This window comes from Raskinella chloraquaticus (SeqCode), from assembly GCF_021731865.1.
In the GTDB taxonomy this organism is placed as follows: Bacteria; Pseudomonadota; Alphaproteobacteria; order Rhizobiales; family UBA4765; genus Raskinella; species Raskinella chloraquaticus.
Genome location: NZ_JAKFWN010000014.1, coordinates 1 through 46,244, shown reverse-complemented (window position 1 = coordinate 46,244; position 46,244 = coordinate 1). Strand labels below are relative to the sequence as shown.

The following is a 46,244-nucleotide window of genomic DNA, read 5'->3' as shown; positions in this document are numbered from 1 at the left end:
TTTTCCTTGATATCAGCCGTGTGGCCGCCCGAGATTTCCAGGAGTTCCTGCGGCGTCAGACGAAACACCGCATTGGGCGTTCCAGCCGCAGCCCAGATGAACGGCAAGACCATCAGATCCTCATCGATGAAAATGGAGTTGCCGGCGGCGTGACCAATCGGTGGAACGCCGCCGATTGCAAATCCTGTCACGTCCCGCACGAAGTCAGGCGGCGCTCGCTCGATGGTTGACCCGATCAGCCGGCGCACCTTGGCTTCATCGACCCGATTGGCGCCAGAGGCAATGATGATGACAGCCACCCCCGTCGCCTGATCGCGAAACACCAGCGATTTGGCGATTTCAGCAAGCCTGCAGCCGATCGCCGCTGCCGCCTCTTCGGCGGTGCGCGTGCTTTTATCGAATTCCATGACTTCGAAATCATGCCCCAGCATGGCCTGGACCTTGAGCGCGCTCGGGTGGCTGGCGGCTTTCATCATCGGCTCCTCTTCCGCAATCGCGATCTTGGCAAGTCGCGAGCCTGCCGCCAAGTAGGGCATTTGCAAATGATATGCTTGCCGGCTTAAAAAAGATCACACCGCTCCCGCAACAAGACAGACCTTGATGGTCGCATTGATCGCCGATGACATGCTTGTGTGTTGCGCTGTGATTGAAACCGGCGTGCAAATCATTCAAACCGCTACGTACCCTCATTCAGGAGTTAGCATGAGCCTCATTCCCCGTCAGCCTGTTCCCGCCCTCGCGCTGTCGACACTCGACCACGGCGCGTTCAACCTTCAATCCGCAACGCCACAGCGCATGACGCTGGTGTGTTTCTATCGCGGTCTGCATTGCCCGATTTGCGCCAATTATCTGAAGGAACTCGAGCGCCTCACTCCTGATTTTGCTGAACGCGGCGTGGAGACCATTGCCATCAGTTCAGACAGCCAGGAGCGCACGCGCGCCATGGCTGACAAGATCGCCGCCAAGGCGCTACGCTTTGCCTATGGATTGAGCCTGCCGACAGCCCGTGAATGGGGGCTTTATATTTCCACCTCGCGCGGCAAGACCTCGATTGGCATTGAAGAGCCGGCACTTTTCTCCGAGCCTGGTGTGTTTCTGGTCAAGGCTGATGGGACGCTTTATTATCTGTCGCTCCAGACGATGCCCTTCGCGCGACCGAATTTTCAGGAAATGCTGGGCGCAGTCGATTTTGTTATCAAGGCCGATTACCCGGCGCGCGGCGAGTATACCGGCGCGGTATAACAAGCCACAGCAAGGCGGGGTCTCATGCACACCATGATCACAAACGCACTGAGATCCTGCCTGATCGCCGGGTTCTGTCTGTCACACGCAATTGACGGGCGGGCGCAAGGTACGCCGCCCGGAACGCCACGGGCCAATCAGGCAATTTTATCCGATGCCGCCCGGCTGCTGCCGGCGAAAGCTGTCCGTGGCATGGTGTCATCGCAGGAAGCGCAGGCGACCCGCATCGGTGTCGACATTCTCAGGCGCGGCGGCAATGCAGTTGATGCCGCAGTTGCCGTCGGTTTCGCCCTTGCCGTCACCCTGCCGCGCGCCGGTAATATCGGCGGTGGCGGATTCATGCTCGTCCACCGTGCCGCGAGCGCCGACACGATTGCCATCGATTACCGCGAAACAGCACCGGCGGCTGCAACCGCCACCCTCTTTCTGGACGACAAGGGAGAAGCGGTCCCACAGAAATCACGCGATTCAGGGTTGGCAATCGGCACTCCAGGCACGGTCGGTGGCCTGGCGCTGGCGCACCGGAAATATGGCTCGGGCAGGTTTTCGCTCGCCGACCTCATCGCTCCGGCGATCAGCCTCGCCCGCGACGGCATCATCATCGACAATGATCTGGCCGATTCGCTGGGCGGTGGTGCTGCCCGCCTCGCTCGTCATGCCAGCAGCCGGGCGATTTTCTTTTCCGGTGACAAGCCTCTGGCCACCGGCAACCGCCTCGTCCAGAGCGATCTTGCCGCCACCCTGTCAGCAATCGCCGCCAGCGGTCCTGATGCATTTTATCGCGGCGCCATTGCCGAAAAGATCGTTGCCGCCACGCGCGCGCTGGGCGGCATCATGACCAGTCAGGACTTGGCTGACTACCGTGTCATCGAGCGCCAGCCGGTGAAGGGTCAGTATCGCGGCTACGACATCTTTTCCATGCCGCCACCCTCATCCGGCGGCGTCCACCTTATCCAGATTTTGAACATCCTTGAAGGCTATGATCTGGCCGCTCTCGGCGCTGGCAGCGCGACGGGCCTTCACCTGCTGGTCGAGGCGATGAAACCGGCCTACGCCGATCGCGCCCAGTTTCTCGGTGATCCCGACCGTGTCAAAATTCCGCTGCGCGGCCTCATCGACAAAGCCTATGCGGCGAGCCTGCGGGCGAAGATCAACGTCGAACAGGCGCGCAAGGCCGACGACATCGCCGCCGGCAATCCGCTCGCCCATGAGAGCGATCAGACGACACATTTTTCCATCGTCGACGCCGAGGGCAATGCGGTTGCCAACACCTATACGCTGAATTTTTCTTATGGCGTCGGCATGGTCGCTGAGGGGACCGGCGTTCTGCTCAACAATGAAATGGACGATTTTTCCGCCAAACCCGGCGCCCAGAATGCCTATGGTCTCGTCGGCTCAAACGCTAATTCCGTCTCTCCCGGCGCACGTCCACTGTCCTCGATGACGCCAACCCTCGTCTTTCGCAACAACAAGCTGTTTCTGGTCACCGGCAGCCCCGGGGGCAGCCGCATCATTACAACCACATTGCAGGTCATTTCCAACGTCATCGATCATGGCATGAATATCGCCGAAGCAGTCGCGGCTCCTCGCGTTCATCATCAATGGCGCCCGGATTTTCTCCTGACCGAAACCGGTCAATCGCCCGATACGCTGCGCCTGCTGGAAGCGCGCGGCCACAAGGTCGTCATCGGCTCGACATCCGGTTCCGCCAATTCGATCATGCTGACGAAGGACGGGCTGACGGGCGCCAGCGATCCGCGCCAGCGCGGCACGCTTGCCGAAGGGTATTGACGCGGGCAGGCGTGCCGATCAACCCGCTGCCTTCAACCTGGCAATTTCCGCCTCAAGCGCCGCAATCTTCTCGTCACGCTCCTGAAGCGCCCGCGCCACATCCTCAGCCTCAAATCGCTGCGGGATGTGCTGCGGGCAATTGGCATCCCAGGCTGTTAGCGTGAACAACACAACCTGCTCCGGCTTTGCCTTGTAGCCGTCCGGCATCAGCCGCGCGATCAGCTCATCATCCCCCTCGATGATCCGCGCCGTGCCCCAGATCTTGATGCGACGCCGGTTCATGTAGTCGATGAGGAAGAGATAGGCTTTCGGATTGTCGCCAAGATTGCCTTGCGAGATATATTGCCGGTTGCCGCGGTAATCAGCAAAGCCCAGCGTCCTGTCATCGATCACCCGCAGGAATCCCGGTGGCCCGCCGCGATGCTGGATATAGGGTTGCCCGTCACGATTGGCGGTGGCCATAAACAGGCTGCGTTGCGCCGCGATGAAAACGGCAAGATCGGGCGTGATCGTGGTGGCGAACCCACCACGCGCTTCGATTTGCGCATAGGAGGCGCGCGATCCTTTACGCGTCTGGATCGCCTTGACTGCTTCGCTGAACGCGACATCACTCGATGGGATTGTCATGACACCTACAGACCCAATTCGCTCAATGAGGGATGCTTATCCGGGCGGCGCCCTTGCGGCCAGTGGAATTTGCGCTCGGCGTCCGTGATCGGCAGATCATTGATGCTGGCATGACGCGCGCTCATCAAGCCCTGCGCGTCGAACTCCCAGTTCTCATTGCCATAGCTGCGAAACCAGTGCCCGCCATCATCATGCCATTCATAGGCAAACCGCACGGCGATGCGGTGTCCTGAAAACGCCCAGACTTCCTTGATCAGGCGATAATCGAGCTCACGGATCCATTTGCGGGTGAGGAAAGCGACAATCGCCTCGCGCCCCTGGAAAATCTCGGCACGATTGCGCCAGCGGCTGTCGGGCGTGTAGGCCATCGCCACTTTCTGCGGATCGCGCCCGTTCCAGCCATCTTCGGCCATACGGGCTTTTTGCGCCGCGCTCTCATGGGTGAAAGGAGGAAAAGGCGGTCTTGACATGGGTCACCTGTTGTGTGGACGGGATCTACGTTACGCACGATCGCAGGGCGCATCAGGCGGCATGCCCCGATTGCCGGGCACGAAAGCGCGCCACCTTGTCGCGATTGCCGCAGATGGTCATCGTACACCAGCGCCGGGTTTTGTTCTTGCTGGTATCGTAGAAAACCATGGTGCAGGCGGGGTTCGAGCAGCGCCGCAGACGCTCCGGCTCGGCTTCGCAGATGAAGCGCGCGAAATCAGCCGCAATCACGCCGCACGGCCCCGCTTCGCCCGCGTCAAACCGCTCGACAAACCGGAAGCCGTTCGCACTCTTTTCAAGCAGTAACCGTACGCTGACCTGCGCCAGCTTCTGGTTGATGGCATTGATCAGGGCAGCCGGCGGCGGCGCGCCGATGCGAAACAGGTCAACGGCAGAGCGAAGCTGCTCGCGCAGCCCGCGCACCTCGGTGCCGTCAGTGCTGCCGCTGGCCGTTATGTCAGACGCCATGCCAGCTGCCGCCAGCCAGGCGGAAAACCGCTCCGGGCTGGCAATCAGGTCACGGAAATCCTCGCCGCTGAACATCGTCGTGTTCAGCAGATCAATCCACAACCGCCCGCCGAAAAACGGCAGCCCGTCGATGAATTCCGTTTCCTTCGCAGGGATCGAACCCATTCGGCTCCTCATGACGACGCTCAGCCTGTAACTGACAAAATACTCATTGACAGGTGTTTGGTCAATTGATACCGTTAAAAATATCAAACAACGGTTACAAATACAGGAGCGAGCGCATATGCCCTTATTCTTAAGCAACAAATTAGGCCGTGCGCTTGCGCACGCCGGCCTCGGCGCCAGCATGATGCTGATGGCTTTGAGCCTTTTACCGCGATCATCCCATGCCGGATCTCCGCCAACGCGTCAGCACACCGTCAAAATTGGCAACCTCGACATTTTCTATCGCGAGGCGGGGCCAAAGGACGGCCCGGTCGTGCTTCTTCTCCACGGGTTTCCGTCATCCTCACACATGTTCCGCAGCCTCATTCCCCGTCTCGCGGACAAGTACCGGGTCATCGCACCCGACTATCCTGGCTTTGGCGAAAGCGCAGTGCCGCCTCTGACATCATTCCCCTACACCTTTGAGGCGCTGACCGACATTGTTGACGAATTCACCAAAGCAGTCGGTGCGTCGCGCTATTTCTTGTACATGCAGGATTATGGCGGGCCAGTAGGCCTTCGATTAGCCGTCAAACATCCCGGGCGCGTACGCGGTCTCATCATCCAGAACGCGGTAGCCAATGTAGAAGGCTGGAACCCGGATGTGGTGAAGAGCATCGCGCCGTTCTGGCAGAACCGTAATGCTGAAAGCGAGGTGCCGGTCCGCGCATTGCTGAGCGCTGAGACCACCAAATTCCAGTACACGCACGGCGCCACGCTGAGCGAGCGCCTGCAGCCGGAAGCCTGGGTCTATGATCAGGCGAAGCTCGACCGCCCGCGAGTTGCCGACATCCAGACCGAAATCCTGTTCAACTATAAGGACAATGTCGCCAACTACCCGACATGGCAGGCATATCTGCAGGCAAAGCAGCCACCGCTGCTGATCGTCTGGGGCCGGAATGATCCCTTCTTCACGCTCAAAGGTGTCGAGTATTTCAAGGCGCAGGTACCCGCTGCCGAGGTCCATCTCTATGACGCCGGGCACTTCGCGCTTGAGACCCATGCAGGTGAAATCGCAGCGAGGATGATGGGCTTTCTGGCCCGCCACAGCAAAAGCAAATGACGCCAATGGCGGCGGCAACACGCGCCGCCTGAAAAAAGCCAGCAACCAGCGATGCCGCAGTATGACTATCCGGCATCGCCCCAAAGCCGGCCTTTGCCGTTGCAATCATCGTGATTCCCTCCCTAAGCTCCTCCTGTCCTGGATCACAGACGTCAGGGTGCCTGCTTTGGCGACCGCCACATACGATCTCCTTGTCATCGGCGGCGGCGTCAACGGCGCAGCGATTGCCCGCGATGCGGCGGGGCGCGGGCTGAAGGTCCTGCTTGCCGAAAAGGACGATCTGGCCGCCCACACCTCGTCGGCATCGACCAAGCTCATCCATGGCGGGCTGCGCTACCTCGAATTCTTCGAGTTTCGCCTGGTTCGCGAAGCGTTGCAGGAGCGCGAAATCATTCTCGCCATGGCGCCCCACATCACCTGGCCACTGCGCTTTGTCCTGCCCCACGAACCCTCCCATCGCCCGGCATGGATGGTACGCATCGGGCTTTTTCTCTATGATCATCTCGCGCACCGCCGGACACTGAAAGGCACCGAAACCATCCATCTGCGCCGGCATTTGATCGGCCGCGACCTGCGCGATGACCTGAGCACGGCCTTTGTCTATTCCGACGGCTGGGTGGACGATAGCCGCCTGGTCGTGCTGACCGCACTTGACGCGGCAGAGCGCGGCGCCGCTATCCGCACACACACCGCCGTCACCGCCGCCGCCCGCCATGCCGATCACTGGTCAGTCACGCTTGCGCCACGAAACGGACCCGTCGAGAGTGTCACCGCCCGCCTGCTCGTCAATGCGGCCGGCCCCTGGGCTGGCGATATCCTCCACCGGCAGCTTGCCATCCCCGGCAGCCGCACCGTGCGTCTCGTCAAGGGCAGTCACATTGTCGTGCCCAGGCTTTATGAGGGCGATCACGCCTTCATATTCCAGAACAACGACAACCGCATCGTCTTTGCCATTCCCTATGAAGGCGCCTTCACGCTCATCGGCACGACTGACATCGCCTTCAGCGGCGATCCATCGACACCGCACGCCGATGACAGTGAAATCGCCTATCTGTGCACGGCGGTGAACGCCTATTTCAAGCGGCGGATTTCACCAGCCGACGTGGTGTGGACGTTCAGCGGCGTGCGGCCGCTGTTTGATGACGGAGCGCTGGCTGCAAGCAAGGTCAGCCGCGATTACGTGCTTGATCTTGATGCGCCACCGGGCGCGGCGCCGGTGCTGACCGTCTTCGGCGGCAAGATCACCACCCATCGCGAGCTGGCGCTGCGCGCCATGGCGGCCCTGCGGCCCTGCCTGCCGCATGGGGGCACGGACTGGACAGCGACCGCACCACTTCCTGGTGGCGACATCCCTGACGCTGGCATTCCAGCCTTTATCGCCGTGGTGCGCGAGCGTTGGCCGTTTCTGAGCGAAGCGACCGCCCGACGCATGGTGCGCGCCTATGGCACGCGCCTTGAGCGCATACTGGGCGAGGCGCGATCCGCCGCCGATCTGGGGAACGATTTCGGCTGCGGCTTCAGCACAGCGGAGCTTGCCTATCTGGTGAGGCAAGAATGGGCGAGCACTGCCGAGGACGTGCTGTGGCGGCGCTCCAAGCTGGGGCTGCATTTGCCAAAGAGTGCACAGGAAGCGGTAAAAACCGCGATCGAGCAGCTTGTTCCGGGGAACCAACCCTTTTCCCGATCATGAGCCGGTCCATAATGGCTGACACCCGCTCACCCGCCCTTGACCGCACCTGCCGTCAGCCCGGCAATGATCTGGCGCTGGGCAAAAACAGTCAGCAGCAGGGGCGGCAGCGTCACCATCAAGGCGGCGGCTGCCAGCGGTCCCCAGGCGATCTGGTCGAAGGACAGCAGATTATAGACGGCAACCGGCAGTGTGCGCGTCTCGCGCCCCGCCAGCACCACGCCGAAGACGAAATTATTCCACGAAAAGATCACTGACAGGATAAAGGCGACCGTAATGCCGGGCCGGGCAATCGGCAGCGCCACATAATAGAAGACCTGCCAGCGGCTGGCGCCATCAATCAGGGCGGCATCCTCCAGTTCCAGCGGCGTTGTTTCGAAATAGCCGATCATGATCCAGATAACGATGGGAACGGTCAGCACCAGGTGGATGATGATCTGCGGCCACAACGTGCCAAGCAGGCCGAGCCACTGGAAAAGCAGAAACAGCGGAATGAGGAACGACAGGCCCGGCGTCATGCGGGCAATCAGCACGATGACGGCGGCTTTGGTCGCCCGCATGCGGGTAATGCCATAGGCGGCAGGGACGCCAACCACCAGCGCCACCAGTGTCGCTGCTCCGGTAACGATGAGACTGTTGCGCAAATAGATAATGAAATTCTTGCTGCCGATGGCTTCGTGATAATTCGACCACGCCCATTGGGTCGGAATGAAAACCGGAGGGCTTGCCGCATTCTCGATTTCGAATTTGAGCGATAGCGAAATCGTCCACAAAAAGAACAGGATGGCCGGCGAAACGGCAACCGCTATCGCCAGCCCGAGGAGCAATTTCTGCAAGGGGCTTCGTTTCATCGTTCAGCCACCCCGCCCTCGGCCCATTGCGTGCGCGCTCGCAGATAAAGGGTCGCCAGCGATAACAGGATGATCAGCACGAAGAACACCACCGTTATCGCCGAACCATAGCCGATGTCGAAATAGGCAAAGGCCGTCTGGTAGAGGTAAAGATTGATGGTTTCGGACGCCGTGCCGGGCCCGCCCTGCGTCATGGCGAAGATGATGTCGAAGCTTTTCAGGGCATCGATGAGGCGGATGATGACCGCAATCATCAGGAAGGGCGCAATCATCGGCAAGGTGATATAGCGAAATTTCTGGAAGGCGGACGCGCCATCAATATCCGCGCTCTCGTAAGGCTCGCTGGGAATGGCAGCAAGCCCGCCCAGCACGATCAGCATCACCAGCGGCGTCCATTGCCAGGTCTCGACCACCACCAGCGAGGGGATTACGGTGGAAGCTTCGAATATCCACAATTGCGGTTTGATGCCGATGAGCTGCAGCAGATAGTTCAGCACGCCCAGTTGCGGGTTGAACATCATCGTCCACACCACCGCGATCGCCACCGGGGTCGCCATCATCGGCGCCACGAAGACGCCGCGCAGAAAGCCACGGAGGGGGAATTCCTGATGGAAGACGAGGGCGGCAAGCGTACCAAGGATGATCGGCAAGACAACCGCGAGTGCCGAATAAACGAGTGTGCGCACGAAGGCTTCGGTAAAGCGCGGATCGCCCGGCAGGCGCAGATAATTTTCGAGGCCGACGAAGGAATAGCTGCCACCGAGTTTCCACTCATGGAGGCTCATCCACAAGGTGAACACCCATGGCACCAGGATGACGGCAACCACGACGATCATTCCCGGGATGACGAACAGCCAGTAATGAGGGCGCAGCGCCGGTTGGACCGGCAAAGGCTCCGCGCCCTCGCCCGCTGTCTTGGCGCCCAACCCCGTTTCGAGCGTGACGTCAGCCATAGGCATCAACCTCCAGCCCACCGCAGTGTCACCAGCACGCTGGCTGCTGACACTGCCGATGTCCCGCTTCAACTCTTCTCGGATTTTTCCAGGATGGGCCGGTATTGGTCGGCGGCCTTCTTCAGTTCCGTTGCCGGATCAGCGCCGGACAGTGTCGCGGTCAGCGCCGTGCCGATGATGTCGCGAAACTCCGTCACCGGCACCACGACCGGGAGGCCGAGCTTGGAGACCTTCGCTGATTCAATGACGCAGGTGAGCCATTCAGCCGGCATGGTAACGCCCGCCTGCGTGTCCTTGTTGCCGATGACGGAGTTGCGAAACGGCACGCCTCCCCCGCTCTGCAACAGCCGCCCGCCCATCAGCCTTGATACCGCCCATTGGCAATAAAGCCAGGCCTGTTCCTTCTTGGCTGAGGCGGCGGGAATGCCGATGCCATCGCCATAGGTCGGGGAGGCATGAGCCACCGGCCCCTTGGGGATCACGCCATAGCCGATCTTGCCAACGATGCGCGAGCGCGTCGGGTCCTCGCCCGGCGGCGCCCAGCCAATGCCATCAAGCCACATGGCGCTCTTGCCCTGCAGGAAGGAAGCCTGACTTTCCATCCAGTTGAAGCCGGCAACCCCGGCCGGCGCGCATTTGGTGAGAAGATGCTTGTAGATCTTGGCAGCCTCCACCGCCTCCGGCCCATCAATGATCAGATTGCCTTTCTCATCCAGCGCGTCCTTGCCAAAGCCAAGAAGGAAACTCATGTAAAGCGGCAGATTGGCATTGCGCAGTCCACGCCCGACGAAGCCGGAAATGCCGTTGGCCGGATCATGGAGCGCTTCGGCTGCCTTGATCAGCTCGTCGAAATTCGTCGGATAGGCAATGCCCTTCTTCTGGAACAATTCCTTGTTCCAGTAGACCATGAAATAATCAACCGACCAGGGCAGGGCGTTGAACCCGCCTTCGACAGTGGCGTAGGTGCGCCCGGCGGATGAATAATCATCCCCCTTGTGATCGGCTTCCGTCAGCGCTGCATTTGTCATGAAGGGGGTGACGGAGGACAACCATTTCGCCCGCTCGAACAGACGTTTCTGCACATGGAAGCTGATATGCACCACATCGAAGGACGGCCTGCCCGATGACAGCTCGATGACGATCTTCTGGCGCTGCTGCTGTTCGGGGATGACTTCCGAATTGACCTCGATCCCGGTGAGCGCGGTGAACTCCTTTTCGTACTTTTGCAACAGATCGCCGCGCGGCCCCTTGATGAGATTGGTCTCTATCTTGCTGCCTGCATATTTCTTGTAATCAACATCAGCCCACGCGGCAGGTATTGCCAGCATGGTGGCACCGGCACCTGCCCCTGCAAGAACATGTCGACGCGTCAAACTACCCTTCGTCATGATCGCTTCTCCCCGTCATCGCCTGTGGTCAGGCTTGTGATTGGCCGTCGTTTTAGTCAGAGAATTGTCTGCCAAGAACGGGCGAAAGACAACGGGCTTGACCATAGGTCGCATGATCAGTGCCGTTTCATGCACCCACGCGCTCGCCACTGCTTGGATCCACTGACCAGGCCCGGACATATTGGCACGAATACGACAGGCCCGGTCCGTCCGGCGCAGCCAGCTCCACTCGCTTGCGCGGCTGGATAATATGTGGCATTATTTTGCATCTATCAAAATTAAATGCATTATAATACGCAGCAAATAAAAAAAGGTCTTTCCGCCAAGCCAAATGCCTGCCCGCATCGCGCGCTTCTGACGGGCGCGCGCGTGTGAGTGACCGCAAAGGGTGATGATCAGGCTTGGTGGAAACAAATCTGCAGACATGAGCGGGGAGCCTTGATGTCGACAAGCGAGAATGCCGCAACCTATTTTGTCGATCGCCATATCGGCGAGGGGCGCGGCGGCAACATCGCCTATCGCGAAACCTTCGGCGCTAGGCGCCAGCTGAGCTATGGCAGCCTCGCCGACGAGAGTGGCCGCGCAGCATCGGCCCTCCTGCGGGCGGGTTTGCGGCGCGAGGAGCGGGTTGCCATGCTCGTGCTCGACACGCTCGAGTTTCCTGTCCTTTTCTGGGGCTGTCTCAAGGCTGGTCTTATCCCGGTGCCCGTCAACACCTTGCTGGCAACACCGGTCTATGACGCCATTTTGCGCGATAGTCGTGCGGCAGGCCTCATCGTATCGACAGAATTGCTGCCGGTGGTTGCCCCCGCCCTTGCCGGCAATCCCTGGCTGCGCCAGATCATCGTCATCGGCAGCGGCGAGGCGCCAGGCACCCGGAGCTATGACAATTTCATGGCCGGGACATCCCCCATGCCAGCCGTTGCGGCGCAGGCTGATGAAACCGCCTTCTGGCTTTATTCCTCCGGCTCCACCGGCAAGCCCAAAGGCGTGCGCCACGTCCATCGCGCGCTGAAGGCGACCGCCGACACCTATGGTCGCAATGTTCTTGGCATCCGTGAGGATGATGTCGTCTATTCCGCTGCCAAGCTGTTCTTCGCCTATGGGCTTGGCAACGCCATGACGTTCCCCTTGTCGGTCGGCGCCACCGCCCTGCTGTACAATGGACGCCCGACGCCCGACGCGGTGATGACAATTCTCGCCGACGACAAGCCGACGATTTTCTGCGGTGTCCCGACGCTTTATGCCGCCACTCTTGCCCAGCTTGAAAAGAATGCCGCGCCGCCCCCTTGTCCTTTCCGCCTGTGCATCTCGGCCGGTGAAGCCCTGCCGGCTCAGATCGGTCAGAAATGGCGTGAGCAATGGGGCGTCGATATTCTTGATGGCGTTGGTTCCACCGAGATGCTCCATATCTTTCTGTCAAACCGCTCCGGCGACGTCGTCGATGGCACATCAGGTATTGCGGTACCCGGCTATGAGGTCCGCCTCGTCGATGACAGCGGCACCGAGATCGGTCCTGGCAGCATCGGCGAATTGCTGGTCAGGGGCGCATCCGCCTCCGAGGGCTATTGGAACCAGCTCGACAAGAGCCGCACCACGTTCGAGGGTGAATGGACCCGCACCGGCGACAAATACGAAATGACGGCCGCAGGGCGCTTCATCTACTGTGGCCGCACCGACGACATGTTCAAGGTTTCCGGCATATGGGTGTCGCCCTTCGAGGTCGAACAGGCGCTCATTGCCCATCCCGCCGTGCTTGAGGCTGCCGTCATTGCCGCGCAGGACGAGGACGGGCTGGACAAACCCAAAGCCTTCATCGTCCTCAAGGGTCACGAAAACATCAGTGCGATTGAAGCGGAGCTGAAGAATTTCGTGCAGGAAAAGATCGGCAAGTGGAAATATCCGCGCTGGATCGACATCGTCCCCGATCTCCCCAAGACCGCCACCGGCAAGATACAACGCTTCAGATTGCGGGAGGGAAACCGATGACCCTTGCCTGGACTGCCATGTCCGCTCAGATGATCATCGCCGGCAGGCAACTCGAATATATTTGCCACGGTCCCGACCCCGCCACTGCGCCCACCATCATCCTTCTGCATGAAGGGCTGGGCTGCATCGCCATGTGGCGCGATTTTCCAGCCCAACTGGCCGCCGCCACCGGCTTTGGGGTGTTCGCCTATTCGCGTGCCGGCTATGGCCAGTCAGACCCCGTCACACTGCCGCGGCCGCTCGACTACATGACACGCGAGGCAAGCGACGTCCTGCCGGCGATCCTTGATGGTATCGGCTTTCGTCGCGGCATCCTTCTTGGTCATAGTGACGGCGCCAGCATCGCTGCCATCTACGCCGGCAGCCATGAGGATCATCGCGTGCGCGGGCTGGTTCTGATGGCGCCCCATTTTTTCACCGAAGCAAGTGGCCTGGCGGCTATCGCCGAGGCACGGTCAGCCTATCAGTCAGGAGACCTCAAAGCGCGCCTCTCCAGATACCACCGCCATCCCGACAATGCCTTTTATGGCTGGAACGACGCCTGGCTGGATCCGGCGTTTCGCCAGTGGAATATCGCCGACGTCGTCGACTATCTGCGCATCCCGGTTCTGGCGATTCAAGGTCGCGACGACCAATACGGAACATATGAGCAGATCCGCGAAGTCGAGAGCCGCAGCTATGCGCCCGTCGACGTCGAAATCCTTGAAGCCTGCGCCCATGCGCCGCATATCGATCAACCGGCGCGCACCCTGGCGCTGATCAGCGAATTCACCAGCAGGCTGGAGCGCATCGAAGCCGCCGAGGTGATCACCGCATGAGCGATGCCGGCATCGCCCTGCCAGGCCATGCCTATGTACCGGGCGTCTCGCCACGCCACGACGATGACGCCTTTGCGGCTCTGCGCCATACGGCCCACAGCAACATGTCGGTTCAGGAATTGGCATCAAGCGAGGCCTTCCGCGCCGGATTGCACTTCTTCCACATGGGCTATTACTGGGAGGCGCATGAAGTTCTTGAGCCGGTGTGGCTTGCGACACCCGCAGCAAGCGCCGAGCGCCATGTCGTTCAGGCGCTCATCCAGCTCGCTAATGCCAGACTGAAAGTGGAGATGGGACGCAGGCGCGCCGTCATCCGGCTGTGCGACATGGTCAGCGCTCATCTTGCCGAAGCCGGCCGAACCGGCCGTGCGCAGATCATGGGCGTCAGCCTCGTGGAACTCAAACGGATATGCGACGATATCAGATTTGAAATTAATGTATTATAATGCATAAACTGTCACATATTTTGGAAAAAATTGTATAGTAATCGCTTTACAACACATTCAATCGCAATATAGTGCAATTTCTTGAGGAGCCCTTGTGAGCAAGATCATCGACTTCCAGACCGATCCGACGACATATCATCACTGGCGCGTCACCTATGACGGCGCGGTGGCAACTCTGTTCATGGATGTCGATGAAAGTGCCGGGCTTTTCGCCGGTTATGAGCTGAAGCTCAATTCCTACGATCTTGGGGTTGACATCGAGCTGGCTGACATCGTTCAGCGCATGCGCTTCGAGCATCCTGAGGTGAAGGCCGTCATCCTGCGCTCGGGCAAGGAGCGCGTCTTCTGCGCCGGCGCCAATATACGCATGCTGGGCGGGGCGAGCCACGCGCACAAAGTCAACTTCTGCAAATTCACCAATGAGACCCGCAACACCTTTGAGGCTGCGGGCGCTGAATCGGGCCAGCATTATATCTGTGCCGTCAAGGGAGCGTGTGCCGGCGGCGGTTATGAGCTGGCGCTGGCCTGCGATTACATCATCCTGACCGATGATGGCTCGACCTCTATCTCGCTGCCGGAAGTGCCCTTACTGGCCGTGCTGCCGGGAACCGGCGGTCTCACCCGCGTCACCGACAAGCGCAAGGTGCGTCGGGATCTCGCGGACGTCTTTTGCGCCACCGAAGAGGGTGTGAAGGGAAAGCGAGCCAAGGAATGGCGGCTGGTCGATGAGGTGGTCGCCAATTCCAAATTCGAAGAAGCCATCGCCGCCCGCGCCCGGGATTTTGCTGATCGCTCGACGCGCGCCACCGCCGCAACCGGCATTATCCTGAAGCCATTGACGCGGACCATCGCCGCCGACGGTTCGCTATCCTATTCGACCATCGACGTCGCCATTGATCGCAAGGCGCGCCGTGCCACACTCACCATCAACGGCCCGGATGATGATGCGCCTGCGACCATGGACGAGTTCGAGCGGCAAGGCTCGCAGGCCTATCTTCTCCGCCTTGCCCGCGAGCTTGATGACGCCATCCTTCATCTACGCCTCAATGAGCTGGAAATCGGCCTCCTCGTCTTCCGCACGCAAGGCGATCCGCAACGTGTTCTGGCGCATGAGGCGCTGCTTCTCGACAATGCGCGTCACTGGCTTGCCAATGAAGTTCTCCTCTACTGGAAGCGTGTGCTGAAGCGGATCGATCTGACCTCACGCTCGCTGGTGGCGCTGATCGAGCATGGGTCGTGCTTCGCCGGCATTCTGGCAGAGGTGCTGTTTGCGGTTGATCGCAGCTACATGATGGAGGGCGATTTTGAGGGAGATAACCGCCCGCGCGCCAGCTTGACGCTGAGCCCGGCCAATTTCGGCCCTTTTCCCATGAGCAACGCCCTCACGCGCCTGCAGACCCGCTTTCTCGGAGAGCCGGTCAAAGTCGAGGGCGCGCATGCTCATCTGCGCAAGCCGCTTGAAGCCAGTGAGGCAAATGAGCTTGGTCTCATTACCTTTACCTTCGACGAGGTCGACTGGGACGATGAAGTGCGCATCTTCCTTGAGGAACGCGCCAGCTTCTCGCCTGACGCCATGACCGGCATGGAAGCCAATCTGCGCTTTCCCGGTCCGGAGACCATGGAAACCCGCATCTTCGGCCGCCTCACCGCCTGGCAGAACTGGATCTTCCAGCGCCCCAATGCGGTTGGCGCCGAGGGCGCCCTGCAGCGCTACGGAACCGGCCAGCGCGGCAACTTCAATCTGCAGCGCATCTAGTCGCTGATTGCCGTCCGGACAGGAGACGTCCCCATGCTTGATCTGATCAATGTGAGCTATGACACACAAATTCCAAACAATGTTGGCCTGTCCACCGACAAGCGCGTGCTGAAAGCGCTGGAGAAATGGCATCCGGGCTACATCAGCTGGTGGAATGATCTCATCCCCCGCGACTTCCAGGAAAGCCTCGTTTATCTGCGCACCGCCGTCAGCGTCGACCCCAAGGGCTGGACCAAGTTCGACTACGTCAAGATGCCGGAATATCGCTGGGGCATTCTGCTGGCGCCACAGATTGCCGATCGCAAGATCCCCTGCGGCGAACATGCAGGCGATGCCGCCTGGCAGGACGTTCCGGGTGAATATCGCGCCATGTTGCGGCGCCTCATCGTCATCCAGGGCGATACGGAGCCTGCCTCCGTCGAACAGCAGCGTTTTCTTGGGCGCACCGCCCCCTCGCTCTATGACATGCGCAATCTCTTCCAGGTCAATGTCGAGGAAGGCCGTCATCTCTGGGCGATGGTCTATCTTCTGCATAAATATTTCGGCGCGGACGGGCGCGACGAGGCGGACGATCTGCTGCGCCGCTCATCCGGCTCGCAGGAAGCACCACGCATGCTGGGTGCCTTCAACGAGGAGACGCCGGACTGGCTGTCCTTCTTCATGTTCACCTACTTCACCGACCGCGACGGCAAGATGCAGCTTGAAAGCCTGGCACAATCGGGTTTTGACCCGTTGAGCCGCACCTGCCGCTTCATGCTGACGGAAGAAGCCCATCACATGTTTGTTGGCGAAACCGGTGTGGGACGCACCATCGAGCAAACCTGCCTGATGATGAAGAAGGCCGGCATCGACGATCCCTTCGACATCAACCGTATCCGCGCGCTTGGCGTCATCGACCTGCCGACCATCCAGAAGAAGCTCAACCTCCATTACACGCTGTCGCTTGACCTCTTCGGCCAGGAAGTATCGACCAACGCCGCCAACGCTTTCAATGCCGGCATCAAGGGTCGCTACTTGGAAAGCAAAATCGCCGATGACCATCGCCTCAACGGCGACACCTACAAGGTATGGAATTTTGTTGACGGCAAAATGGTGCAGCAGGACGTGCCGGCGCTGACCGCCATCAACATGCGCCTGCGCGATGATTACACCCGCGACGCGGCCGGCGGTATCGGCCGCTGGAACAAGATCATCGAGAAGATGGGGATCAATTTCGCGATGAAATTGCCGCATGAGGCCTTCAATCGCAAAATTGGCGTCTTTGCCGGAAAGTTCTTTGATCCTGCCGGCATGGTCGTCACGCAGCCGGCATTCGAAGCCGGTATCCGGGAATGGCTGCCGACCAAGGCTGACGGCGATTTCATTCAGTCGCTGATGAAGCCCTGCTATGAGGCAGGAAAATTCGCGGGCTGGATTGCGCCGCCAAAGGTTGGCATCGACAACCAGGCCGGCGACTTTGAATATGTGAAGCTGCATATGGCGTAGACACATCACCGGCAGCCGGCGACCCGCTATCAGGACGATGGCTACGCCATGCCGTTTGAGGACAAGATCCGACGATGAACCAGCCACTCAAACAGCATCTGATCGATCCTGAGATCTGCATCCGCTGCTACACCTGCGAGGCGGCCTGTCCGGTCTCCGCCATCACCCATGATGACAATAACGTCGTGGTCGATGCCGAAAAATGCAATTTCTGCATGGATTGCATTTCGCCCTGCCCAACCGGCTCCATCGACAATTGGCGGGTTGTCATGGCCCCTTATTCGCTGGACGAGCAATTCTCCTGGGACGAATTGCCGGCACAATCGGCTCTCTCCAGCGAAGCTGGCGCCACTGACACCAGCATCGAAGCGCTCGATGAAAACGTCGCAGCCCTCCTTGCCGAGGCCCATAAGGGTGCCGGCGGCAAGGCACGGGCGCCAGCCTCAGCCTCGAAGCCCACCATCAATCTCTACAATCTGGCCAAGCCGGCGATGGCCACCGTGCAAGGCAATTACCGCCTGACGGGCGAGACAAGCGACACGGATGTCCGCCATATCATCCTGGATTTCGCCAACCTTCCCTTCCCCGTGCTCGAAGGCCAAACGATCGGTATCATCCCGCCCGGCCGCGACGCCGAGGGCAAGCCCCATCTGCCGCGCCTCTACTCGCTCTCAAGCCCGCGCGATGGCGAGCGGGCAAATTTCAACAATCTGTCGCTGACAGTGAAGCGCGAGCCCGACGGGCTGTGTTCGACCTATATCTGCAATCTGCGCAAAGGCGACAAGGTCGCGGTCACCGGCCCGTTCGGTTCGACCTTCCTCCTGCCCTGCGATCCGCAGGCAAAGCTGTTGATGATCTGCACGGGAACCGGTGCTGCCCCCTTCCGCGGCTTTACCATGCGCCGCCAGCGCGAAAATCCGCATCTGAAGGGGCATCTGTCGCTTTATTTCGGCGCCCGTTCACCTCACGATCTGCCCTATTTCGGGCCACTCGCCAAAGTGCCGGATATCTTCCTTGGCAAATATTTCGCCTTCAGCAGGCAGGCAGACCTGCCCAAGCAATATGTCCAGGACCAGTTGCGGGTGACGAAGGATCACGTCGCCACCCTGCTGCGCGATGGCGATACCTACATTTACATCTGCGGTCTGCGCGCCATGGAAAATGGCGTCGAGGAAGCGCTGGCCGACATCGCGCGCGGCATCGGCCTCGACTGGATAAAGCTGCGCGATACCATGCGCGAGGCCGGGCGCTATCATGTGGAAACGTACTGAGGGTGGATGATCGCCCGGCCGCCATGCCTGACATCGGCAGCCGTGTCCTTCCGCTTGTTCCCCATTGAGAGAATTCGATTGCCGCGCCCGGCGGTTCTGTCACATTATATGCAACATAACGCATGAGCCGGAGCGGGATGGCGGAGATCACCAATTTCAAGGGCGAGCTGGCCCGCGTCGAGCCGACGACGCCATCTGGCGACACCGCAAGCCTGCTGATGCAGCGCGTCGGCGAACGCGTGCGCAAGGCGCGTGAACTGAAAGGTATCCCCCGCCGCGTTCTGTCTGAAATCTCCGATGTCTCACCACGCTATCTGGCCCAGCTTGAAGCCGGCGATGGCAACATCTCGATCAGCCTTCTGCAACGCGTTGCCATCGCCCTTGACCATCGCATTGAATGGCTGGTCGGCGAGGAGGACCCGTGGACATCGCAAACACTCAAAGTCGCTGATCTTTATCGTCTGGCTGGCGCTGACATTCGCCAGCAGGTCATGCACCTGCTGCAGCCTGAACCAGATGATGCTTTGCGTGCCCGCAGGGTGTGCCTGATTGGCCTGCGCGGCGCAGGCAAATCAACGCTCGGCGCCCTCACCGCCAAAGCGTTTAATGCACCTTTCCTCGAACTCAACCGCGAGATCGGGGATCATGCCGGAATGTCCGTCAATGAGGTGTTGGCGCTTTACGGGCAGGAAGGATACCGCAAGCTCGAGGCCTCGGCCCTCAGCCGCATTATCTCCACCCATGAGACGCTGATCCTCGCGGTGGCCGGCGGCATTGTCGCCGAGCCCGACACGTACAAGATGTTGCTGGCGCATTTCCACACCATCTGGATACGCGCCGCTCCCCATGAACATATGGGCCGCGTGCTTGCCCAGGGTGATACACGGCCCATGGCCGGCAATCCGGAAGCCATGGAACAATTGAAATCAATCCTGGCAAGCCGGGAGGCGCTCTACAGCCTCGCTGACGCACAGCTCGATACATCAGGAAAAACGCTGGAACATTCCCTCGAAGAGCTGGTGCATCTCATCCATTCCCGAGGTTATCTTCTATCCTGACCAACACAGAGGTGAGAGACGAATAGCAAATTGACAGATTTTATGCATTATCATACATCTAATCACGAGCAATAAGAGCATAACTCGCTAGTATATGCATTAAATTGCATATATTGATCGAGCCTCTCAAAACAAGGGAACGCCAGGATGACTAAGACCACACGCTATACGGCCACGACGCCTTTATCGATGATCGCACTTGATCGCCGCCGCTTTCTCTATGGCAGTGCAGGCGCGCTCGCTGCCGGGCCGTTCGCCGGGCTTGCCACGCCGGCGATTGCCCAGGGCGCGGCTCTCAAAATCGGGTTCATGCTTCCCTATTCGGGAACTTTCGCCAAGCTGGGTCAGTATATCGACGCCGGATTCCGTCTTTATGTCGAGAAGAACGGCGGCATGCTGGGTGGCCGCAAGATCGAATTCGTGCAGGTTGATGATGAATCAAAGCCCGAAGCGGGCACTGACAACATGAACCGCCTCGTTGGCCGCGACAAAGTCGATGTTGTGGTCGGCACCGTTCACTCTGGCGTTGCGATGGCCATGGTCAAAGTTGCCCGCGACACCAACACCATGCTCGTCATCCCCAATGCCGGCGTCAACGAGGCCACGGGGCCTGCCTGTGCGCCGCATATCTTCCGCACCTCCTTCTCGAACTGGCAGGTGACGTATCCGATGGGCAAGGTGATGTATGACGCCGGCTTGCGCAATGTTGCCACCATCACCTGGCGCTATGCGGCGGGCCAGCAGATGGTCGACGCCTTCAAGGAAGGCTTCACCAAGGAGGGCGGCAAGATCGCCGAGGATCTGGCTTTGCCCTTCCCGGAGGTTGAGTTCCAGGCGCTGATCACCCGCATCGCCACCCTGAAGCCGGACGCCGTGTTCGCCTTCTTTGCCGGCGGCGGGGCGGTCAAGTTCGTTCGTGACTATGCGGCTGCCGGCCTCAACAAATCCATCCCGCTTTATGGTGCGGGCTTCCTCACCGACGGAACCCTGCCCGCTCAGGGAGAAGCCGCCAACGGTATCAGGACAACCCTTCATTACGCCGATAATCTCGACCTGCCCGCCAACAAGGCATTCCTTGAGGCCTTCAAGGCCAAGACCGGCAATGATGGCGACATCTATTCCGTGCAAGGATATGACGCCGGCGCGCTCCTTGATATCGGCCTCAAGGCGGTCAAGGGCGACTGGGCGGCGCGCGAGCCGCTGATTGCTGCCATGAAAGCAGCAAAGATCGACAGTCCGCGCGGCACCCTCACCTTCAACAAGGCCAACAACCCTATCCAGGACATCTACATGCGCGAGGTGCGTAACGGACGTAACGAACTTGTCTCGGTTGCCGGCAAGAGTGTTGACGATCCCGCCCGCGGTTGCCGCGCCTGAACGGCTTGAACGCTGAACAGGGAAGGTCTGAGCGCCCCTGCTTGCGGCAACCCGAAAGCCCGCCGCCTCCGCGGCGGGCGCTTCCACCACAAGGGATCAGGTGATGGATATCGCCACATTCTCTGTTCAGCTTCTGAACGCGGTTCAGCACGGGCTGGTCCTGTTCCTTGTGGCAAGCGGCCTGACGCTTGTCTTCGGCATCCTCGGCGTCATCAACCTCGCCCATGGTGCCTTCTACATGCTGGGCGCCTATCTCGCTTACTGGATCGCCGGTTACACCGGCAGTTTCGCCCTTGCCCTGGTTGGCGGCGTGGCCATCGCCTTCCTGCTGGGCCTGGTTCTTGAGGAAGCCTTCGTCAAACGTCTCATCGGCCGCGACCATCTGGCCCAGGTCCTGTTGAGCTATGGATTGATCCTTGTCATCGATGAGGTGCGCCAGATCCTGTTTGGCAAAGACGTGCATTCAGTTGCCCCGCCAGCCTGGCTGCAAGGCTCCATAGAACTCACCGATGTGCTCTCCTATCCGATCTACCGGCTGGCTCTGTGTATCGCCTGCCTTGTCCTGGCCGGCATCATTTTCTTTATCATCCAGAAAACCAGACTAGGCATGATCCTGCGCGCCGGCGCCGAGAACCGCGACATGACACGAGCGCTCGGCATCTCGTTTGATCGCGTCAACCGCTATGTGTTTGCCGGCGGCATCGCGCTCGCGGCCCTTGGCGGCATACTGGTTGCGCCGATATCGACCGTTTTCCCCGGCATGGGCGACAGCATGCTGATCCTGTCCTTCGTTGTCGTCGTTCTGGGCGGCATCGGCTCGGTCGCCGGCGCAGCCTTTGGCGCCTTGCTGATCGGCCTCACCGACACGTTCGGCAAGGTTTTCTTCCCCCAGGTGTCCTCCATCCTCGTCTACCTGTTGATGGTCATCATTTTGTTGTGGCGCCCCAACGGCCTGCTGGGTCGCGCTTCGTGATGAAGGCATCGCCCGCCCTCGCTCGCGCATTGCTGGCCGCTCTATTGATCGCAGCGCTGCTGCTGCCGATGATCGCGCCAACGTATTATCTGCAGTTTTTTGCCAAGGCGATGTTGCTTGCCATCGTTGCTGCCTCGCTCAACCTGGTCGTCGGCTTTGGCGGCATGGTGAGCCTGTGCCACGGCGCCTTCTTCGGTCTTGCGGGCTATGTGCTTGCTCTGGCCTCTCCATCATCATCCGGCGCGTCCCTGTGGACATCGCTGCCGCTGGCTTTGCTGGTTGTCGCCGTCGCTGCGGCACTCGTCGGCGCGCTGGCGCTGCGCACACGCGGCATCTATTTCATCATGGCAACGCTCGCTTTCGGCGAAATGTTCTTCTACTTCTTCCACGATACGCGGGTGGCGAATGGCTCCGACGGCATCTACATCTATTTTGAGCCCGAGATCGTTATCGCCGGATGGCGCCTGGTCGATCTGGGAAACAAGACAAGCTTTTACTACGTAGCCCTCGCCAGCCTGCTGCTCGCGATTATCGTCATTTCCACTCTTGTGCGCTCGCCCTTTGGCGCCGCCCTCATGGCAGCCCGTGACAATGAGCAGCGCGCCCGCTCGCTTGGCTTTCCCGTTTTCCGCATCCGCCTCACCGCCTTTGTCCTTGCCGCCGTTCTGGCCGGCATTGCGGGATATTTCTCCGCCAGCCAGTTTGGCTTTGTTGCGCCCCAGACGCTGGGTTGGCATGTGTCGGCAACCCTCCTCATCATGGTGGTTCTTGGTGGCATGAAAAGCGTGCTCGGTCCGGTTTTTGGAGCTTTCGCCCTGCTCGGCCTTGAGGAAATCCTGAAGTCGAATATCGAACACTGGAAGCTCATCGAAGGCGTCATCGTCATTGCCCTCGTCTTTATGCTCCCCGGTGGCCTGCAGCACCTGGCGCAACTGGTGTTCGCCGATCGGCGAGCGCCTGCGGGGCAGCCTGGCTCCGGCGCGTCATCGGCTGGACGACAACACCATGGCTGACATCGTTCTGAGCGCCAGACATCTGACGAAGCGCTTCGGCGGCCTGATCGCCGTAAGCGATGTCTCAATAGATGTTCATCGTGATGAAATTCATGCCGTCATCGGCCCGAACGGGGCAGGAAAATCGACCCTCGTCAATTTGCTCTCCGGCGAGATCACCCCTGGCGACGGCAGTGTTCATCTGGCAGGCGAGGACATGACCGCCCGCTCGCCCGACCAACGCGCCCGGGCCGGCCTGGGGCGTTCCTACCAGAAGACGACCATCTTTCCTGATGTCAGCGTCTTCGCGAATGCGCGCCTCGCCGCACAGGCCCGATCACCTAAGGCGTTGCGCTTCTTTGGTGATGCCAGCCGCGACCCGGTGATCAACGCTCACGCTACTGCCGCGCTCAGTGAAGCTGGTATTGCCGCCCACGCTGACACACCCGCCCGCCATCTCAGCCATGGTGGCCAGCGCCAGCTTGAGATTGCCATGGTGCTTGCCACCGCGCCCAGCATCCTCCTGCTCGACGAGCCCTTGGCGGGGATGGGGCCGGCCGAAGCGCAGGACATGATCGCCCTTGTTTCACGCCTCAGGAACGGGCGCGGCATTCTCCTTGTCGAGCACGACATGGATGCCGTCTTCGCCCTCGCTGACCGCCTGACCGTCATGGCCGATGGTCATGTCATTGCAACCGGCACGCCGGCGCAAGTCCGCGCTGATCCCGCCGTCAGGGTGGCTTATCTCGGCGAGGATTGCTTGTGACGACCGTGCTCGAGATCAACGATCTGCAAAGCTTTTATGGCGTGAGCCAGGTTTTGTACGGATTATCTCTCACCGTCGGCGCCGGCGAGCAGATAGCCCTCCTCGGGCGCAACGGCATGGGCAAGACAACGCTGCTCAAATCGATCATCGGCCTTGTCTCTGATCGGCGCGGCGCCGTCAATGTGATGGGGCAGGATGCGGTCCACCTGCCGCCAGAAGCCATCGCCCGTCTGGGCATCGCCTATGTTCCGGAGGGGCGCGGCATTTTCGGGTCTTTGTCGGTGCTTGAAAATCTCAAGATGTCCGCAAGGCCCGACCGCGCCGGGCGCAATCACTGGTCGATCGACCGGATATTTGCCATCTTTCCCCGCCTCGCCGAGCGCCAGCGCCATGGCGGTCAACAGCTTTCAGGAGGCGAGCAGCAGATGCTGTCGATCGGCCGGGCGCTGATGACCAATCCCGCCCTCATTCTGCTCGACGAGGCGACCGAAGGGCTGGCCCCGCTGGTTGTCCGCGACATCTGGAACAGCCTCGCCATGATGCGTGCCGAGGGTATCGCCACCATCATCGTCGACAAGGATCATCGCAGCCTGTCGCGTGTTGCCGACCGCATGATTATGCTTGCCAAGGGCACCATCGCCTTTTCAGGAACGCCGGCCGAACTGGCCTCCAGGCCGGACATTCTGGAGCGCCATCTGGGCGTATAACGATCTGCCGTTCAGTGCGCCATGATCTGGCCCCGGTTGAGGGCTGCCGTGTGAACAGGCGCATCCCACAGCGCCAACATTTCACTGTCAGCGAGTGTCACCGTGATCGAGCAGCCGGCCATGTCGAGCGAGGTGACAAAATTTCCGACCTGTGAGCGGACAATGTCGATGCCGCGCTGCTCAAGGAGCGCCGCTGCGTTTTCAAACATGATGTAAATCTCCATCAACGGGGTGGCGGCAATCATGCCGATCAATCGCAAAACCGCCTCATGGCCGGGATCAGCAAGGGCGGCGACGGCGGCAATGTCGCGCCCCGCCGCCATCACGTATTGCGTGAGATCATTCGAGCCGATCGACAGGAAGGCTGCATCAAAGGTCTCAAGCGTCAACGCTGTCGCGGGAACTTCCACCATCATGCCAAGCGGCGGGAGGCGGTGAGGGACGCACTCGGCGCGTAGCTCGGCGCAGGCCTGATGGAGAAGGGCGCGGGTTGCCTCCAGTTCAGCGGGCAGTGCGACCATCGGGATCATGATCTGCACATCGCCAAAGGCAGCGGCGCGGGCCAGCGCTCGAAGCCGGGGACGAAAGATGTCGGGTCGTGACAGCGTCAGGCGTACACCACGCATGCCAAGGAAAGGGTTACTTTCGCCAAGCGGTGTCAACCCGGCAATCGGCTTGTCAGCGCCGGCATCAAGGGTGCGGAATGTAACGGGTTTGCCACCAGCCCAGCGGACAATGCGGGTGTAGATGTCAGTCTGTGCGTCTTCGCTCGGCAGAGTTGCGCCTTCAAACAGCAGCTCGGTGCGAACCAGCCCGATGCCATCGCAGCAGGCCGGATCAAGCCCCTCCAGCTCGGATGGATCAGCGACGTTGATCAAGGTGATGACAGGCACGCCGTTGCGCGAAATGGCCGGCTGGCCAAGGAAACCGGCGACTGCCGTATCGCGCGTCCGGCTCGCCGCGCATTGCTGCTCGAAACGCGTGGCGTCGGTGGAACTCGGATCAACGATAACCAGACCTTGTGTCGCGTCGATCAGGACATTGCGGCCAGCGATATCGTCGGCCTGAAGGCCGACAATCATCGGTACGCCACGCGACCGTGCCAGCATCGCCACATGGCTGGTGGCGGCGCTGCCCTTGCGCAGCAAATTCGATGCATTGCAACAATCAATGCTTTATGGGCTAAACACGAATACAGCAGAAAACGATCCTGTCGGCCGCCAGGAAATCGCGGAAATGGGAGCTTGCGTTACAGCCGTAGCGCCCCGACGTCGCGGGGCTGACAGTCTCGAGCTGGCGGGCTTCTGATCGTCGGGCGTCAACCTGCCCAAATAGCAGGCAGATGAACCTGGAACAGCGCAATACCTGGCGCAGATGGCGGCAAACAAGGCATACCAGCTGCGCATTCTTTTGGTTATCGCGCTGGCACATTTATTGCTGACATTTCAATCCCAAGAAGTAGACCCCCAAGAACCAGATCAGCGGAGGAGCTGCAGATGCTCAAGATTGTGATCACCGGATGTTGTCAGGCCCTGTTGGTTCTCCTCGCGCTCGCTATGGGGCCGGTTCATCCTCTCCATGCTCAGGAAACGCTAAAGATCGGCCTGGTGGCGGCGCTTTCGGGCCAGTCGGCGAAATCAGGTGAGGCGATCATCCGCGGTCTTTCAATCGCCCTTGATGAAATCAATGCCAAGGGCGGCGTCCTTGGCAAGAAGCTCGAACTGCTGACGCGCGATGATGAAAGCAATCCCGCCAAAGGTTTGGTGGCAGCCCGCGAACTGGTGCAACGGGAAAAGATCGCGGTTCTGTTTGGTGGGCTTGATACGCCCGTTTCGCTTGCCATCGCGCCCTTCGTCAATCAGGCCAAGGTGCCGTTCATGGGTGTATGGGCAGCCGGCACAGGTATCACGCGCAACGGCGCCGCCGAAAACTACGTCTTCCGGGTATCGGCGGTCGATACGCTCGTTGACATCGCGCTGGTTGACTATGCAGTCAAAAAATATGGGGCCAAAACACCTGGTATGATCCTGGTCAACAATGCCTGGGGTGAATCAAACGAAGCCGGCCTCAAGGCGGCCCTTGTCAGCAAGGGCATGAGCGCTGCCGGTATCGAGAAATTTGAAGCTAATGACGTCGATGTTGTACCGCAACTTTCCCGACTGAAGGCGGCGGGAGCTGACACGCTGTTTCTGGTTGGCAATGTTGGCCCGTCAGCTCAGGTAGTCAAATCGCTGGATCGCATGGGCTGGAATGTACCCGTCGTATCACATTGGGGACCGGCCGGCGGACGCTTCACCGAGCTTGCCGGGCCGAGCGCCGAAAAGGTCCATTTCATTCAGACTTACAGCTTTTCCGGAAAGCTGAGCCAGAAGGGTGAATCCGTATTCACCCTGCTCAAGGCCAAATATCCAGAAATCAAAACAACAACCGACGTGACACCTGCCGTCGGTATCGCCAATGCGTATGATGCCCTCCATCTGACGGCGTTGGCGATCACCAAGGCCGGCTCGATCGAGGGCACAAAAATCCGCCAGGGCTTTTACGACATCGATCATTATGCCGGGCTGATCAAAACCTATGCGAAACCCTTCACACCGGACAATCACGACGCTCTTAGCGCTGCTGACTATATCTTCACCTACTTCAAAGGCGCTGAAATCCTGCCGCTCTCCAATTGATCGTTAAGCCAGGTCAGGGATAGCAGACCGCCCTACGTCGGGAGAGCGTTGATGATTATCTTCTCGGCTCTGGTCAGCGGCATGTCGCTGGGCGCCATGTATGGTCTCATCGCGCTGGGTTTTCACGTGACATATATCGTGTCGCGCACCGTCAATTTCTCGCAAGGCAGCTCAGTCATGCTGGGCGCCGTTCTGGGCTATGTCCTGGTAGCCCGCTATGGCTGGCCGATCATGGTTGCGGCCCCGGCAGCCCTGCTCGGTTGCGCCCTCCTGGGTTTGCTGATCGAACGGGTTCTGGTCAGGCCCTTCGTGGCACGCCAATCAAACGCCTGGCTGATGGCAACGGTCGCTGGTGGTCTTCTTCTCGACAACCTCGTCCTGTTTACCTTCGGCAAGGAGCCGCGCGGCTTTCCTTCCTGGCTCGATGACAAGCCTTTCATCATCTTCGGCGTCGGCGTCACGCCATTACAGATCGTCATTCCGCTCGTCGGAAGCGTTGTCGCTGTCGCATTATGGCTTGTTCTGACACGATCGCGTTTTGGCAAGGCGCTGTCAGCCTCCGTGCAGAACAGCGACGCGGCACGGCTCATGGGTATTGACGTTGGCCGGCTGGTTGCCGCCACCTATGGTCTGTCATCAATGCTCGCCGGACTGGCGGGTTTGCTCATTGCTCCGCTCTATAATGTCCACGCCGAGATGGGGACATTGTTTGGTATCAAGGCGTTCGCGGTTGCCATCATCGGTGGAATAACGCATGCGCCGGGCGTCATGGTTGCCGGCCTCATATACGGTATCGGCGAAGCGCTGGTTACCGCGCTGCTGGGCTCGACCTATACGCAGATCGTCATGTTTTCCGCCGTCATCGCGACGCTTGCTCTGGTGCCCCGCGGCCTGTTTGCGGCGGCAGCCTTGAAGAAGGTTTAGGCTGCGGTGAAACATCATCTGACAAGTGGCGCCATCCTTTGCGCCCTGTTGGCCGGCAGCCTCTGGCTGGTGGCGACCGGCGAGGACTATACGATCTTCATTATCGCACTGGTGGCCCTGACGGCGGTCGCCGGGATCGGGTTGAACGTTCTCACCGGGCTCTCCGGCCAGGTGTCGTTTGGCCATGTTGGCTTCTATTCCATCGGCGCCTATGCGGTTGGCGTGCTGGCGCTCAAAGGAGTCAGCCTGTGGATTGCCGTGCCGGTTGCGGGGATCGTTGCGGCAGCACTCGGATCTCTGCTTGCCCTGCCCGCCCTGCGCGTGAGCGGTCCTTATCTTGGCATGATGACGATCGCTTTCGCCTTCATTGTCGAGCATGTAACGATTGAGTGGCGTCAATTGACCGGCGGACAAAACGGATTGATCGGCATACCTCAGCCGACACTTGTGGGCGGACTGTCAGGCGAGCGCGCAATTGCCTTCCTTGCCGTCATCCTGTGCGCTGTCAGCCTCATTTTCTTTCGGCTTATTGCTGCCGGCCGTTGGGGCAAAGCGATGATCGCCGTGCGCGACAGCGAGATCGCCGCAGCAAGCATCGGCCTCAGCGTGACCAGGATCAAGACCCTTGCCTTCACCATCTCCGCGCTATTGACGGGGATGGCTGGTGGCATTTTTGCCCTTTTGTTGACCTTCATCGCCCCGAGCGCCTTTCCTTTCTCGCAATCAATCCTGTTCCTTCTCTCCGTGATTGTCGGTGGCGCGGGCTGGACACTCGGCCCGCTCATCGGCGCTGGCGTGACGGTGGTGCTGCCCGAACTTATTTCCTGGCTGGCGGAATATCGTTTGCTGGCGTTCTCAGCACTTCTGCTCATCGTTCTGTGGCTGGCACCGGAGGGTATCATCGGTGCGCTGGCGCGATTTCTGCCGCCTGGAAAATCGCAGCGCCCAAATGCAGGCAATTTTTCCATTGCCCTGTTTCTGGCCCGTCCCGATCACAGTCGTGGCCTGGAAGTGAGACGCCTGTCGATTTCCTTCGGCGGCATCATGGCGGCGCAAGCCATCGATTTTTCCGCTCGGGCGTCACGGATCACCGGGCTGATCGGCCCCAACGGCGCGGGCAAGACCACCGTGCTCAATCTCGTCAGTGGTTTCTACAGCCCCGATCATGGTGACATTCTGCTCGATGGTCACGACGTCACTCGCATGTCGCCCGAACAACTCGCCCGACGCGGCATGGCCCGAACCTACCAGACGACGCAGCTCTTCTCGTCCCTGTCCGTCATCGACAATGTTTTGATCGCGATGCGTCGCGGCCGGCTGGGCGTACCATGGCTAGGCTTTGCCAACAGCATTGAACGCGCGCAGGCCGAGGGGCTCCTGGCCTTCGTCGGCTATGACGGCGATCTGGGAACGCGCGCAGGGGCGCTGGCCCATGTTGATCGGCGCCTCGTCGAGATTGCCCGCGCGCTCGCAATGCGGCCATCTGTCCTGCTGCTCGATGAACCTGCTGCAGGCCTTGATAGCCGTGACAAGGCGCATTTGGGGCTTGTCCTGCAGGCTCTTTCTGCCGCTGGCCTGGCTGTGCTCCTTGTCGAGCACGATATGCCGCTCGTTATGGAGATCTGTGACAGTCTGATCGTCCTCGATGCCGGCTGCAAAATTGCTTCCGGCAAACCGGCAGACATTGTCAGTAATTCGCGGGTACGGGCAGCCTATCTGGGCACGCAGACGACCGCCTTTGGCAAGCGCAAGGCACTGCCGCCCGCAGATCAGCCGGTCATTCTCAAGGTCGATCATCTCGGCGCGGGCTACGGATCACTGGATGTTTTGCATGACGTCAGCTTTTCGGTTGGCGCTGGCGAGATGATCGCCATCCTCGGCTCCAACGGCGCTGGAAAATCAACCACGATGCGGGCGCTGAGCGGACTGAATTCGCCGAAGGAAGGGCACATCACATTCAACGGCCAGGCGATTGCCAACAAACCGGCCCATGAAATTGTTCGCTGCGGCCTCGTCCTTGTGCCGGAGGGACGGCAGATATTTCCTGAGCTTTCGGTGGCAGATAATCTGCGCCTTGGCGCCTATTGCCGGAAGGATGATCGTATCGAGGCGGATATGGCTGCCGTCCTTGCGCGCTTTCCCCGCCTCAGCGACAGGATCAATGGGCGGGCGGGCCTGTTGTCGGGCGGCGAAGCGCAGATGCTCGCTGTTGCGCGCGCATTGATGGGCCGGCCACGCCTCCTCCTGCTCGACGAACCCTCGCTGGGATTAGCGCCCAGGATCGTCGAAGGTCTCTACGGTGTTCTCGGCCAGTTGCGCGATGACGGCATGACGATCCTGATCGTCGACCAGATGGCACACATGGCGCTGCAACTCGCTGATCGTGGCTATCTCATTTCAAACGGCAGGATCATCAGGCAGGCCACCGCCTCAGCCTTGCTTGATGACCCTTCCTTCGAGGCGGTGTATCTTGGTCAGCATACCCCCTCACCCCATGGAAATTTGCCTGATGCCGGCTGATCTCATCTTGCGGCAGGCAAACCTCGGCGATGATGCGCCACTGGCCGATATCGTGATCCGCGAGGGCAGGATTGCCGCCATCACGCCGCACGGTCTGGTTGCAGGCAAGGAAATCAACCTGGAGGGCGGATTGGTGTTGCCCGGATTTGTCGAGACGCACATCCATCTCGACAAATCCTGCATTATTGATCGCTGCGACATCCGCGAAGGCTCGCTCGCCGAGGCCATTCGCGAAACCGCCCGCGCCAAGCTGGCATTCAGCGAAGACGACATCGAACAACGGGCACGGCGGACGCTGGAAAAAGCGATCATGGCTGGCACCATGAAGATGCGCACTCATGTCGAAATCGACCCGCGCATTGGCCTCAAAGGGTTTCATGCGATACAGCGGCTCGCGCAAGAATACACCTGGGCACTCGACATCGAGATATGCGTTTTTCCGCAGGAAGGGCTCATCAACGATCCGGGCTGCGAGGAGTTGCTGATCGAAGCGTGTCGGCAGGGCGCCTCGCTGATCGGAGGCTGTCCTTATGCCGATACACAACCCGACGAGCATATCGCCCGTATCTTTGCCATCGCCCGGACCTTTGATCTTGATATCGATTTCCATCTCGATTTCGATCTTGACACCCGCTTCCTGTCGCTGACCGAGGTGTGCCGGCAGACGCGGGCTCACAATTATGCCGGGCGGGTGACCATCGGACATGTCACCAAGCTCTCGGCCTTGCCTTCCGCAGACTTTGTCGCTGCAGCGCGCTTGCTCGCCAGTTCCGGCGTAGCGGTGACAGTTCTGCCGTCGACCGATCTCTTTCTCATGGGGCGTGGCATCGACCACAACGTACCGCGTGGCGTCACCCGCGCTGACCTCCTGCGCCACCACGGCGTCACCTGCTCGCTGGCAACCAACAATGTCCTCAACGCCTTCACGCCGTTTGGTGATTGTTCACTGTGCCGCATTGCTAATCTCTATGCCAATATCGCCCAGCTCGGGCGGCGGCAGGACCTTGAGGATTGCCTGGCGATGGTGACGAGTGATGCCGCCCGGCTGATGAACATCGAGCGCTACGGCGTTGCGGTTGGGCATGCCGCCGATCTGCTGGTCTTCCCCACCGAGGCCGCAACCAGCGCCATTGCTGAAATTGTCTTGCCGCGCCTTGGTTTCAAAAACGGCCGCCGCAGTTTCTTTCGAGCCGATCCGGTTTTGAATTCACCTGTCCCTCGAAAACATCACCACGCAAAGTGAGCAAACGCAAAAACGGCAGCGCCGCTGATCGCTGTGCTTGTCGGCTGACAAAGGTCCGCCACCCTGGCGGGGTGATTAACCTGTCCCTGATTTGTCATGACGTCGTACAGATATCGTCGGCCTCATGAGGCATCATCGCTGCTCTGGCAGCACAACCGCAGCCGGAGGGGAATTGTCGATATCGTCATCTTCAAGGACCCGCCAGCCCGAACCTTCCAGATCACTGTACTGACCCGAGCGCAGACACCAGAAGAAGGCAATAAGGCCGGCCAGTCCAAGCCCAAGCGCCAGCGGAAAGAGGATGAGGATGATGTTCATGCCTCCCCTCCTTGCCGTATCATGGTCACGCGACCTGCCCGCAACGCATTGATGGTGACAATGAGAGACGAGCCCGACATGGCGGCGGCGGCAACCAGCGGGGTGGCCAGACCAGCAACGGCAAGCGGCACGGCAAAAGCATTATAGAGGACGGCAAACCACAAATTCTGCAGCATCAGCCGGCGCGCCTTGCGGGCAATGATGATCGCTGTTGCGACCGGGCTGAGGCTGTCACCGAGAAAGACGATATCGGATGCCGACTGGGCAAGATGCGTGGCGCTGATCGGCGAGAGCGAGACATGGGCTCTGACCAAAGCAGGCGCGTCATTGAGCCCGTCTCCAACCATCCCGATGATCCGGCCCTCAGCCGTCCAGGCATCAAGAGCGCGCAGTTTATTGCCAGGAGTAAGGCCGGCCTGATACTCGCTGATCCCGAGCATCTGCGCGACGGGTGCCACCGCTTCCATCCTGTCACCCGACAGGATGGCAAGCCGCAGGCCGCGCATTTTCAGGTCGTGGATGCAGGTGCGCGCATCAGGCCGCAAGCTCTGCCCGACCGCCAGCACGACGCAACCGTCGCGATAGCGCCAGGCAATCAGCGAGGCGCTCGGATAGCTCGTCCCTACTGCCAGCGCTTCGGTTTCAGCATGGCAGAAGGCAACACTCCCCAGGCGCATCTCATCGCCATCGAGCAGAGCAGCCACCCCCTGACCTTCATGCTCCTGCGCCCCGGCCATCGGGCGCGGCCCACCGGCAGCGCGGCTCACCGCCTGCGCCAGCGGATGACGGCTTGCGGCGGCAAGCGCGGCGATTTGGCCAAGAAGCACGGGGTCGATCATGGCGATGTTGAGCAGGGACGGCTCTGGCAACGTCAACGTTCCCGTCTTGTCGAAAACGACCATGTCAGCTTCGGCCAGACGCTCGAGCGCCGCGCCTTCACGCAGCATGATCCTGTTTTTGAAAAGAGCCGAGGCGGCGACAACCTGCACCGCCGGGATCGCCAGCCCAAGAGCGCAAGGGCAGGTGATGATGAGGACCGTGATCGCGATCACCAACGCCTCTTGCCATGGCAGACCGAACGCCATCCATCCCAAAAACGTCACCAGTGCAGCGGTGTGGACGAGTGGCGCATAAAGCCTGGCCGCACGGTCGGAAAGATGGACATAGCGCGACCGGCTCTCCACTGCTTGCGACATCAGTCGGTCGATTTCGTCCAGCAGCGTTCCCGCACCTGCCGCCTCGACAATCACGGTGAGTGCGCCGGACAGGTTCATGGTGCCGGCGTGAACGCGCGCTCCCGTCTCGACCATGACGGGCATGGTCTCGCCGGTGATCAGGCTTTGATCAATCTTTGACCGGCCCGTCTCGATGACGCCGTCCACCGCCACGCGCTCGCCTGGCTGGATCAAAACAACATCGCCAGGCAAAATGGCGTTGATGGGTATGATGATGGTCGTGCCGTCAGGCTGCAGGCGGATCGCACTTTCCGATTTGAGTGCCGCCAGATTGCCGGCAAGATCACGGGTGCGGCGGCGCATGAGTTGATCGAGATAGCGCCCGATGAGCAGAAAGAAGAGCAGCATCACCGCGCCGTCAAAATAGGCGTGCCGGGAATGATTCCAGGTCTCAACGACCGACATGCCTAGCGCCAGTACGACGCCGAGTGTAATCGGCACGTCCATGTTGACCGCGCCCGCCCGCAGCGCCCGCAGAGCGCTGTCGAAGAATGGTCGCCCCGCATAGGCCGCCGTTGGCAGCGCAATCAGCGCCGATAACCAGTGGAAGAGATCGCGCGTGAGCGGATTGATATCGCTGCTGTTGCCCGACCATACCGAGACGGAGAGCAACATGATGTTCATCGCGGCAAAACCGGCGACGCCCACATATCGCAGCAGCTGGGCTTCCTGGGCCACCTCGCTGTCGTGCTGATTTGCAGGGAGGAATGGGTAGGCCTTGAAGCCGAGCGCGGCGAGTTGCGCGATCACAGCCTCGGGCCGCAGCACGCCCTCGCGCCATTCAACCGTCACGCGTTTCAGGGCCAGATTGACACGCGCGCTCAGAACGCTGGCGTCACTCTTCAGCCCGGTCTCGATGGCGCGCATGCAGCCTGCACACCGCATTCCTTCAACCGCAAGCTCCAGACCTTCTATGCCGCCTTCACGGTGACGCACGAACAACGACAGATCCTGTTGCGCGCCCATGCTGCTACTCCTTCATAAGAAAGCGCGTACGTGAGCTGAACAAAGGCGCCCCATCGCGCTCCGCCTCGACGGCCAGCGTCCACGCTCCGGGCGGGAGGCGGGCAACTCTCGCGTCGTAAACACCCGCCGCGGTCTCGACGAGGCGTACCTCGCGGTCCATTTGGCGCGAGGCTGGATGCTGCAGACGAGCCATCACCGCAAGGCCACGGACCGCAACCGCCGAGCTGTCATTCAGCACCAATGTGATCCGCGCCCAGTCGCCGTCACGGATAATGTCGGCCTGCGCCTGCCAGCCGCGCGCCGCCTGGTCTTGCATACGGGCGATCTCGCTATTGAACTTCTGGCTGGTTTCATAGGCGCTCTTCGCATCGCTCCCCGGCATGGTGCGGATCGCCAGTGTCATCATCACTGCATTGACGCTGCTGACCACGAGGAAGAAAGCGAGCATCATGGCCAGACACATCCGTCCCGTCAGTTCGAAGGCGGGGCGGGGCGCGGGCAGAAGCGTGTCAGGTTTAATTGGCATGTCGTAACCTTCACCTGAGGAAAGAGCCGTCTTTAAGGTGCAAAAAAATGATCATGGGTTCTCACGACCTCACCAACAAACAGATCCGAGGCGATGAACGAGATCAGTTGCGTATCACGGAGCGGAACACCCGGCGGCACCGTGACAAAGACCCGGACTTCGCGCGAGGAATCAGGATCAACCGTCACGATCGGACGACCGTCGGCGGTAGCATCGGTCCCGACCGCTTCAAGCCTGATCCCTGACAGGCCGGCGACCGTCAGAACGATCAGCCTTGTGTCGGGACGTTTGTTGAGGATGCGGATGGCAAAAGCATTGCGCACGGAGCCATCGCTGAGCTTCACAAAGAGTGGCGTGCGTTCATGCAGCACCGAAATCTCGACTGTCCGCCGCGTTGCCAGCTGATAGAGCATGGCACTGCCGACAAGCGCGATCAGGACCGCGTAAATGACGGTACGGGCGCGGATCGGGCGATAGAGAGTTGTTTTTCCAGCAAGCCGGCGCTCGACATTATCGGCAGTATCATAACCGATCAGCCCCTGCGACCGGCCTGTCTTTGTCATCACGCTGTCGCAGGCATCGATGCACAGCCCGCACTGGATACAATCGAGTTGCGATCCATCCCGAATATCAATCCCGGTCGGGCAAACGGCCACGCATTGCTGACAATCAACGCAATCGCCAGCGGGCTCGCCATGAGCCCTCAGCCGCAAAGCCTGCTTGAAGGACGTGCGCGGCTCCCCACGATCATAGCGATAGGTGACATTCAGCGCCTCATCATCGGTCAGCGCCGCCTGGATGCGCGGCCACGGGCACATATATTTGCACACCTGCTCACGCATGATCCCGGCAAGCGCATAGGTGGTGAAGGTCAAAATGGCGATCCAGACGTAAGCCGCCACCGGCGCGGTGAAGCTGGCAAGCGCGCGCACCAGCGTCGGCGCGTCAGCGAAATAGAGAACCCAGGCACCGCCCGTCCACCAGGCAATCATCAGCCATGAGGTATGCTTGAGAATTTTCCGCCACAGCTTGTCGACGTTCCACGGACCCTCGTCGCGCCTGATCCGCTCGCGCCGGTCGCCTTCGAAGAAACGCTCCACCGCCAGGAAGAGATCGGTCCACACCGTTTGCGGGCACAGATACCCGCACCACAGGCGGCCGGCGACAGAATTCATCAAAAACAGCATGAAGGCCGCGAGGATCAGCAATCCGGTGAAATAGTATACTTCCTGCGGCCAGATTTCGATGAAGAAAAAATAGAAACGATTGTGGGCGATATCCGCCAGAACAGCCTGGTTTGGAAGATTTGGACCACGTTCCCAGCGCACGAAGGGCAAGGCATAATAGATGCCGAGGCAGGCAACGAGGATCAGCCATTTCGCGCGACGGAATGGGCCGGCAACGTGCTGCGGATAAACCTTCTTCGACGGCGCGAAGAAGGGTAAATCATCGCTTCCAGCGTCCGCTGCCGACACAATCACTGACCTCCGCCGAGTGAATGGACATAAACGGTCAACGCCTTGATTGTTGTAGCATCAAGTCGCTCGCCCCAGGCCGGCATGACGCCGTTGCGGCTGTTGGTGATGGTCTCGGTCAGCGACGCCAGATCGTTGCCAAAGAGAGTGATGGCATCGGTGAGGTTGGGGGCACCCAGTTCCTGATTGCCCTTTCCCTGCGCGCCGTGACAGACTGCGCAATTCTGCTCGAAAATGCGGCTGCCTGCTTCCAGGTCCGCCTTTGGCTCAGCCGGCTGGCCGGCCAGTATCCGCACATGATTGGCAACGGCATTGATCTCGTTACGCTTGAGAATTCCGTCACGCCCGAAGGCCGGCATCAGGCTGGTGCGCGTTTCATTATCGGTTGTCACGCGCACACCGTGCTGCAGCGTGGTCTGGATCGCCGCCAATGTTCCGCCCCACAACCAGTCATCGTCATTGAGATTGGGAAAGCCCTTCGAGCCCGCACCGCCGAGACCGTGACAGGCAACGCAATTGTCGCCGAAGGCAGCCTTGCCCTGGGCCATGGCGATACGAAGCAGAGCCGGATCGGCCTTGATCTGATCAAGCGCCGCCCCTGCAAGATCGGCAGATTGGGTGGTGCGTTGCGCTTTGAGAACCGCCAGCTCTTCTTCGACCGCCAGGCGCGTCGCGTAACCGAGCACGCCCTTGGTCGTGCTGCTGATGAGCGGCCAGGCAGGATAGGCAATCCAGTAGCCGATCGACCAGATGATGGTGGCGTAAAAGATATTGAGCCACCAGCGTGGCAGCGGCGTGTTAAGCTCGCGGATGCCATCCCAATCATGGCCGGTCGTTGCCGTTCCGGTGAGGGGATCAACCTCGTTATCCGCAGGCTGCCGGTCCGCCATCACTCAATCCTCCTGAAGCGGTGTCAATGCCGCGCGCTCGAAGCGGGCGCGATTTTTTGGCCAGAAAGCGTAAAGGCAGACCGCCAAAAACATTCCAACGAAATAGAGCAAACCCGCCGACTGGGCGAAGCCTGCAAGCCATTGATAGGTGTTTTCCATGCTTGCCCTCGCTCAGCGGATGTTGGCTTTGTCGTTGTAGAGCTTGAAATCAACCAGGGTTCCCAGCATCTGCAGATAAGCGATGAGGGCGTCAGCCTCGCTGATGCGCTTGGGATTGCCGTCGAAATCACGCGCCTGCGCTTTGGGATAACGCTTTTCGAACGCCGACTGGCCCGGATGGTCGGGCGTCGCCTGGGCGCGCAGATCATCCATCGCCCGCTCGATCATCTCATCGCTATAGGGTACGCCCCCGCTGCGATTGGCTTTGAGCTCCGCCGCGATGTCATCGTAGGACAGTTCGGTATTTGTGAGGAACGGGTACCCCGGCATGATCGATTGCGGCACCAGCGAGCGCGGGTCGCCCAGATGGCGCGCCTGCCAGTCGTCGGAATACTTGCCGCCGACACGGGCAAGATCGGGGCCGGTTCGTTTTGAGCCCCATTGGAAGGGCTTGTCGTACATGCTCTCAGCCGCCAGCGAATAATGCCCGTAGCGCTCCACTTCATCGCGCAGCGGCCGGATCATCTGGCTGTGACAGAGATAGCAGCCTTCGCGCACATAGATGGCACGACCGGCGAGTTCGAGCGGGGTATAGGGCCGCATGCCCTCAACCTTCTCGATCGTGTTTTGCAGATAGAACAGAGGCGCGATCTCGACCAGCCCGCCAATCGAGATCACCAGCAGCACACCGATGATCAGAATGATCGAGTTGGTCTCGAAGAATTTGTGCTTCGACCACAGCGAGCGGCGCGGCGTGGCAGGAATGTCCACATTCGACATCAGCGGGCTCCTCAGTGCGCAAGTGAAAGTTGCGGTGAAACGGACGTGTCGCTCTCCGACCCGGCAAGCTCGCCGCTACGCACTGTCATCCACAGATTGAACACCATGATGAGCGCGCCGATGAGGAACAGCGCCCCACCAAGCGCCCGGATGACATAGAAGGGGTGCATCGCCTCAACCGTCTCGATGAAGGAATATTCGAGGAAGCCCAGCGCGGTGTAGGAGCGCCACATCAAGCCCTGCAGGATGCCCGACACCCACATCGCCGAGATGTAGAAAACGATCCCGAGTGTCGATATCCAGAAATGCCAGTTCACCAGCTTGAGGGAGTAGAGCTCCTTGCGGTTCCACAGCCATGGCACGAGGCAGTAGATGGCGCCGAAGGAGATATAAGCGACCCAGCCGAGAGCGCCTGAGTGCACATGGCCAATCGTCCAGTCAGTGTAATGCGACAGAGCATTGACGGCCTTGATCGACATCAGCGGGCCTTCGAACGTCGACATGCCATAGAAGGCGAGAGAAACAACCATCATCCGCAACACTGGATCGGTGCGCAGCTTGTCCCAGGCGCCCGACAACGTCATCAGCCCATTGATCATGCCGCCCCAGGACGGCATCCACAGCATGATCGAGAACGTCATGCCGAGCGTCTGCGCCCAGTCGGGCAGCGCGGTGTAGTGGAGGTGATGGGGACCCGCCCAGATGTAGAGAAAGATCAGGGCCCAGAAATGGATGATCGACAGGCGGTAGCTGTAGATCGGCCGCCCCGCGCGCTTCGGCACGAAATAATACATGATGGCGAGGAAGCCAGCGGTGAGAAAAAATCCGACTGCATTATGCCCGTACCACCATTGGAACATCGCATCCTGCACGCCTGACCAGACGATGTAGGATTTGGGCGACAGGAGCGATATCGGCACCGCCAGATTATTGCCCAGATGCAGGACAGCGATCGTGACGATAAAACCGAGATAGAACCAGTTCGCCACATAGATGTGCGGCTCGGTGCGCTTGGCAAGCGTTGCCAGAAAAACCAGCAGATAGGTCACCCAGACAATGGTGAGCCACAGATCAGCATACCATTCCGGCTCAGCATACTCCTTGCCCTGCCCGATACCGAGCAGATAACCGGTGCCGGCGATGACGATGAAGAGATTGTAGCCAAGGACCACGAACCATGGTGACAGATCGCCCGCCAGGCGCGCCCGCGATGTGCGCTGGACGACATAAAACGACGTTGCCAGCAGTGCGTTTCCGCCAAAGGCGAAAATGACGGCTGACGTATGCAAGGGCCGCAGACGACCGAAGCTTGTCCACGGCAGGTCAAGGTTGAGAACGGGAAAGGCAAGTTGCAGCGCGATGATCAGCCCGACCGTAAAACCGGCAATACCCCAGAACATCGCCGCAACGGTGGCGAATTTCACAGGCCCCATATTGTAATTGGGCTTTCCGTTGATGGACTGGGGAACGGGGAACTGGCCAGGCTGGAAGCAGCGATTGCCGATGAGAAAAATAGTGGCAAACGCACTCAGCATCGCCACCAGGGCATGAAAGGCATAACCCGAATGTTCCGTCTTGCCGGCAATGATCAGGAACATAATGCTGCAGATCGCGGCAATCAGTATGCCCACCATCTCGCCGGTTGTCGCCCGTCGGATCGGATTTCCAGTCGCTGACATGACCTGGTCTCTGCCTCGCGGAGCAGCAGGAGCGCTGCAGCCTTCGATGCTAGGCGTAGCGAGGGCGTGTTGACGCGGCATTGATCTACGTCAATGCGCGGCAAAAACATCCGGTTTATGCAGGGGATATCGTGCAGTCTCTGGAAAGCGTCGGACGGGAGAGCGCCGGATCAGGCTGCAGCAATGCGGGCCATGCGATCGGGGTTCATGAGCCTGACGCCGTGCGAAACGTTCAGGATCGTCTTGTCGCGCGCCAGCCTGGTGAAGGTACGGCTGACGGTTTCGATGGTAAGTCCCAAGAAATCGGCGATATCCTGCCGGTTCATCGGCAGCGGCACCATCACCGACGCATTGCCTTCAATCCGCGCCCAGCGTTCTTGCAGGCGCAGGAGAAAACAGATCACTTTTTCCTCAGCCGTCCGCCGCCCCAGCAGCACCATCTGATCTTGCGCCAGAGCCAGCTCATGGGCCGCAAAATCATAGAGTTGCCGCAACAGATTCGGCTTGGCATCGGCAAGCGCCGTGTAGTCGGCGCGCGAAAATGCACAAGCACTCACATGATCAACCGCATCGGCCGAGAAATCATACGCATCGCCGCGCGCCAGCCCCAGGAAATCTCCAGGCAAGGCAAAGCCGATGACCTGGCGGCGACCATCAGCCAGAAGTTTGTAGAGGCGCACAACACCGGAGGTGATGTTGAACACCGACACCACGCGATCACCTTGTAAAAACAACGCCTTCTTGGGAGCAAATTCCGCCTTCTGCGCCAATGATGCAAGAACGGCCAGCTCATCGCTCGACAAGGCGGCGCAAACGCTGCCCCGCCGCACCCAGCATGCCTCACAGCTGTTTGCCGTCGCGATCCCTGACCTGCAGACTTCCGGATGGCAGTTCATGGTGGCGTACTCCCGATACACGTGGCAATCTTATCACTCGTTCGCAACTGCGAAAGCTGTTTCTCGCCTGAGGCGGGAAAGTTGGACATCCGCACCATCAATTCCGGCATTGCACGAATTTGCCGCGAGCCGGGCGATCATGGCTGGGCTCAGCAGCAACCTTCGTAAAACCTCCACGTTGCGATGTTACGCAGCCGTCAGGATCATGTCATGACCATCCGCAATCTCGATGCTCTCTTTGAACCGCGCTCGCTCGTTCTCATTGGCGCCAGCGAGCGTGCCGGCGCGATCGGCGCGACAGTTGCGCGCAATCTTCTGAGCGGGGGATTTGCCGGGGAGATATACTTCGTCAACCCCAAGCATAGCGAAGTTGCCGGCCATCCCTGCCATCCGCATATCAGCGCCCTGCCACATCCTGCTGACCTGGCCATCATCGCCACCCCGCCAGCCACCATCCCCGCCATCATCGCGGATCTGGCAGCGCATGGCACGCGCGCCGCTGCGGTGCTGACGGCTGGTCTTGACGCGCCATTGCGCCAGGCGATGCTGAATGCGGCCAGGCCAGCACTGCTGCGCATCCTTGGCCCCAACATCCTCGGGCTCATGCTGCCGCGCCTGAAGCTCAACGCCAGTTTCGCCCATCGCCATGCGGGCGCGGGCCATCTGGCGCTGGTCTCGCAATCAGGCGCCCTCATCACCGCGATCATCGACTGGGCCACCGGCAGGGATATCGGCTTTTCCCATGCGGTGTCGCTTGGCGATATGGCGGACGTCGATTTTGGCGATGTTCTCGACTATCTGGCAGGCGACGTCGATAGCCGCGCCATTCTTCTCTATATGGAAGCCGTCACGAATGCGGCGAAATTCATGTCGGCAGCCAGGCGGGCTGCCCGCGTCAAACCGGTGATCATCATCAAATCAGGCCGCCACGCTGCCGCCGCCCAGGCGGCCGCCTCGCATACCGGGCGTCTGGCGGGGTCCGATCGCGCCTATGATGCGGCCTTCCGCCGCGCCGGTCTGGTGCGTGTTCTCGACCTCAACGAACTCTTCGAGGCCGCAGAAGTGCTCGCCCGCCAGCCACGCCTGACAGGCGGACGTTTGACCATTCTTACCAATGGCGGGGGAGCAGGCGTTCTGGCAGCCGATCGTCTGGTCGATTTTGGCGGCGATATCGCTCCGCTCAGCGACCCTGCACGCAAGGCTCTTGACGCCTTCCTGCCCGCGAACTGGTCAAAGGCCAACCCGATCGACATCATCGGCGACGCGGATGCGGAGCGTTATGGCAGGGCGCTGTCGGTCGTTCTGGCCGACAGAACCGTGGACGCAGTGCTGGCCCTTTATTGTCCAACTGCTATCGCTCCCGCCCTGGCGGTTGCCGAAAAGACCGTCGAGGCCGTGACGAACGCGGCGCGGCAGGGAAGGCGGCCAATCGTCATGACGAACTGGCTGGGCGAGGAAGCCGTCCGGTCTTCGCGCGCGCTCTTCGCCCAACACGACATACCAAGTCTGCAAACGCCCGGCTCCGCCGCCCGCGCCTATATGCATATCGTGCGCTATGCAAAGGCACAGGACGCCCTGATGCGTACGCCCGCTCAAGGCGCGGCCGATCTGCCGGCCATCGGCACCGCAAGCCGTCACATCATCGAGCATGCCCGGCGCGAAGAGCGCACCATGCTGAGTGAAGTGCAGAGCAAATCGCTGATCGCCGCAGCAGGCATTCCGGTCGTTGAAAGCCTGATTGCAGCCAGCAGCGACGAAGCAGCCGACATCGCGGCGACACTTCTACGCCAGGCGCCCGGCGTCGTACTCAAGATCCTGTCGCGCGACATTTCACATAAATCCGATGTCGATGGCGTGCGCCTTGATCTGGCAAGTCCGGCTGGGGTGCGCGAGGCAGCCGATGCCATGCTCCAGCGCGTCCGTGAGCGCCGGCCGGATGCCCATATCGACGGCTTCACCCTTGCTCCCATGATCCGCCGGCCGCACGCGCATGAACTCATCCTCGGCATGAGCGTGGATGCTAATTTCGGCCCCATGCTGCTGTTTGGAGCCGGCGGGACAGCGGCAGAAATCCTCAGCGATACGGCGCTCGCTTTGCCCCCGCTTGATCGCGACAGCGCGCTTGATCTCATCGCCGGGACGCGCATCGCCCGCCTGCTTGCCGGATACCGCGACCGGCCTGCCGCCAACCTCATCGCCATCGCCGATGCGCTGGTGGCCCTGAGCAATCTGGTGACGGCGCATGACGAATTGCGCGAGATCGATATCAATCCCCTGCTCGCCGATGCGGCTGGCGTGATCACCCTTGATGCGCGCGTGCGGATCGCCGGCCCGGGTGAGGCGGCCCGCCAAGCCATGGTCATCAGGCCCTATCCGGCGGGCTGGGAAAAACGCACGCTCCTCGAGGGTGTCGGCGGGGTGCATATCCGCCCCATCATCCCGGCCGATGAAGGGCTCTACGAGGCGTTCATGGCCGACATCAGGCCCGAGGATTACCGCCTGCGCTTCTTCGTGCCAAAGTCGCGGCTTGCCCATCGCTTCATTGCCCGCCTCACCCAGATCGATTATGCGCGCGAAATCGCCTTCGTGGCGCTCGATATGCAAAGTGGCGCTCTGCTTGGCGTCGTTCGCTTTGCCGCAGACCCCGACTACAAACGCGGCGAATATGCCGTCCTTGTGGGCTCGCATCTTAAAGGCAAGGGGCTGGGCTGGCAGTTGATGAGCCATCTCATCGATTATGCCCGCGCTCAAGGGCTGGAAGAACTCTTCGGCTCGGTCCTGAGCGAAAATTCAACCATGCTCAGGATGTGCAAACAGCTGGGCTTTCAGATTGCTCCTGACGCCAGCGATCCGACGCTTCGTTATGTTGAACTGAAACTGACGCGCGAGGCGCATGCAGGCTAGGCGGCGGGACCCCCGCGCTCCCCCACCCTAGCCATCGCTGATCACCGCGCGCCCTGGGGATACCTTAGGGCAACTGACGGAGAGAGGCTACCGCAGCGGATAAAATTGAAATAAAATATAAATATCATAGATTTAAGGAAAAAATATTATCTCACATAAAATACCGTTCTTTTCCAATTCACATCCCTGCTCACAGGCCCCCTCAACGGGAAATTGGGCTGCACTTGTCACGTAGGAAAGCGCGATAGACGCCTTCATCACTTTGCCCAGAAGCGAGCGCCAGCACCGCTTCTGTTGCGGCCTCTTCGCTTGCGGTGAAGGCCATGCCGTTCAATTCCAGAAACAACAAACCTGCGACAAAGCCTGTGCGCTTGTTGCCATCGGCAAAGGGGTGGTTTTGAACGATGGCAACGGTATAGGCGGCGGCAGCCGTGACCTTATCCATGTCATCGCCATAGGCTTCCAATTGCTGGGGGCGCGCCAGCGCGAAGCGCAACAGGCCCAAATCGCGCACACCCGCCAGCCCGCCATGGCGGACAAGCAACTGTTCATGCACCGCCAGCGCCAGTTGCTCGTCGATCCAGACCCGCTCGCTCACTTCGCCAGAACGTTCAGCGTGTTGCGATAGCGGTTCATAATCTCTTCGGCCTTGGCCATTTTCGCGGCGAAGTCAGGATTAAAGGCGGTGAGGTGATAGCCACCATCCGCCGTTTCCGTGAAATAGAGCGTATCGCCCTTGGCAACCCTTAGCCGCGCCAGCATCTCCTTGGGGATGATAACGCCGGTTGACGTTCCGATGGTTGTGAGCTTCAGGCTGTTCATGATGCTCTCACAGGTTTTATAATAATAAATATCATTATTACGACATGCCAGCGCGTCAAGATGTGTCTCGCCAGTCCTGCGCTGCCATGGTCTTGGCCACTGGCCACGAGATCGGCAAATGAGGTCCGCGACCCGGAAAAGCGCCGATCGGCGAGCCTGCTCGGTTAGCTGCCATCGGAAGGGGCGCTGGCGGCGTTGCGGGTAAAGCGCATTGACTTTGGTAAAGCGAATGATGCGCTGGCGGACAACTTCAAGAAAAACAAAAAATGGCGGCGCGTAGTGAACGGTTTTCGAACTTACGCGCCAGATTGTTTAAGGATAATCACTCATGACATCAACATCACAACTATCGCAATCATACAAAAACTGTCGTATGGAATAAAAAATAACTTATTTTTTCAAACGAGCATTTATTTGCCAACAAAAACGATTTCGCTTTTCCATTCAGAGAGCGATTGTTCGGACGAGGTTACGAATGCTGCAGCAATGCGATCAGGGTCGAAAGATGTATTGGGCGCAACCTGACCCGCAATAGTAATGGTGCTGGCACGAATATTTGTACCAACAAAATATGAATCTAATGCAACAGTATATCCGCGAAGCGCAGATTTTCCTGCTGTCAGGGGCACCACATCTTTGCCATATTGCGGGTAAAGCGCCAGTCCGCCGCCTGTGAACAAATAACTGCCACTACCACGTTTCTTCATGCCTTCATGAGACAATTTCACAAGATGGTGCGCTGCCCCCACGCAAAGCGAAAGCTCATTGACAAATTCAATGGCTGACCATTCTGTTGGTGCTTTCTCAATCCATCTGCCAGCATTATAGACAATGATATCAGGTGTTCCGTTGGATGCCTCAAGCACCGCATAAGAACGTGTTACCGAATCAAAGTCCACGAGGTCAGTTGTCGCATAAAACGCATGCCGACCCAATACTTCAATTTCTTTCTTGTAGCTTTGAAGGGCAGATTCTGTTCGTGCCATCATGGCGATATTATAGCCCTTTGCAGCAAATGCTTTTGCAATTGAAAGGCCAACACCAGAACCGATACCTGCTACAAGACATATTTTGGAGCTCATTCAAACCTCGTTATTTGAGAATCATTGGAGTAAGTATAGGAGCCATGAGCATTTCAAATTCCAAGTTTGTTGCGCTAACGATGTTTTGCACAATCTTTCCGTCTTTTAGCGTTGCGACATGGGTCTCATCAAAAAGAATGGCGCGACCTGTCGCAGGCAGGCCAAAAAAATCTTTGGCATGTTTTTGCTTAGAATGAAACCGAGTTACAACGCGTGTACCATCTGCAGACGCAAATTGGTCGATAATTTTTAATGGCTCAACGGCTGGAAATGCATCGCCGAACCCACCGACAATGGCTTTGTATTCCTCGATGCCATCAATCGGCCCCATCGGTTTAAGGCCAGTGATGCCCTGAATTTTTGGATGTGCAGTGGCATCTGCTGCGGCCATGTCAGCCTTTGCCAAAAACTCGCTAATAAACCGCGTTACTACTTTCATATTTTCTATATGTATACTCATGAAACCTCCTTTTTTCATTTGCTATGAATCTTTTCTCTACGTTCAAAATAGTTAAGTTAAGCATCAATTTAATTTTTTAGTTCGGACAGTATAACGTAGTTAGCTGGATGCTTATTTCGTGACTCGTTAATGAGCATTGAATAAAAACGCATTCGAGATTCGAATCTACAAATGAATTACATATCAATATTATACCAAATTGCGGTGCAAATAAAGTGTGTTTGCGAACTTCAAAAACGTGAGGAACTGCGCCAGTTTGAAATTCACTGGCTGTAAATTGGCGGAG

Annotated in this window: 42 protein-coding genes; 21 read left to right on the top strand and 21 right to left on the bottom strand. The window is 59.6% G+C overall.

Going from position 1 to position 46,244, the window contains the following annotated elements:
• Window positions 1-536 (bottom strand): YbaK/EbsC family protein (locus ACINK1_RS05365; protein ID WP_395760017.1); only part of this gene is annotated, 536 nt, incomplete at its 3' end.
• Between the two features lie 166 nt (window positions 537-702).
• Here ACINK1_RS05365 and ACINK1_RS05360 point away from each other — a divergent pair.
• Both ACINK1_RS05360 and ggt read left to right on the top strand, forming a co-directional pair.
• Window positions 703-1,242 carry a peroxiredoxin-like family protein gene (locus ACINK1_RS05360; RefSeq protein WP_376801877.1) on the top strand — a complete coding sequence of 180 codons (540 nt, stop codon included), beginning with the start codon at window positions 703-705 and terminating at the stop codon, window positions 1,240-1,242.
• Window positions 1,243-1,266: 24 nt separating this feature from the next.
• A complete protein-coding gene (ggt, locus tag ACINK1_RS05355; RefSeq protein ID WP_395760016.1) occupies window positions 1,267-3,033 on the top strand; it encodes a gamma-glutamyltransferase in 1,767 nt (588 codons plus the stop codon).
• An 18-nt stretch (window positions 3,034-3,051) separates the two neighbouring features.
• On the opposite strand, the gene ACINK1_RS05350 is transcribed toward ggt, so the two are convergent.
• Genes ACINK1_RS05350 through ACINK1_RS05340 form a run of 3 tightly spaced genes read right to left on the bottom strand, consistent with a single transcriptional unit; the run spans window position 3,052 to window position 4,782 of the window.
• A complete protein-coding gene (locus tag ACINK1_RS05350; protein ID WP_376801880.1) occupies window positions 3,052-3,660 on the bottom strand; it encodes a pyridoxamine 5'-phosphate oxidase family protein in 609 nt (202 codons plus the stop codon).
• A 5-nt stretch (window positions 3,661-3,665) separates the two neighbouring features.
• Entirely contained in the window at window positions 3,666-4,130 is a 465-nt protein-coding gene (locus tag ACINK1_RS05345; RefSeq protein WP_395760015.1) for a DUF1348 family protein, read from the bottom strand.
• A 52-nt stretch (window positions 4,131-4,182) separates the two neighbouring features.
• Window positions 4,183-4,782 carry a CGNR zinc finger domain-containing protein gene (locus ACINK1_RS05340; RefSeq protein WP_376801882.1) on the bottom strand — a complete coding sequence of 200 codons (600 nt, stop codon included), beginning with the start codon at window positions 4,780-4,782 and terminating at the stop codon, window positions 4,183-4,185.
• A 190-nt stretch (window positions 4,783-4,972) separates the two neighbouring features.
• Between ACINK1_RS05340 and ACINK1_RS05335 the strand changes: the two genes are divergently transcribed.
• Both ACINK1_RS05335 and ACINK1_RS05330 read left to right on the top strand, forming a co-directional pair.
• The gene (locus ACINK1_RS05335; RefSeq protein WP_376801883.1) at window positions 4,973-5,884 is read left to right on the top strand and encodes an alpha/beta fold hydrolase; all 912 of its coding nucleotides are present in this window, start codon (window positions 4,973-4,975) and stop codon (window positions 5,882-5,884) included.
• 166 nt (window positions 5,885-6,050) lie between these two features.
• Entirely contained in the window at window positions 6,051-7,574 is a 1,524-nt protein-coding gene (locus ACINK1_RS05330; protein ID WP_376801884.1) for a glycerol-3-phosphate dehydrogenase, read from the top strand.
• 26 nt (window positions 7,575-7,600) lie between these two features.
• Here the strand turns inward: ACINK1_RS05330 and ACINK1_RS05325 are convergent, their stop codons facing one another.
• The 3 genes from ACINK1_RS05325 to ACINK1_RS05315 form a co-directional block, all read right to left on the bottom strand.
• The gene (locus ACINK1_RS05325; RefSeq protein ID WP_376801885.1) at window positions 7,601-8,422 is read right to left on the bottom strand and encodes a carbohydrate ABC transporter permease; all 822 of its coding nucleotides are present in this window, start codon (window positions 8,420-8,422) and stop codon (window positions 7,601-7,603) included.
• Window positions 8,419-9,375, bottom strand: a complete 957-nt coding sequence (locus ACINK1_RS05320) for a carbohydrate ABC transporter permease (protein ID WP_376801886.1) — start codon at window positions 9,373-9,375, stop codon at window positions 8,419-8,421. Before ACINK1_RS05320 ends, ACINK1_RS05325 begins: the two co-directional genes overlap by 4 nt.
• A gap of 68 nt (window positions 9,376-9,443) precedes the next feature.
• Window positions 9,444-10,763 (bottom strand): ABC transporter substrate-binding protein, encoded by a 1,320-nt coding sequence (locus ACINK1_RS05315; protein WP_376801887.1) that lies wholly within the window; start codon window positions 10,761-10,763, stop codon window positions 9,444-9,446.
• Between the two features lie 441 nt (window positions 10,764-11,204).
• On the opposite strand from ACINK1_RS05315, the gene ACINK1_RS05310 reads away from it, so the two are divergent.
• The 12 genes from ACINK1_RS05310 (at window position 11,205) to ACINK1_RS05255 (ending at window position 24,401) form a co-directional block, all read left to right on the top strand.
• On the top strand, window positions 11,205-12,752 hold the full coding sequence (locus tag ACINK1_RS05310) for a benzoate-CoA ligase family protein (RefSeq protein WP_376801888.1): 1,548 nt from the start codon (window positions 11,205-11,207) through the stop codon (window positions 12,750-12,752).
• The gene (locus ACINK1_RS05305) at window positions 12,749-13,570 is read left to right on the top strand and encodes an alpha/beta fold hydrolase (protein ID WP_395760014.1); all 822 of its coding nucleotides are present in this window, start codon (window positions 12,749-12,751) and stop codon (window positions 13,568-13,570) included. The genes ACINK1_RS05310 and ACINK1_RS05305 overlap by 4 nt, the downstream gene beginning before the upstream one ends.
• Complete coding sequence (locus ACINK1_RS05300; protein ID WP_376801890.1) at window positions 13,567-14,016, top strand: DUF309 domain-containing protein; 450 nt, start codon at window positions 13,567-13,569, stop codon at window positions 14,014-14,016. Before ACINK1_RS05305 ends, ACINK1_RS05300 begins: the two co-directional genes overlap by 4 nt.
• A 94-nt stretch (window positions 14,017-14,110) precedes the next feature.
• Complete coding sequence (boxC, locus tag ACINK1_RS05295; protein WP_376801891.1) at window positions 14,111-15,772, top strand: 2,3-epoxybenzoyl-CoA dihydrolase; 1,662 nt, start codon at window positions 14,111-14,113, stop codon at window positions 15,770-15,772.
• A 33-nt stretch (window positions 15,773-15,805) separates the two neighbouring features.
• Complete coding sequence (boxB, locus tag ACINK1_RS05290; RefSeq protein WP_376801893.1) at window positions 15,806-17,257, top strand: benzoyl-CoA 2,3-epoxidase subunit BoxB; 1,452 nt, start codon at window positions 15,806-15,808, stop codon at window positions 17,255-17,257.
• A 74-nt stretch (window positions 17,258-17,331) separates the two neighbouring features.
• A complete protein-coding gene (boxA, locus tag ACINK1_RS05285; RefSeq protein WP_376801894.1) occupies window positions 17,332-18,528 on the top strand; it encodes a benzoyl-CoA 2,3-epoxidase subunit BoxA in 1,197 nt (398 codons plus the stop codon).
• 137 nt (window positions 18,529-18,665) lie between these two features.
• Window positions 18,666-19,586 (top strand): helix-turn-helix transcriptional regulator, encoded by a 921-nt coding sequence (locus ACINK1_RS05280; RefSeq protein WP_376803010.1) that lies wholly within the window; start codon window positions 18,666-18,668, stop codon window positions 19,584-19,586.
• A gap of 147 nt (window positions 19,587-19,733) precedes the next feature.
• Window positions 19,734-20,963 (top strand): ABC transporter substrate-binding protein, encoded by a 1,230-nt coding sequence (locus ACINK1_RS05275; RefSeq protein ID WP_376801896.1) that lies wholly within the window; start codon window positions 19,734-19,736, stop codon window positions 20,961-20,963.
• A gap of 103 nt (window positions 20,964-21,066) precedes the next feature.
• On the top strand, window positions 21,067-21,936 hold the full coding sequence (locus tag ACINK1_RS05270; RefSeq protein WP_376801897.1) for a branched-chain amino acid ABC transporter permease: 870 nt from the start codon (window positions 21,067-21,069) through the stop codon (window positions 21,934-21,936).
• Entirely contained in the window at window positions 21,936-22,949 is a 1,014-nt protein-coding gene (locus ACINK1_RS05265) for a branched-chain amino acid ABC transporter permease (protein ID WP_376801926.1), read from the top strand. The genes ACINK1_RS05270 and ACINK1_RS05265 overlap by 1 nt, the downstream gene beginning before the upstream one ends.
• Window positions 22,942-23,694, top strand: coding sequence for an ABC transporter ATP-binding protein (locus tag ACINK1_RS05260; protein WP_376801898.1), 753 nt, complete (start codon window positions 22,942-22,944; stop codon window positions 23,692-23,694). Before ACINK1_RS05265 ends, ACINK1_RS05260 begins: the two co-directional genes overlap by 8 nt.
• Window positions 23,691-24,401: an ABC transporter ATP-binding protein gene (locus ACINK1_RS05255; protein WP_376801900.1), complete on the top strand. Its 711-nt coding sequence runs from the start codon at window positions 23,691-23,693 to the stop codon at window positions 24,399-24,401. The genes ACINK1_RS05260 and ACINK1_RS05255 overlap by 4 nt, the downstream gene beginning before the upstream one ends.
• Window positions 24,402-24,412: 11 nt before the next feature.
• On the opposite strand, the gene ACINK1_RS05250 is transcribed toward ACINK1_RS05255, so the two are convergent.
• Window positions 24,413-25,549, bottom strand: a complete 1,137-nt coding sequence (locus tag ACINK1_RS05250; RefSeq protein WP_376801901.1) for a putative PEP-binding protein — start codon at window positions 25,547-25,549, stop codon at window positions 24,413-24,415.
• Between the two features lie 348 nt (window positions 25,550-25,897).
• Here ACINK1_RS05250 and ACINK1_RS05245 point away from each other — a divergent pair, with 348 nt between their 5' ends.
• Genes ACINK1_RS05245 through ACINK1_RS05230 form a run of 4 tightly spaced genes read left to right on the top strand, consistent with a single transcriptional unit; the run spans window position 25,898 to window position 31,766 of the window.
• Window positions 25,898-27,079: an ABC transporter substrate-binding protein gene (locus ACINK1_RS05245; protein ID WP_376801903.1), complete on the top strand. Its 1,182-nt coding sequence runs from the start codon at window positions 25,898-25,900 to the stop codon at window positions 27,077-27,079.
• Between the two features lie 54 nt (window positions 27,080-27,133).
• Entirely contained in the window at window positions 27,134-28,003 is an 870-nt protein-coding gene (locus ACINK1_RS05240; protein WP_376801927.1) for a branched-chain amino acid ABC transporter permease, read from the top strand.
• A 6-nt stretch (window positions 28,004-28,009) separates the two neighbouring features.
• Window positions 28,010-30,523, top strand: coding sequence for a branched-chain amino acid ABC transporter ATP-binding protein/permease (locus ACINK1_RS05235; protein ID WP_376803011.1), 2,514 nt, complete (start codon window positions 28,010-28,012; stop codon window positions 30,521-30,523).
• Window positions 30,513-31,766 carry an amidohydrolase family protein gene (locus ACINK1_RS05230; RefSeq protein WP_376803013.1) on the top strand — a complete coding sequence of 418 codons (1,254 nt, stop codon included), beginning with the start codon at window positions 30,513-30,515 and terminating at the stop codon, window positions 31,764-31,766. The genes ACINK1_RS05235 and ACINK1_RS05230 overlap by 11 nt, the downstream gene beginning before the upstream one ends.
• A gap of 132 nt (window positions 31,767-31,898) precedes the next feature.
• Here the strand turns inward: ACINK1_RS05230 and ccoS are convergent, their stop codons facing one another.
• The 9 genes from ccoS to ACINK1_RS05185 form a co-directional block, all read right to left on the bottom strand.
• Entirely contained in the window at window positions 31,899-32,084 is a 186-nt protein-coding gene (ccoS, locus tag ACINK1_RS05225) for a cbb3-type cytochrome oxidase assembly protein CcoS (RefSeq protein WP_376801907.1), read from the bottom strand.
• Window positions 32,081-34,285 carry a heavy metal translocating P-type ATPase gene (locus ACINK1_RS05220; RefSeq protein ID WP_376801908.1) on the bottom strand — a complete coding sequence of 735 codons (2,205 nt, stop codon included), beginning with the start codon at window positions 34,283-34,285 and terminating at the stop codon, window positions 32,081-32,083. The genes ccoS and ACINK1_RS05220 overlap by 4 nt, the downstream gene beginning before the upstream one ends.
• Before the next feature lie 4 nt (window positions 34,286-34,289).
• Window positions 34,290-34,811, bottom strand: coding sequence for a FixH family protein (locus ACINK1_RS05215; protein ID WP_376801909.1), 522 nt, complete (start codon window positions 34,809-34,811; stop codon window positions 34,290-34,292).
• A gap of 32 nt (window positions 34,812-34,843) precedes the next feature.
• Window positions 34,844-36,286 (bottom strand): cytochrome c oxidase accessory protein CcoG, encoded by a 1,443-nt coding sequence (gene ccoG, locus ACINK1_RS05210; RefSeq protein ID WP_376801910.1) that lies wholly within the window; start codon window positions 36,284-36,286, stop codon window positions 34,844-34,846.
• Window positions 36,287-36,288: 2 nt separating this feature from the next.
• On the bottom strand, window positions 36,289-37,176 hold the full coding sequence (gene ccoP / locus ACINK1_RS05205; RefSeq protein WP_376801912.1) for a cytochrome-c oxidase, cbb3-type subunit III: 888 nt from the start codon (window positions 37,174-37,176) through the stop codon (window positions 36,289-36,291).
• A 3-nt stretch (window positions 37,177-37,179) separates the two neighbouring features.
• The gene (locus ACINK1_RS05200; RefSeq protein ID WP_376801914.1) at window positions 37,180-37,335 is read right to left on the bottom strand and encodes a cbb3-type cytochrome c oxidase subunit 3; all 156 of its coding nucleotides are present in this window, start codon (window positions 37,333-37,335) and stop codon (window positions 37,180-37,182) included.
• A gap of 12 nt (window positions 37,336-37,347) precedes the next feature.
• Window positions 37,348-38,115 (bottom strand): cytochrome-c oxidase, cbb3-type subunit II, encoded by a 768-nt coding sequence (gene ccoO, locus ACINK1_RS05195; RefSeq protein ID WP_376801915.1) that lies wholly within the window; start codon window positions 38,113-38,115, stop codon window positions 37,348-37,350.
• A gap of 11 nt (window positions 38,116-38,126) precedes the next feature.
• The gene (ccoN, locus tag ACINK1_RS05190; RefSeq protein WP_376801928.1) at window positions 38,127-39,713 is read right to left on the bottom strand and encodes a cytochrome-c oxidase, cbb3-type subunit I; all 1,587 of its coding nucleotides are present in this window, start codon (window positions 39,711-39,713) and stop codon (window positions 38,127-38,129) included.
• 251 nt (window positions 39,714-39,964) lie between these two features.
• A complete protein-coding gene (locus tag ACINK1_RS05185; RefSeq protein ID WP_376801916.1) occupies window positions 39,965-40,597 on the bottom strand; it encodes a helix-turn-helix domain-containing protein in 633 nt (210 codons plus the stop codon).
• Between the two features lie 303 nt (window positions 40,598-40,900).
• Between ACINK1_RS05185 and ACINK1_RS05180 the strand changes: the two genes are divergently transcribed.
• Window positions 40,901-43,594: a bifunctional acetate--CoA ligase family protein/GNAT family N-acetyltransferase gene (locus tag ACINK1_RS05180; protein WP_376801917.1), complete on the top strand. Its 2,694-nt coding sequence runs from the start codon at window positions 40,901-40,903 to the stop codon at window positions 43,592-43,594.
• A 202-nt stretch (window positions 43,595-43,796) separates the two neighbouring features.
• Here the strand turns inward: ACINK1_RS05180 and ACINK1_RS05175 are convergent, their stop codons facing one another.
• From ACINK1_RS05175 to ACINK1_RS05160, 4 genes are all read right to left on the bottom strand, one after another.
• Window positions 43,797-44,192: a type II toxin-antitoxin system death-on-curing family toxin gene (locus tag ACINK1_RS05175; protein ID WP_376801919.1), complete on the bottom strand. Its 396-nt coding sequence runs from the start codon at window positions 44,190-44,192 to the stop codon at window positions 43,797-43,799.
• Window positions 44,189-44,416: an AbrB/MazE/SpoVT family DNA-binding domain-containing protein gene (locus ACINK1_RS05170; protein ID WP_376801921.1), complete on the bottom strand. Its 228-nt coding sequence runs from the start codon at window positions 44,414-44,416 to the stop codon at window positions 44,189-44,191. Before ACINK1_RS05170 ends, ACINK1_RS05175 begins: the two co-directional genes overlap by 4 nt.
• A gap of 410 nt (window positions 44,417-44,826) precedes the next feature.
• Window positions 44,827-45,498 (bottom strand): SDR family oxidoreductase, encoded by a 672-nt coding sequence (locus ACINK1_RS05165; RefSeq protein ID WP_376801922.1) that lies wholly within the window; start codon window positions 45,496-45,498, stop codon window positions 44,827-44,829.
• A 10-nt stretch (window positions 45,499-45,508) separates the two neighbouring features.
• Window positions 45,509-45,958, bottom strand: a complete 450-nt coding sequence (locus ACINK1_RS05160; protein WP_376801923.1) for an ester cyclase — start codon at window positions 45,956-45,958, stop codon at window positions 45,509-45,511.
• Window positions 45,959-46,244: the final 286 nt, after the last annotated feature.

Coding starts and splice junctions, on each gene's coding strand:
- ACINK1_RS05280 (WP_376803010.1), top strand. CDS start 18,666: ATGGCGGAGATCACCAATTTCAAGGGCGAGCTGGCCCGCGTCGAGCCG.
- ACINK1_RS05325 (WP_376801885.1), bottom strand. CDS start 8,422: ATGAAACGAAGCCCCTTGCAGAAATTGCTCCTCGGGCTGGCGATAGCG.
- ACINK1_RS05165 (WP_376801922.1), bottom strand. CDS start 45,498: ATGAGCTCCAAAATATGTCTTGTAGCAGGTATCGGTTCTGGTGTTGGC.
- ACINK1_RS05180 (WP_376801917.1), top strand. CDS start 40,901: ATGACCATCCGCAATCTCGATGCTCTCTTTGAACCGCGCTCGCTCGTT.
- ACINK1_RS05310 (WP_376801888.1), top strand. CDS start 11,205: ATGTCGACAAGCGAGAATGCCGCAACCTATTTTGTCGATCGCCATATC.
- ACINK1_RS05220 (WP_376801908.1), bottom strand. CDS start 34,285: ATGGGCGCGCAACAGGATCTGTCGTTGTTCGTGCGTCACCGTGAAGGC.
- ccoS (WP_376801907.1), bottom strand. CDS start 32,084: ATGAACATCATCCTCATCCTCTTTCCGCTGGCGCTTGGGCTTGGACTG.
- boxA (WP_376801894.1), top strand. CDS start 17,332: ATGAACCAGCCACTCAAACAGCATCTGATCGATCCTGAGATCTGCATC.
- ACINK1_RS05275 (WP_376801896.1), top strand. CDS start 19,734: ATGACTAAGACCACACGCTATACGGCCACGACGCCTTTATCGATGATC.
- ACINK1_RS05270 (WP_376801897.1), top strand. CDS start 21,067: ATGGATATCGCCACATTCTCTGTTCAGCTTCTGAACGCGGTTCAGCAC.
- ggt (WP_395760016.1), top strand. CDS start 1,267: ATGCACACCATGATCACAAACGCACTGAGATCCTGCCTGATCGCCGGG.
- ACINK1_RS05260 (WP_376801898.1), top strand. CDS start 22,942: ATGGCTGACATCGTTCTGAGCGCCAGACATCTGACGAAGCGCTTCGGC.
- ACINK1_RS05300 (WP_376801890.1), top strand. CDS start 13,567: ATGAGCGATGCCGGCATCGCCCTGCCAGGCCATGCCTATGTACCGGGC.
- ACINK1_RS05245 (WP_376801903.1), top strand. CDS start 25,898: ATGCTCAAGATTGTGATCACCGGATGTTGTCAGGCCCTGTTGGTTCTC.
- ACINK1_RS05305 (WP_395760014.1), top strand. CDS start 12,749: ATGACCCTTGCCTGGACTGCCATGTCCGCTCAGATGATCATCGCCGGC.
- ACINK1_RS05320 (WP_376801886.1), bottom strand. CDS start 9,375: ATGGCTGACGTCACGCTCGAAACGGGGTTGGGCGCCAAGACAGCGGGC.
- ACINK1_RS05340 (WP_376801882.1), bottom strand. CDS start 4,782: ATGGGTTCGATCCCTGCGAAGGAAACGGAATTCATCGACGGGCTGCCG.
- ACINK1_RS05170 (WP_376801921.1), bottom strand. CDS start 44,416: ATGAACAGCCTGAAGCTCACAACCATCGGAACGTCAACCGGCGTTATC.
- ACINK1_RS05200 (WP_376801914.1), bottom strand. CDS start 37,335: ATGGAAAACACCTATCAATGGCTTGCAGGCTTCGCCCAGTCGGCGGGT.
- ACINK1_RS05335 (WP_376801883.1), top strand. CDS start 4,973: ATGGCTTTGAGCCTTTTACCGCGATCATCCCATGCCGGATCTCCGCCA.
- ccoO (WP_376801915.1), bottom strand. CDS start 38,115: ATGTCGAATGTGGACATTCCTGCCACGCCGCGCCGCTCGCTGTGGTCG.
- boxB (WP_376801893.1), top strand. CDS start 15,806: ATGCTTGATCTGATCAATGTGAGCTATGACACACAAATTCCAAACAAT.
- ACINK1_RS05265 (WP_376801926.1), top strand. CDS start 21,936: ATGAAGGCATCGCCCGCCCTCGCTCGCGCATTGCTGGCCGCTCTATTG.
- ccoN (WP_376801928.1), bottom strand. CDS start 39,713: ATGTTCCTGATCATTGCCGGCAAGACGGAACATTCGGGTTATGCCTTT.
- ccoP (WP_376801912.1), bottom strand. CDS start 37,176: ATGGCGGACCGGCAGCCTGCGGATAACGAGGTTGATCCCCTCACCGGA.
- ACINK1_RS05350 (WP_376801880.1), bottom strand. CDS start 3,660: ATGACAATCCCATCGAGTGATGTCGCGTTCAGCGAAGCAGTCAAGGCG.
- ACINK1_RS05345 (WP_395760015.1), bottom strand. CDS start 4,130: ATGTCAAGACCGCCTTTTCCTCCTTTCACCCATGAGAGCGCGGCGCAA.
- ACINK1_RS05215 (WP_376801909.1), bottom strand. CDS start 34,811: ATGCCAATTAAACCTGACACGCTTCTGCCCGCGCCCCGCCCCGCCTTC.
- ACINK1_RS05160 (WP_376801923.1), bottom strand. CDS start 45,958: ATGAGTATACATATAGAAAATATGAAAGTAGTAACGCGGTTTATTAGC.
- ACINK1_RS05315 (WP_376801887.1), bottom strand. CDS start 10,763: ATGACGAAGGGTAGTTTGACGCGTCGACATGTTCTTGCAGGGGCAGGT.
- ACINK1_RS05360 (WP_376801877.1), top strand. CDS start 703: ATGAGCCTCATTCCCCGTCAGCCTGTTCCCGCCCTCGCGCTGTCGACA.
- ACINK1_RS05230 (WP_376803013.1), top strand. CDS start 30,513: ATGCCGGCTGATCTCATCTTGCGGCAGGCAAACCTCGGCGATGATGCG.